Below are 56,651 nucleotides of genomic sequence, written 5' to 3'. Positions count from 1 at the left end.
GCGTGGACCTCGCCGACAAGCTGCAGGAGAAGTTCGAGGCCGGGCAGATCGAGAAGGGCTACACCGTCTCCCCGACGAAGCAGTCGCCCTTCGTCTCGATCCTGCTCTCCCTCCTGCCCTTCGTCCTCATCGTGGTCGTCTTCCTCTTCCTGATGAACCAGATGCAGGGCGGCGGCTCCCGCGTCATGCAGTTCGGCAAGTCCAAGGCGAAACTCATCACCAAGGACACCCCGAAGACCACCTTCGCCGACGTCGCTGGCTCGGACGAGGCCGTCGAGGAACTCCACGAGATCAAGGAATTCCTCCAGGAGCCCGCCAAGTTCCAGGCCGTCGGCGCCAAGATCCCCAAGGGCGTCCTGCTCTACGGCCCGCCCGGAACCGGCAAGACGCTCCTCGCGCGCGCCGTCGCCGGCGAAGCCGGCGTGCCGTTCTACTCGATCTCCGGATCCGACTTCGTCGAGATGTTCGTCGGCGTCGGCGCCTCCCGGGTCCGCGACCTGTTCGAACAGGCCAAGGCCAACGCCCCGGCCATCGTCTTCGTCGACGAGATCGACGCCGTCGGACGCCACCGCGGCGCCGGCCTCGGCGGCGGCCACGACGAGCGCGAGCAGACCCTCAACCAGCTCCTCGTCGAGATGGACGGCTTCGACGTCAAGGGCGGAGTCATCCTCATCGCGGCGACGAACCGCCCCGACATCCTCGACCCGGCGCTGCTCCGCCCCGGCCGCTTCGACCGGCAGATCGCCGTCGACCGCCCGGACATGCAGGGCCGCCTGGAGATCCTCAAGGTCCACCAGAAGGGCAAGCCGGTCGCCCCGGACGTCGACCTCGGCGCCGTCGCCCGACGCACCCCCGGCTTCACCGGCGCGGACCTGTCGAACGTCCTGAACGAAGCGGCGCTCCTCACCGCCCGCTCGGACAAGAAGCTGATCGACAACCACGCCCTCGACGAGGCGATCGACCGTGTGGTCGCGGGCCCGCAGAAGCGGACCCGGATCATGTCGGACAAGGAGAAGAAGATCACCGCGTACCACGAGGGCGGACACGCCCTGGTCGCGGCGGCCTCACCGAACTCCGACCCCGTCCACAAGATCACCATCCTGTCCCGCGGCCGCGCCCTGGGCTACACGATGGTCCTGCCGGACGAGGACAAGTACTCCACCACCCGCAACGAGATGCTCGACCAGCTCGCCTACATGCTGGGCGGCCGCGCGGCCGAGGAGCTCGTCTTCCACGACCCGACCACGGGCGCGGCGAACGACATCGAGAAGGCCACCGCCACGGCCCGCGCGATGGTCACGCAGTACGGCATGACCGAGCGTCTCGGCGCCATCAAGTTCGGCGGCGACAACACCGAGCCGTTCCTCGGCCGTGAGATGGCGCACCAGCGCGACTACTCGGAAGAGGTCGCGGCGCTGGTCGACGAAGAGGTCAAGAAGCTCATCGAGACCGCGCACAACGAGGCCTGGGAGATCCTCGTCGAGAACCGCGACGTCCTCGACAACCTGGTCCTCGCCCTCCTGGAGAAGGAGACGCTGGGCAAGGAGGAGATCGCCGAGGTCTTCTCCACCATCGTCAAGCGCCCGGCCCGCCCGGCCTGGACCGGCTCCTCCCGCCGCACGCCCTCCACGCGTCCGCCGGTGCTCTCCCCCAAGGAGCTCGCACTGACGAACAGCGCGAACGGCACGGCGACCCCGTCGGTGGACACCACGAAGGGCATCGAGATCGCCCCGGTGGACACCCCGGAGGACTGACCGCCCGGCCACCCCGGAATGGAAGCCGCGCCCCCACAGGTTCTAGCCTGTGGGGGCGCGGCTTTTCGCACACTAGGTGAGACGGAACGAGGCACAGAGATGACCGACCCGGTGACGCTGGACGGCGAGGGCAAGATCGGCGACTTCGACGAGAAGCGCGCCGAGAACGCCGTACGAGAGCTCCTCATCGCGGTCGGCGAGGACCCGGACCGCGAGGGGCTGCGGGAGACGCCGGCGCGGGTGGCGCGGGCGTACAGGGAGATATTCGCGGGCCTCTGGCAGCAGCCCGAGGACGTCCTGACGACCACGTTCGACCTGGGTCACGACGAGATGGTGCTGGTCAAGGACATCGAGGTCTACTCGACCTGTGAGCATCACCTCGTCCCGTTCCGCGGGGTGGCCCACGTCGGGTACATCCCGTCGACGACGGGCAAGATCACCGGTCTGTCGAAGCTGGCCCGCCTCGTCGACGTCTACGCCCGCCGTCCCCAGGTGCAGGAACGACTCACCACGCAGGTGGCGGACTCCCTGATGGAGATGTTGGAGCCGCGCGGAGTGATCGTGGTCTTCGAGTGCGAGCACATGTGCATGTCGATGCGCGGAATCCGCAAGCCGGGTGCCAAGACCATCACCTCGGCCGTACGCGGTCAGCTGCGTGACCCCGCGACCCGCGCCGAGGCGATGAGCCTCATCATGGCGCGCTGAGGCGCCACGACGGAGACTCAGGCCCGGGCCTTGCCCGGGCTTTCGTCGTCGTCCTCCGGGAGCCTGCACACCCGTTCCAGGAAGAGGGCGGCTGCGATGACGGCCAGGCCCGCCAGGACCGAGAAGGCCGCGTTGAGGGCCTGGTCGCGGCGGGCCGGGACGTCGAGGGAGGCGAGGAGGAAGACGCCCGTGCCGCCGTACATGCCGGCGACGAGGGCGGCCACCAGGGCGCTCGCCTGGCCGAAGACCACCGCGCGGGCCGCCATCAGGGGTTCGACGCCCTTGGCTCCGGGGCGGCGGTCGCGCTGGGCCTTGAGGCGGGCGCGGATCGAGAGGGCGGTCGCGGTGAGGACGGCCGCGATCACGGCGAGGACGATGGGCGCGGCGATCGGCACGCTGGGGAGGGTGCCGACCGAGTCCCAGAGGCGGGCCGCGCCCCAGGAGAGGATGCCGGCGACGAGGAACAGTCCGGCGAGCACCTTCAGCCGCAGTTGTTTCACCGGGTGTCCTTCACGTGGTCGTCGGTCGTGGTCGTGGGCGGTCTGCCACGAAGCGTAACGACTACTCGGGCAGACGGAGTTCCAGGTCGGCGCGGCGGGTGACGCCTTCGCTGCCGACGGCGGCGAGAAGTGCGGCGACGGGCCCGTGGCCGGAGAGCTGGGCCTCGGGGTCGACGTCGTGCCAGGGGGCGAGGACGAAGGCGCGCTGGTGGGCGCGGGGGTGCGGGAGGGTGAGGACGGGGTCCTCGGAGACCACGTCGGCGTACGTGACGATGTCGACGTCGATGGTGCGGGCGCCCCAGTGCTCCTCGCGGACGCGGTGGAAGGCCTCCTCGACGGCGTGGGCCCGCTCCAGGAGGGAGGAGGGCGGCAGTGTCGTCTTCAGGAGGGCGACCGCGTTGAGGTACGAGGGCTGGGTGTCGGGCTCGACGCCCCAGGGCTCCGTCTCGTAGACGGGGGAGACGGCCTTGACCCGGAGGCCGGGGGTGTCCGCGAGGGCGTCGACGGCGCCCTGGAGGGTCTCCAGGCGGTTGCCGAGGTTGGCGCCGAGGGCGACGACGGCCCAGCGGGGGTTGGACAGGGTGGTGTCGGCCGCGTCGACGGTCTCGACGACGGCGGCCGGTACGGGCTGCACGGTGGGGTCGCTCTGCGTCGGCTTCATCGTCGGCTCCGGGTGATCGTGATGGTCACGTCGTCGAAGGGCACGGTGATGGGTGCGTCCGGCTTGTGGACGACGACTTCCACCTCCTGTACCCCGGCGTGGCTGAGGCATTGCTGGGCGATGCGCTCGGCGAGGGTTTCGATGAGGTCGACGGGTTCGCCCTGGACGACGTCGACGACCTCTTCGGCGACGATTCCGTAGTGCACGGTCTTCGTCAGGTCGTCGTCGGCGGCCGCCGGGCGGGTGTCCAGGCCGAGGACCAGGTCCACGATGAAGGTCTGGCCCTCCTCGCGCTCCTTGGGGAAGACGCCGTGATGGCCCCGGGCCTTGAGGCCGCGCAGCGCGACACGATCCACGCGAATCACTCCTGCTGTCGTAGTTCGGGTGGCCACGCAGCCGGGTGCGGACGGCCGGGTGTCCAGTGTCGAATCTACCTGCGGGGACCGACAGCGCTTGCCCGTGGGGGGCCGGGGGCGGCTCAGGAGGGGGGTTCGGTGCCGTCCGTGTCGAGGTCGTCGGGCTCGGTGTTCTCGGGTTCCTCGGTCTCCGCGAGGACGGGGGAGGCGTGGTGGGACCAGATCTTCCAGCCGTCGGGTGTGTGGCGGAACACATTGGTGGCGACGACGAGCTGGCCGACGAGGGGGCCGAGGGCGGCGCCGTCCTCGGCGGGGCCGCCGCTGAGGATGTTCTCGGTGCAGGTGACGACGGCGGTGTCGCCGGCCAGGGAGATCTTGAGGTCGGTGAGGAAGAACTGGATGTACTCGGTGTTCGCCATGATCAGCGCGTACGAGCGGAGCACCTCGCCGCGGCCGGTGAGGACGGGCCAGCCGGGGTGGACGCAGGTGACGGGGGTGGCGCCGTCGTCGAGCCAGCGGTCCGCGACGCCCTCGAAGTCGCCGGTCTCCATCGCCTCGTAGAAGGCGGTGTTGGCGGCTTCCACGGCGGCTTCGACGGCTGCTTCGTCGGCGCTGCGCGCGGTGCGGGGTCCGTCGTCGGGTCCGTTCTCCCCGTCGTCGTACGGGCCCCCGTCGTCGTACCGGTCCTCGGGGCTCATGCGGCTCCTTCGACGGCCCGGGCGACGCGTACGGCGTCGGCGGTGGCCCTGACCTCGTGGACGCGGACGGCCCACGCGCCCGCGTGGGCGGCGAGGGCGGAGACGGCGGCGGTGGCGGCGTCGCGTTCGCGGGCGGGCGGCGGTGCGGCGCCCTCGCGGGCGAGGACGTGGCCGAGGAAGCGCTTGCGGGAGGCGGCGACCAGGAGCGGGCGGCCGAGGGCGCGGAGCTCGGGGAGGTGGGCGACGAGGGCGAGGTCGTGGGGGGCGAGCTTGGCGAAGCCGAGGCCGGGGTCGACGACGAGGCGTTCGGGGTCGATCCCGCCGTCGACGACGGCTTCCAGGCGGGCGCGGAGTTCGTCGAGGACCTCGGTGACGACGTCGTCGTACACGGCGAGGCTGTTCATGTTCTGGCTGAATCCGCGCCAGTGCATGACGACGAAGGGGACTTCGGCGGCGGCGACGGCGGGGATCATGCCGGGGTCGGCGAGGCCGCCGCTGACGTCGTTGACGAGGACAGCGCCGGCTTCGACGGCGCGGGCGGCGACGCCGGCGCGCATGGTGTCGACGGAGACGGTGACGCCTTCGGCGGCGAGGCCGCGGACGACGGGGACGACGCGGCGGAGTTCTTCCTCCTCGTCGACGCGGGTGGCGCCGGGCCGGGTGGACTCGCCGCCGACGTCGATGAGGTCGGCGCCTTCGGCGACGAGTTCGAGGCCGTGTTTGACGGCGGCCGTGGTGTCGAACCAGCGGCCGCCGTCGGAGAAGGAGTCGGGCGTCACGTTGACCACGCCCATGACCGCGCAGCGGTCCCACTCCGGCAGGCCGCGGGCGGTGCCCCGGTCGATCGTCGTACTCATGTGTCCAGCGTAGGGCCCGGGGGCGGGATCAGGCCGCGCGGACCTCGCGTTCGGCGGGTGCGGGGACGATGTGGGCGCAGGGGCGGGGGGCCGGGGCGGGGCGCCTGCGGGGGAAGGGCCGGGGCAGGGAGAGGTTCACGAAGCCTTCGGCCTGCATGGCGGCGAAGCCGATGCGGGGGAGGTCGCGGCTGGTGCGGTAGACGACGAAGCGGGGTTCCCAGCGTGGCCGGAACTTGGCGTTGAACTTGTACAGCGACTCGATCTGGAACCAGCGGGAGAGGAAGACGAGGAGTCCGCGCCAGACGCGCAGGACGGGTCCCGCGCCGATCTTCTCGCCGCGGGCGAGGGCGGAGCGGAACATGGCGAAGTTGAGGGACACGCGCGCGATGCCCAGGGCGGGGGAGGCCTGGAGGGCGGCGACGATGAGGAGCTCGTTCATGCCGGGGTCGGCGGAGCGGTCGCGGCGCATGAGTTCGAGGGACATGCCGTCGGTGCCCCAGGGGACGAAGTGGATGATCGCCTTGAGGTCGCCGTAGGGGGAGGCAGTGGCGGAGCCGTCGGTGCCGTCGGCGGGATCGGTCCTGTGGGCGGTCGCTATCACGGCGTCGCCGTCGCCGGGGGCGCCGATGCGGCCGAGGGCCATGGAGAAGCCGCGTTCGGTGTCGGTGCCGCGCCAGTCGGCGGCGGCGCGGCGGACGCGTTCGAGTTCGGCGTCGTCGAGGTCACGGACGCGGCGGACCTGGGTGGTGTAGCCGCCCCGTTCGATGCGCTTGACCATCTGGCGGACGTTGCGCATGGCCCGTCCGGAGAGGGAGAAATCCGCGACGTCGACGACCGCCTCGTCGCCGAGTTCGAGGGCGTCGAGGCCGGTCTCGCGGGTCCAGACCTGGCCGCCGGTCTCGGAGCAGCCCATGACGGCGGGGGTCCAGGAGTGCGCTTTGGCCTCGTCCATGAAGCGTTCGATGGCGCCGGGCCAGGCTTCGACGTCGCCGATGGGGTCGCCGCTGGCGAGCATGACGCCGGAGACGACGCGGTAGCAGACGGCGGCCTTTCCGCTGGGGGAGAAGACGACGCCCTTGTCGCGGCGGAGGGCGAAGTGGCCGAGGGAGTCGCGGCCGCCGTGCTGGTCGAGGAGGGCGCGGAGCCGGAGCTCGTCCTCGTCGGTGAGGCGGGCCGCGGGGTGCTCGGGGCGGAAGGCGAGGTAGATGGTGGTGAGGGCGGTGAGCATGCCGAGGGCGCCGAGGGAGTAGCCGACGGTCCAGTCCACGCCGTTGCTGTAGCCGACGGGGCCCTCGAAGCCGAAGAGTCCGTACAGGACGTGTTCGAGGCGGTCGGCGAGGCTGGGGCTGCCGAGGACGCGGCGCGGGTGGGCGCTGACGATGACGAGGCCGAGGGCGATGGATCCGCCCCCCATGACGACGAAGTTGGCGAGTGCGCGCCAGCGGCTGCGCGGGTCGGGGAGGGCGCCGAATTCGTCCCGGTGGCGCAGGAGGAGGGCGAGGAGTACGAGGGAGAGGAGGGCGCCGAGGACGGAGTGGCGCCAGACGAACTGGGCGGCGGCGCCGAGGGGGAGGAGGACGACGGCGGCGCGCCAGGCGCGGCGCTTGTGGCGCTTGAGGCCGTGGGCGAGGAGCAGGAGGAGGACGCCGGCGCTGAGGGAGAGGGCGGCGGAGAGGGGGCCGAGGGTGCCGGGGAGGACTTCGGCCAGGGCGTGCATGCGGCTGGCGCGGAAGCGGGGGAAGACGCCGGCGGCGATGTCGATGAGGCCGACGAGGGTGCAGGCCGTGCCGACGAGCGTGGGGACCTTCTCGGGTCGGGGGCCGCGGAGAATCCGGCGTACCCGAACCGGAACCATTCCTGATTTGTCCCCATCTAGCGTGACAGACATGGCTTCCCGTACTTCCCGTGGTCCAGCGAGGGGTCTCTGAGTCCGGTCGGGCCCTGCGGCGCGTTCGGCGGGCCGTTCCGACTGGTGCGCCTTCTAGGACGGAGCCGTGCGGAGTCGGGTTCATCCGGTCACAGGAAATTCTCAGAAAGAAGGCTCGGTCGTCCCATGGGTCTCACCAGCAACAAAGTTCTCGTGGTGGCGGTCGTGCTGGCCGTGGCACTGTTCTTCGCCACGGTCTGGCTGTGGCCGCGGCTCGCGCGCCGTGGCTGGCGGGCGTACGTGGGGCGGGTGGGACTGCTGCTTGCGACGCAGGTGGCGCTGTTCGCGGCCGTGGGCCTGGCGGCGAACCGGTCGTTCCTCTTCTACGGCTCGTGGGCCGATCTGTTCGGCCAGGAGCAGGACATGGGTGTGGTCGTGGACCACGGGGCCGGTTCGAAGGACCTGCGGGTGGTGGGGACGCAGGCGCTCGACGTGCCGGGCGGGGCGCGTCCGGCGGTCGCCGGGCAGATACAGAAGGTGGTCGTGGCGGGGGAGCGGTCGGGGATCACCTCGCCGGCCTATGTGTACCTGCCGCCGGAGTACTTCCAGGAGCGGTACGCGAAGCGCACGTTCCCGGCGGCGGTGGTCCTCACGGGGTATCCCGGGACGGCGGAGAACCTGATCAAGGGGCTGAAGTACCCGAAGACGGCGTACCTCCAGGCGAAGGAGGGCCGGATGCAGCCGATGATCCTGGTGATGACGCGCCCGACGGTCGCGCCGCCCCGGGACACCGAGTGCGTGGACGTGCCCGGGGGCCCGCAGACGGAGACCTTCTTCGCGGAGGACCTGCCGAAGGCGGTCTCGGAGACGTACCGGGTGGGCACGAAGGCCCGGAACTGGGGGTTCATGGGGAACTCCACGGGCGGGTACTGCGCGCTGAAGATCGCCCTGCACCACCCGGAGCGGTTCGCGGCGGGGGCCGGGTTCTCCGCGTACTACCGGGCGGCGGAGGACGTGACGACGGGCGACCTCTTCCACGGGGACGACGGGCTGCGCAAGCGGGCGGACCTGCTGTGGAGCCTGGACCATCGGCCGCAGGGGAAGTCGTCGTTCCTGGTGACGACGTCGGAGCGGGGCGAGGGGAACCGGGCGGGCACGCTGGACTTCATCAAGAAGGTGAAGAGCCCGGCGCGGGTCTCGTCGATCACGCTGGAGAGCGGCGGCCACAACTTCAACACCTGGAACCGGGAGATCCCGCCGGGGATGGTCTGGATGGGCGGCAGGCTCAGCGCGACCTGACGCTCACTCCACGGTCGCCCGCCGCAGGGCGCGGTGGACGCCCGCCGGGGTCAGGACGCCGAGCGGGCGCCCGTCGGCTCCGGTGACCGTGAGCCGGCCGGTGTCGTGCTGGAGGAGCACGGCGAGCGCGTCCTTGAGGGAGGTCCCGAGAGGTACGGGAGCGGGGGCGCCGTCCGGGCTCTGCCCCGGTGCCGCGCCGTCCGGGCCGGGGTCGAGGTCGGCCTCGGTGACGGGGGTGACGGCGAGCCGCTTGAGGCCGCGGTCGCTGCCGACGAAGTCCGCGACGTACGGCGTGGCGGGGGAGCCGAGGACGGTGGCGGGGGTGTCGAACTGCTCGATGCGGCCCTGCCCGTAGACGGCCATCCGGTCGCCCATGCGGACGGCCTCCTCGATGTCGTGGGTGACGAGGAGGACGGTCTTGCGGACGGTGGCCTGGAGGGCGAGGAACTCGTTCTGGAGGCGCTCGCGGACGACGGGGTCGACGGCGCCGAAGGGTTCGTCCATGAGGAGGACGGGCGGATCGGCGGCGATGGCGCGGGCGACGCCGACGCGCTGGCGCTGACCGCCGGAGAGCTGGGCGGGGTAGCGGGAGCCGTAGACGCCCGGGTCGAGGCCGACGAGGTCGAGGAGTTCGGCGGCACGCGCGCGTGCGGCGGCCTTCTTCCAGCCGAGGAGGGCGGGGACGGTCGCGGTGTTGTCGAGGACCGTGCGGTGGGGGAAGAGCCCGACCTGCTGGATGACGTAGCCGATCTTGCGGCGCAGGGCGACGGGGTCGACGTCGGCGACGTCCCGGCCGTCGACGAGGACGCGGCCGGAGGTGGGCTCGACGAGCCGGTTCACCATCATCATCGTGGTCGTCTTGCCGCAGCCGGACGGGCCGACCAGGGTGACGAGTTCGCCCTCGGAGACCTCGAAGGAGAGGTCGTCGACGGCGGTGGTGCCGTCCGCGTACCGCTTGGTCACGTGCTCGAACCGGATCATGGTTCCCCATTCTGGCCCCTGGACGCCCGGGGTGTGTGAAGGGCGTGTTGCCGCATTGTGGTGGGTCTCCGGGATTGTCGGTGGCGGGGGTTAGGGTCGTCATACATGCGTTCGGGAAGTCGACGACCCGGGGGGAGGGACGGATGAGCGCGCCGAACTGTCTGGTCGCGAACGACTGGATCTGCGGGGAGTATCTGCGCACGCGCGCCGAGGAGTTGACGGACGCCACGCTCCAGCACGTGGGAATCACGGTCGTGTCCGTGCTGATCGCGCTGGTCGTCGCGGTGCCGCTGGCGCTGCTCGTGCGGGCGCGACCGCGCTTCGCGGGGCCGGTGCTCGGCCTGACCACTCTGCTCTACACGGTTCCGTCGCTCGCCATGTTCTCCCTCCTGCTGCCCTTCTTCGGTCTGTCGGCCGCGCTCGTGGTGACCGGTCTCGTGCTGTACGCCCTGACGATCCTCGTGCGGAACACGCTCGCGGGGCTCGCTGCGGTGCCCGCCGAGACCCGGGAGGCCGCCCGGGGCATGGGGTACGGCTCGCTGAGGCTGCTCTGCCAGGTCGAACTGCCGCTCGCGCTCCCGGTCCTGATGGCGGGGATACGGATGGCGACGGTGTCCACGATCGCGCTGACGACGGTCGGTTCGGTCGTCGGCCGCGGCGGCCTCGGCAATCTCATCGAGGACGCGCTGCCCACCTTCTTCAAGGCGCAGATGCTCGCCGCCTCGGTGCTGTGTGTGCTGCTCGCCGTCGCCGCCGACCTGCTGCTCCTGGGCCTCCAGCGGCTGCTCACGCCGTGGGCCCGCATACGGACCGCGCCGGGAGGCGGGTGAGATGGGCATCGTGACGGAGGCCTGGGGCTGGCTCACCACCGGCGCGCACTGGACGGGCGGGGAGGGCATAGGGCGACGGCTCGCCGAGCATGTGTACGTGAGCGGGGCGGCGCTGCTGATCGCGGGGGCGCTCGCGCTGCCGCTCGGCCTGTGGCTCGGCCATCTCGGCCGGGGCGGGGCGCTCGCGGTGAACGTGTCGAACGTGGGGCGGGCGATCCCCGTCTTCGCGGTGCTCGCCCTGTTCATGGTGTCCCCCCTGCGGAACGCCGGCTATGTGCCGACCGTGGTGGCCCTCGTGCTGTTCGCGATACCGCCGCTCCTCACCAACGCGTACGTGGGGGTGCGGGAGGTGGACCGGTCCGCGGTGCGGGCCGCGCGAGGCATGGGGATGACGGGGGGCCAGCTCTTCCTTCGGGTCGAACTCCCGCTCGCCCGGCCGGTGGTGATGACCGGGGTGCGCTCGGCCGCGGTGCAGGTGGTCGCCACGGCGACGATCGCGGCGATGGTCGGCCAGGGCGGCCTCGGCCGGATCATCACGGCCGGCTTCGCCACGTACGACACCGCGCAGGTCGTGGCGGGCGCCGTGCTCGTGGCGCTGCTCGCCCTCCTGGTGGAGGGCGTCCTCGTGGGCGCGGACCGCCTTGTCGGGCGGCGGACGGACGGACGACGTGAAAGACCGATCGAAAACTGACTGGAGATGGGTGATCTCGTGAACAGGGTCTCGCGTATCGCGGGCGCGGTGCTGGGTACGGCGGCGCTGACCGCCGCGCTCGCCGCGTGCGGCGGTGAAAGCCTGGAGCAGGGCAAGGAGAAGGGCTCCGGGAGCGCCGGGCTCCCCGGCACGGGGGAGAGGGGCTCGCTGGTGGTCGGCGCGGCCGCGTTCACCGAGGCCAAGGTCCTCGCCGAGCTGTACGCGCAGACGCTGCGGGACGCCGGGTACTCCGTGTCCATCACCACCGTGAAGAACCGTGAGCTGTACGAGCCCGCCCTCGAGAAGGGCGAGATCGACGTCCTGCCGGAATACGCGGCGACGCTCGCGGAATTCCTCAACGCGAAGGTGAACGGGCCGAAGGCGCCGGAGGAGAAGCCGGTCGCCTCCGGTGACGCGACGGCCACGGTCGAGGCGCTGCGGAAGCTCGCCGAACCGCGCGGCCTCAAGGTGCTCGCGGTCGGCGGGGCGATCGATCAGAACGCCTTCGCGGTGACGAAGGAATTCGCCGAGAAGAACAAGCTGAAGACGCTTTCGGATCTCGGCGCGTCGAAGCTGAAGGTGAAGATCGCCGCCGGTGACGAATGCGCGGTACGGCCGTTCTGCGCGCCCGGCCTGAAGAAGACGTACGGGATCGACGTGACCGGCATCGACCCCAAGGGCGTCGGTACCCCGCAGGCCAAGCAGGCGGTCAAGGACGGGGTGGACCAGCTGGTCCTGACGACCACCACGGATGCCACGATCGACAGCTACGGCCTTGTCTTCCTCGATGACGACAAGAAGCTGCAGAACGCCGACAACGTGCTTCCCGTGGTGAACGCGAAGGACGCCGGCACCCCGGAGATAGCCGCCGCTCTCGACAAGATCACCAAGGCGCTGACCACAGCGGATCTCGCCGAACTCAACCGCAAGGTGGACGCCGAGCGGGCGAAGCCGGAGGACGTCGCCAAGGAGTATCTGACGGCGAAGGGGCTGCTCAAGAAGTAGACGCCGACTGAGGGGAGTCGGCCCGAAACGGAACCGGAACGACGGATATCCATTTCTGGCGGCGAGAAGTCGCCAAGAGATTGCCGGGCCGACGCCCCACACAACGCCTACGCACGGTAAATTTCAGGCCATGCCACGTGGACGCCACCGCCATTCCCCGCCTCTGCACAAGCTGCTGCCGCCCTCCGCGGTCGCCGGCGCCGCGGTCGTGTGTGCCGCGGCCGCCTGGCTGCCCGGAGATCTGGTGGTCGTGCGGCTGCTCGCCGCCGCGGCGGCGGCCGCCGCCGTCACCGGTGCCGTCCTCATGCGCAGTTGGGACCGCGGCGCCGGTCTGAGGGTCGCCGAGCTCGACCGGGCCCGCACCGCCGACCAGTGGAAGGCCGAGGAGCGGACCGCCGAGCTGGAGTCCGACCTGGAGGAGTCCCGCGCGCTGCGCTCCCGGCTCGACGCCAAGCTCCGCGCCAAGCGCGTGGAGCTCGCCGGTCTGCGCGGCGAGCACGCCGATCTGCTCCGCCGGTACGCCACCGCCGAGACCGAGCGGGCCAGCGCCCTGGAGGGCCGGCGCGTCCTCGCCCTGGAAGCGACCGGAGCGACGGACGGCACGGCGAGCGGCACGGTGGGCGACACGTCCACCGGAGCAACCGCGAAGGCGCTGCCCGCCGCCGGCTCCACGCCCACCCCCGAGGCCTTCCGCCGCGCCGCCCAGGCGCTCCGCGACCTCCCGCGCAACGCCGCGGCCCAGCAGGCCCGCCGTACCACCGAGGCGGCCCGCGCGCGTGACCTCGCGGAGCGCGCCCAGGAGACGGAGGAGCCGCGGGGGAAGCACGCGGCGGCCGCCGGAACCGAGCACACCCGCCCGGCCGCCCCCACCCTCGCCCTGCCGCCGGCCGCGCCGGTCCCGCCCGCCTCCACGAAGGTGCCGGCGGTCCCCACCGCGGCGGCCATCGTCCCGTACGCGGCCCGCAGGCCCGTCCCGCGCCCCGAGGGCGGCTTCGACTTCTTCGGTACGCAGAAGGCGGCGGCGGCCATCGAGGCCGTGCAGCACACGGACCTGGCCGATGTCGTGGGCGAGGAGGTCCTCGAAGAGGCCCTGGCGAACCGGACCGCGCTCGGCACCCCGCTCCTCACCCCGGTCGGCACCCTCGGCGCCCCCGGCAGCCAGCCGGCCCCCGGCGTCCCGGCGCCGTCCCAGGCGGTCGGCCAGGTCATCGACCTGACCGCGCACGACGAGACCGAGCAGCTCGACGTGGCCGAGCTGCGCGGAGCGGTGAACTCGTGACCTACCGCCTCACCGACCTCCCGGTCGGTGAGGGCGTCCGGCGTCGCGACGAGCTACTGGCCCTGTGCGCCCAGGCGTTCTGCGGCGCCCCCTGGCACGAGCCGCCGCTCTCCGCCGTACGGACCGTGGACAGGCTGCTCGACGCGGCCGCCCGGAAGGACGGTTACACCGGGGTGATCGCGCTCGACCCCGACGACACCCTCCTCGGGTTCGCGGCCGGATGGAACGACACGGTCCTGTCCGGCGGCGCCCTCGTCTTCGAGGTCGCCGAACTCGTCGTCGCACCGGCCCACCAGGGCCTGGGCATCGGCCGAAGCCTCCACGACGCGCTGCTCGTGGTCGGGACACCCGGCCCGGCGCTGCTCATGACCCTCGACGTACCGGAACTGACGGGCCGGTACGCGCGCTGGGGCTGGACCGTCGTCGACCGGCGGCGGCCCGGCAAGGAGGAACGGGAGTACGCCGTGATGCGCCGGGGGAGATGACCCCTGGCGTACCTGACCGCCCCCCGCCGGCTACTTGTCGATGTCGCCGACGACGAAGAACAGCGAACCCAGGATCGCCACCATGTCGGCGACGAGCGTCCCCGGCAGCAGCTCCACGAGGGCCTGGATGTTGTTGAACGAGGCCGAGCGCAGCTTCAGCCGGTACGGGGTCTTCTCGCCCTTGGACACCAGGTAGTAGCCGTTGACGCCGAGCGGGTTCTCGGTCCACGCGTACGTGTGGCCCTCGGGCGCCTTGAGCACCTTCGGCAGCCGCTGGTTGATCGGCCCGGGCGGCAGCTCCGCCATCCGGTCCAGACAGGCGTCCGCCAGGTCCAGGGAGTTGTGCGTCTGGTCGAGCAGGCACTCGAACCGCGCGAGGCAGTCGCCCTCCTCGCGCACCGCGACCCGCAGGGTGTCCTGGAGCTCCCCGTAGGCCAGGTACGGCTCGTCCCGGCGCAGGTCGAAGTCGACGCCCGAGGCGCGGGCGATGGGCCCCGACACCCCGTACGCGTGGACCGCCGCCGGGGACAGGACGCCGACCCCGCGCGTACGGCCCCGGAAGATCTCGTTGCCGAGGACCAGCCGGTCGTACACGTCCATCCGCGACCGCACGTCCGCGACGGCCTGCCGCGCCCGCCCGAGCCACCCGGCGGGCAGGTCCTCCTTGAGCCCGCCGACCCGGTTGAACATGTAGTGCATCCGGCCGCCGGAGACCTCCTCCATCACCGCCTGGAGCTCCTCGCGCTCCCGGAAGGCGTGGAAGACCGGGGTGATACCGCCCAGTTCGAGGGGGTACGAGCCGAGGAACATGAGGTGGTTGAGAACCCGGTTCAGCTCGGCGAGGAGCGTACGGGTCCACACCGCGCGCTCCGGCACCTCCATGCCCAGCATCCGCTCGACGGCCATGACCACGCCGAGCTCGTTGGAGAAGGCGGAGAGCCAGTCGTGACGGTTGGCCAGCATGATGATCTGCCGGTAGTCCCGCGCCTCGAAGAGCTTCTCGGCGCCGCGGTGCATGTAGCCGATGACCGGCTCGGCCTGCCGGACGACCTCGCCGTCGAGCACGAGCCGGAGCCGGAGCACACCATGGGTCGAGGGATGCTGCGGCCCGATGTTCAGCACCATGTCGGTGCTCTCCGCCGCGCCGCCGATACCGACCGTCGTCTCCGTCATGCGGCCAGTATCCCCTGCGGCCCGAACGCCGGGGATCCGCCGGGTCGGCCCTCGGCTGCGGGGCCCGCCGGGTTGCCTCCTCGTCGCAGGGGATCGGCCGGGGTCGCCGGGGTCGCCAAGGCAACGGGGGTCGTGAAGACCACGGAGGTCGCCGGGACGCGGGGTCGCCGGGCTCCGCCGAAAACGTCCGGGTCGCCGGGCTCCGCCGGGTCAGCTCCTCGTCGCCGGTACCCGCCCGGTCAGCCACAGGAAGTCCCCGAGGCCGCCCCGGGCGGTCAGTTCGGCGGCCTCACCCGCGTCGGCGAGGCGGCGGACGTACGCGGCGGGGTCCGTCGAGGCGAGCGCGAGCGGTGGGCGTTCGCCGGACACGCCCAGGCGCCGCAATGCCTCGCGCTGCGGGACCAGCTCCGTCCCTCCCCCCGGCCGGACGGCCGCCTCGCACGCGTCCAGGGCCACATGGGCGGTCAGGTCGCAGCTGCCGTCCGGGACCGGTGGGACCTCGCGGCCCGCGCGGAAGCCCGTCAGGGAGCCGAAGGGCGGCCGGGAGGCCCGTACGTGCGCGTAGTCCACGGCCACCGCCCGGCCCGCCGCGAGGGAGGCCACCGCCGCCGCCCACGCCCGGTCCCGCGGCCGGCCGATCTCGGCCCGCGCGCCCGGCTCCCGCAGGGGCCACCAGCGGGCCAGCCACTCCGCGTCCGGCCCGGAGACCGGCGCGCCGAGGCGCTCCGTGCCGTCCGCGCGGACCTCCACGTACCGGACCGTGCCCTCCGCGTCCGCCTCGGCCACGTCCACCGGCACGTTGTCGAGCCACTCGTTCGCGAAGAGGAGCCCGCGCGCGCCCCGGGGCGGCCGGTCGGTCCACTCGATCCGGGGATCGAGCCCCGCCGGGCGGGCCGCGCGCTCGACGGCGTACGCCCGGACCGTGAGGCCGCCGCCCTCCGTCGCGGCGAGCACGCTCGTGAGCAGCTCGCCGCGCCCCGCGCCGACGTCCACGAGGTCGACCTCGGCCGTTCCCAGCTCGTCCGCGACCTCGCCGAGCAGCCGGGCCACGGCCGCCGCGAAGAGCGGGGAGGCGTGCACCGAGGTGCGGAAGTGCCCCGCCGGCCCCTCAGGACGCAGATAGAAGCCCCCGGGCCCGTACAGCGCCCGCTCCGTCGCCTGCCGCCACCCCTGCCACTGACACGTCTCATCCGTCACGGGGCCCAGTCTCCACCCCGGGGAGTACGGGTCCGGCGTCAAGGATCGACCGCACGGTTGATCCCTGCACCTATCTCCGTTCCCTACTCTGGGTGACGTGCAGCGCCTCTACGACTTCATCCGCAGACACCCGACGGGCGTCGACACCTTCTGGGCGGTCGTCCTCTTCGGGTTCTCCGTGCTGTGGGTGGGGACGACCTACCCGGCGCTCGGCAACCCCGTCGCGTACGGAGTCGTCGCCGCCCTGTTCTCCCTGGTCGTGGCCCTGCGGCGACGCACCCCGGAGAGAATGCTGGTGCTCGCGGTCGCCCTCGGGCTCGGCCAGCTCGTCTTCGGGATCGAACCGTTCATCGCCGACTTCGCCATGCTCGTCGTCATCTTCGCGGTCGCCGCGCACGACGGCCCCCGCTGGGCCTCCCGCCTCGCTCTCGTCGGCGGACTCTGCGCCGCTCCGCTCGCCGCGCTGAGATGGCCCGTCACGGACCCCACATCGGGGCCCGCCAAGGTCTTCTTCGTCGTCATGATGACCGTGCCGTTCGTACTGGCCTGGGTCCTCGGCGACTCGCTCCGCACCCGCCGCGCCTACTTCGCGCAGCTGGAGGAGCGTGCCTCCCGCCTGGAGAAGGAGCGCGAGGCCCAGGCCAAGGTCGCGGTCGCCGCCGAGCGGGCCAGGATCGCCCGCGAGCTGCACGACGTCGTCGCGCACAACGTGTCGGTGATGGTGGTGCAGGCCGACGGCGCCGCCTACGTCATGGACTCCTCCCCCGAGACCGCCAAGCAGGCCCTGGAGACCATCTCGACCACGGGCCGGCAGGCGCTCGCCGAGATGCGCAGACTGCTCGGCATCCTGCGCACCGGTGAGCACCAGGAGGCCGGCGAGTACGTGCCGCAGCCCGACGTGCAGCAGATCGAGGACCTCGTCGAGCAGGTGCGGGGCGCCGGTCTCACCGTGGACTTCGCGATCGAGGGGAGCCCGCGCCCGCTGCCCAGCGGCGTCGAGCTCACCGCGTACCGGATCGTGCAGGAGGCCCTCACCAACACGCGCAAGCACGGCGGTCCCGACGTCGGCGCCAGCGTGCGCCTGGTGTACTTCGACGACGGCCTCGGGCTGCTCGTCGAGGACGACGGCCGGGGCGCGCCGCAGGAGATGTACGAGGACGGGGGAGCCGACGGCCGGGGCCACGGTCTCATCGGCATGCGGGAGCGGGTCGGCATGGTCGGCGGCACCCTGGACGCGGGCCCGCGTCCTGGCGGAGGCTTCCGGATCAGTGCCCTGCTCCCCCTCAAGCCCGCTCATTGACGACCCGAAGGAATCTGATGTCCATCCGCGTGATGCTTGTCGACGACCAGGTGCTGCTGCGCACCGGTTTCCGTATGGTGCTCGCCGCCCAGCCGGACATGGAGGTCGTCGCGGAGGCGGGCGACGGTGTCGAGGCCCTGGAGGTGCTGCGCGCGACGGAGGTCGACGTCGTCCTGATGGACGTGCGCATGCCCAAGCTCGACGGGGTGGAGACGACCCGGCGGATCTGTTCGCAGCCGGACGCCCCGAAGGTGCTGATCCTGACCACGTTCGACCTCGACGAGTACGCGTTCTCCGGCCTCAAGGCGGGCGCGAGCGGCTTCATGCTGAAGGACGTGCCCCCGGCGGAGCTGCTGGGAGCGATCCGCTCGGTGCACAGCGGGGACGCCGTGGTGGCGCCCTCGACCACCCGGCGGCTGCTCGACCGCTTCTCCCCGATGCTGCCGTCGTCGGGCAAGGAGCCCGAGCACAAGGAGCTGGGGCGGCTCACGGACCGGGAGCGCGAGGTGATGATGCTGGTCGCGCAGGGCCTGTCCAACGGCGAGATCGCCGCCCGGCTCGTCCTCTCCGAGGCGACGGTGAAGACCCATGTGGGCCGCATCCTGACCAAGCTGGGCCTCCGCGACCGGGTCCAGGTCGTCGTCCTCGCGTACGAGACGGGCCTGGTCAGGGCGGGCGGCGGCGCGATCGGCTGACGGGAGCGGGAGGGCCTTGACCAAGCGGGAGCGGGCGCTCAGCGCAGGACGGACTCCAGGAAGTCGCTGCCGAGGCGGGCGACGACGGAGAAGTCCAGCTGGTGCAGGACGTAGCGGCCCCGGCGTTGGGTGGTGAGCAGCCCCGCCTTCCGCAGGACGGCGAGATGGCGGGAGACCTCCGGGGCGGTGATGCCGAACGCGTGGGCCAGCTCGCTCGTCGCGTACGGGCCGCGCGCCAGGTTGCGGCACATGCGCATCCGCATGGGGTGGGCCAGCGCCTCCAGGCGCAGCTGCACCGTCTCCACCGGTTCGGTGCCGCCGACCTCGCGGGTGGCGACCGGGTACTGGATGACGGGTTGCCAGCCGGGCGCGTACAGGGCGATGAGATGCGGCCAGCCGAAGGCGCTCGGCAGGAGCGTCACGGAGCTGCCCCGGGCGTCCGTCCGGCCCTGCACCAGCTTGTCGACGACGATCCGGGTGCCGTGCTCGTCCTCCTCCAGGCTCAGCGCCGGGGAGGCGTCCGCGAGGGCCTCCGCCAGGCCCTTGCGGCGCAGCAGCTCCGTCTTGTGGCGGGCGTCGGCTGCGAGCTGGATACGGACCCGGCGCCAGGTGTCGGCGAAGAACGCCTCGTCGCAGTCCTCCAGGAGCCGGCGGATCCACGCGCGCGTGGCGGTGGGGTCGGCGAGCATCCGCTCCACGAACGCGGCCTGGCGCGGGCCCCGCGCGGCGGCCAGGTCCAGGGCGCGACGGCGGGCCCATTCGTCGACCAGCGGGGACGGCGTACCCCTGCCGTAGTGGCTGTTGCTGCACGAGATCTCCAGAGCCGCGCCGACGAAAAGCTCGTCGTCCATCAGGTCGAGGTCGTCCAGTTCCTCCGCGAGGGTCTCGCGGGGCTGCGGCGGCAGCAGGAAGTCGGAGCGGGTGGACCGCCACATGAAGTCGGCCTCGTGGAGGCGGTCGGCGAGGCAGGGGGCGAGTGCGGCCGTGGTCGCCGTCGTCCAGGCGTGCTGCCGGACGTGGTGGGCCGGTTCGGCGAGGGCGTGCAGGGCGTTGCCGAGCTCCGCCAGCGGCGAGGGGCAGAAGGCGATCCGCTCGGGCGGCAGTCCGGTGATGTCGATGGTCACGCTCACCCCCCTATGGTGCGGGGCGGGGCGGTGGAGCTGTCGCCCCGGTTGACGAGGGCCGTCAAATGACGAGGGCCGTCCATCGGCAGGACGCCCGGGGCGCCCGGCGCCCGCGCCCCTACGTGAGCCGCGACAGGAAGTCCCGTACCGCCGTCCGCACGTCCTCCGCCGTCCACTCCAGGCCCGCTCCCCCCACCGTCAGTTCCGTCACCGAGACCCCCGGCGGGCCGCCCGCGCCCGGCGCGGACCAGCGGCGGAAGAGGACCGTGCCGGTGGCCTCGGTCTGGGCGAGGGACGCCGCCGTCAGGGTCTCGGGGTCGTACGGCAGCCAGACCTGGAACTGGTGGGTGTGCGGGGCCTCGGGGTGGACCCGGAACCAGCCCGTGCCCGCCTCCGTGAACGCCTCCCGGACCGCGTCGGCCACCACGCGCGCGTGGGCCACGTACGAGGGCAGCCGGGGCAGCTCGACGTCCAGGCCCCGGAGCGCGGACAGCGCCGCCGGGTACTGCTGGAAGACCAGGCCCCCGTACCGGTGCCGCCACACCCGGGCCTCCGCCATGACGTCCTCGGGCCCGGCGAGCGCGGCGCCGGACAGACCGCCGAGCGACTTGTAGAACGACACGTACGCGCTGTCGGCGAGCCCCGCGATCTCCGCGAGCGGACGGCCGAAATGCGTCGGGCACTCCCAGAGCCGCGCCCCGTCGAAGTGGACCACCGCGTCCCGTTCCCCGGCCGCGTCCACCACCTCGGTCAGCTCGTCCCAGGTCGGCAGCACGAAGCCGGCGTCCCGCAGCGGCAGCTCCAGCATCAGCGTCCCGAAGGGCTCGGGGTGGTCCCGTACCTCCTCGGCCGTCGGCAGCCGGGGCGCGTCGGTGGGGTGGACCGTACGGAGCCCGGACACGGCCCCGAGCGCGCCGCCCTCGTGGACCTCGGGGTGGGCGAGCGGGTGGAGGGCGACGACGGGGCTGCCGGTGCGTCCCGCCCAACAGCGCAGGGCCACCTGCTGGGCCATCGTGCCGGTGGGGAAGAAGACGGCGGCGGGGTGGCCGAGCAGCTCGGCGACGCGCCGTTCCAGTGTCTCGACCGGCCCGTCGCCGTACGCGTCGAGCGGCCCGTCGCCGTGGACGGACGCCTCCGTCCACTCGGCGAGCTCACGCAGGCGCGTGGCGACCGTTCCGTCCACCTGGGTGCGCCACAGCGTGCGTTCGGCGCCGCCCCAGACCTTCGCCTGGTGAAGCCGGGCCGCTTCCTCGTCCACAGGACTCGCAGGACTCGCAGGTTTCATGGGCCGATCATCACACCACCGCCCACAGCCTGTGGACAGCCACGGGGCGGGGCGAAACGCTGGCGTAGCATGACCAGAAATCGTCCGGTACCCGCCGAGGACTGGAACGGAAGGCCGTCCCCACCGTGAACGCACCAGCAGCGCCAGAGTCCCGAGCCGAGGACCGACCCGCCCGGCTCACCGTCGGAGTCGTCGGCGCCGGCCGCGTGGGCCCCGCCCTCGCCGCCGCGCTCCAGCTCGCCGGGCACCGCCCCGTCGCCGTCTCCGCCGTCTCCGACGCCTCCCGGCGGCGCGCCGCGGCCCTCCTGCCCGAGGTCCCGGTCGTCGAGCCCGCGCGCGTCCTCGCCCTCGCCGACCTGGTCCTGCTCACCGTGCCGGACGACGCCCTGCCCGGTCTCGTCGAGGGCCTCGCCGAGACCGGAGCCGTACGGCCGGGGCAGCTCATCGTGCACACTTCCGGGCGGTACGGGGTACGGGTCCTCGACCCCGCCCGCCGGGCCGGCGCCCTCCCGCTCGCCCTGCACCCCGCGATGACCTTCACCGGCACACCGGTCGACGTCCAGCGGCTCGCCGGCTGCTCCTTCGGCGTGACCGCCCCCGAGCAGCTGCGGCTCGCCGCCGAGGCCCTGGTGATCGAGATGGGCGGCGAGCCCGAGTGGATCGCGGAGGAGGCCCGCCCGCTGTACCACGCGGCCCTGGCCCTCGGCGCGAACCACCTGGTCACCCTGGTGGCCCAGTCGATGGAGCTGCTCGGCAAGGCCGGGGTCTCCGCGCCCGACCGGATGCTGGGACCGCTTCTGGGCGCCGCCCTGGACAACGCCCTGCGGTCCGGTGACTCGGCCCTCACCGGCCCCGTCGCGCGCGGCGACGCCGGCACGGTCGCCGCGCACGTCGCCGAGCTCCGCAAGCACGCGCCCGGCACCGTCGCCGGCTATCTGGCGATGGCCCGCACGACGGCCGACCGGGCGCTCGCGCACGGCTTGCTCAAGCCCGAGCTGGCCGAGGACCTGCTCGGGGTGCTCGCCGGGACCACGCCGGGCACCACCGGCCCCGCCGACGGGCCGTACACCACCGGCCCCGCCGACGGGCCGTACACCACGGGACCCGCCGAAGGGCCGCACACCGACGGTCCGCCCACGGAAGGGCCGCACACCGACGGGCCGCACGGGCCGCGAGGAGACGACCGATGAGCCTGTCCGCCCGCGACCGCGCCGCCACCGGGCGGCCCGTCCGCCACCAGCCGGCCGAGCTGCTCCCCACGGCCGAGGACCTCGCCTACGCGGTCGCGCACCACGGCGCCCCCGGCCGCAACGCCGTCGTCATGACCATGGGCGCCCTCCACGAGGGTCACGCCACCCTGATCCGGACCGCACGCGAGCGCGTGGGCGCCAAGGGCTTCGTCGTCGTCACCGTCTTCGTCAACCCGCTCCAGTTCGGCGCGGGCGAGGACCTCGACCGCTACCCGCGCACCCTCGACGCCGACCTGGAGCTGGCCTTCGACGCGGGCGCGAGCGCCGTCTTCGCGCCCTCCGTCGACGAGGTCTACCCGGGCGGCGAGCCCCAGGTCCGGATCACCGCGGGACCCATGGGCGAGCGCCTCGAAGGCGCCTCGCGGCCCGGCCACTTCGACGGCATGCTGACCGTCGTCGCCAAGCTCCTCCACCTCACCGGCCCCGACCTGGCCTTCTTCGGCCAGAAGGACGCCCAGCAGCTGGCCCTGATCCGCCGCATGGCCCGCGACCTGAACTTCCCGGTCGAGATCGTCGGCGTGGAGACCGTCCGCGAGACCGACGGCCTCGCCCTCTCCAGCCGCAACCGCTACCTGTCGGCCGACGAGCGCCGCACCGCCCTCGCCCTGTCCCGCGCGCTCTTCGCCGCCGGCGACCGGCTCGCCGCCCAGGAGGCGCTCCGCGCGCGTGCCACCTCCCTGCCGGGCGCCCAGGGCCGGTCCGAGAACCGCGCCGAGGCGCTCTCGCGGCTCGGCGAGGCCCGGGCCGCCGCCGACGCCCACGCGGTCGCGCAGGCGGCCGAGGGCCGCCGCGCCGGGGCCGTACGGGCCGCGGCCCGCTCCGTCCTCGACGACGCGACGAGAGCCGACCCACCGCTCACCCTCGACTACCTGGCCCTCGTCGACCCGGCCGACTTCACCGAGGTCGCCGACGACCACGACGGAGAGGCGATCCTCGCCGTCGCCGCGCGCGTGGGGACCACGCGGCTCATCGACAACATCCCCCTGACCTTCGGAGCCACCAAGTGACCGGAATACGGCTGCACGCGCCCGCGCCGGGCTGGGCCATCGACGCCGACGTCGTCGTGGTCGGCTCCGGTGTCGCGGGCCTGACCGCCGCCCTGCGCTGCACCGCCGCCGGGCTCCGCACGGTCGTCGTCACCAAGGCACGCCTCGACGACGGCTCCACCCGCTGGGCCCAGGGCGGCATCGCCGCAGCGCTCGGCGAGGGCGACACCCCCGAGCAGCACCTCGACGACACCCTCGTCGCCGGTGCCGGGCTCTGCGACGAGCGGGCCGTGCACGCCCTCGTCACCGAGGGCCCGGACGCCGTCCGCCGCCTCATCGAGACCGGCGCCGACTTCGACAAGACCGCCGACGGCGAGATCGCGCTGACCCGCGAGGGCGGCCACCACCGCCGCCGGATCGCGCACGCGGGCGGGGACGCCACCGGCGCCGAGATCTCCCGCGCCCTGGTCGAGGCGATACGGGACCGGGGCGTGCGCACCATCGAGCACGCCCTCGTCCTCGACCTCCTGACGGACGCCGAAGGCCGTACGGCGGGCGTGACCCTGCACGTCATGGGCGAGGGGCAGCACGACGGCGTCGGCGCCGTCCACGCGCCCGCGGTGGTCCTCGCCACCGGCGGCATGGGCCAGGTCTACTCCGCCACCACCAACCCGGCCGTCTCCACCGGCGACGGCGTCGCCCTCGCCCTGCGCGCCGGGGCGGAGGTCTCCGACCTGGAGTTCGTCCAGTTCCACCCGACGGTGCTCTTCCTCGGCGTCGGCTCCGAGGGCCAGCAGCCGCTGGTCTCCGAGGCGGTACGGGGCGAGGGCGCCCACCTGGTCGACGCGGACGGGGTCCGCTTCATGACCGGGCAGCACGAGCTGGCCGAGCTGGCGCCCCGGGACATCGTCGCCAAGGCGATCATGCGCCGGATGCAGGAGCACGGCACCGAGCACATGTACCTCGACGCCCGCCACTTCGGCGCCGAGATGTGGGAGCAGCGCTTCCCCACGATCCTCGCCGCCTGCCGCGCCCACGGCATCGACCCGGTGACGGAGCCCATCCCGGTCGCCCCCGCCGCCCACTACGCCTCCGGCGGCATCCGCACGGACCTCCGCGGCCGTACCACCGTCCCCGGCCTGTACGCGTGCGGAGAGGTCGCCTGCACGGGCGTCCACGGCGCCAACCGCCTGGCCTCGAACTCCCTCCTGGAGGGCCTGGTCTTCGCCGAGCGGATCGCCGAGGACATCACGGGCGCCGCCCCGCGCGTGCCGGGCGCCCCGGTGCCGCACCCGGCTCCGGTGACCCTGCCGCTGCCCGTGGCGGGCGCCAGGACCCGTATCCAGCGGATCATGACCGCCGGCGCGGGCGTGCTGCGCTCCGAGGCCAGCCTGCGGGAGGCCGCCGAGGCCCTCGACGCACTGCACAGTGACGCCCTCGTCGGCGGCACCGACGACACCAAGGCCGGCGAGCCGGGCGTGGACTCCTGGGAGACCACCAACCTGCTGTGCGTCGGCCGGGTCCTGGTCGCCGCCGCCCGCCGCCGCGAGGAGACCCGCGGCTGCCACTGGCGCGAGGACCACCCGGACCGCGACGACACGGACTGGCGCCGCCATCTCGTCGTACGCCTCGCGCCGGAGCGGACCCTCGACGTCCGGACGACCGCCACGCACGACTTTCCCCCCACCGCCGATGCCCCCAGGGAGCCGAAGTGACCACGCCCGAGGAAGCCCGTCCCGAGCCCGTGGACGTCCCTCTGATCCAGATCAACACGGTCTCCTCCGACGAGCCCGACGGCTGCGGTGACGACTGTGCCTGCGGCGGCGCGGAGGAGTTCGAGTGCGGGCTCGACCCCGCGCTCGCCGAGCTCCTCGCCGACGCCGGGCTCGACCCCGTCCAGGTCGAGGACATCGCCCACCTCGCGATCGCCGAGGACCTCGACGGCGGCGTCGACGTGACGACCGTGGCGACCGTCCCCGAGGACGCCGTCGCCACCGCCGACTTCACCGCCCGCGAGGCGGGTGTCGTCGCCGGTCTGCGGGTCGCGGAGGCCGTGCTCTCCATCGTGTGCGCGGACGAGTTCGAGGTCGAGCGGCACGTCGAGGACGGCGACCGGGTCGAGGCCGGGGACGTGCTCCTGAGCGTCACCGCCCGCACCCGCGACCTGCTCACCGGCGAGCGCAGCGCGCTCAACCTCCTGTGCCGCCTCTCCGGCATCGCCACCGCCACGCGCGCGTGGGCGGACGCCCTGGAGGGCACGAAGGCCGCGGTCCGCGACACCCGGAAGACGACGCCGGGCCTGCGCGCCCTGGAGAAGTACGCGGTCCGCTGCGGCGGCGGCGTCAACCACCGCATGTCGCTCTCCGACGCGGCCCTGGTGAAGGACAACCACGTGGTGGCGGCCGGCGGCGTGGCCGAGGCCTTCAAGGCCGTGCGCGAGCTGTTCCCCGAGCTGGCGATCGAGGTCGAGGTCGACACCATGGACCAGGTCCGCGAGGTCCTGGAGGCGGGCGCCGACCTGATCCTGCTCGACAACTTCACCCCCGCCGAGACCGCGGAGGCCGTCGCCCTCGTCGCGGGCCGCGCGGTCCTGGAGTCCTCGGGCCGGCTGACCCTGGAGAACGCGGCGGCGTACGCGGCGACCGGCGTGGACTACCTGGCCGTCGGCGGGCTCACCCACTCCTCCCCGATCCTCGACATCGGCCTGGACCTGCGCGAGGTGCGGGCCTGATGCTGCTCACCATCGACGTCGGCAACACGCACACGGTCCTCGGCCTCTTCGACGGGGACGAGATCGTCGAGCACTGGCGGATCTCCACCGATCCGAGCCGCACCGCCGACGAGATGGCGGTCCTGCTCCAGGGCCTCATGGGCATGCACCCGCTGCTCGGCGTCGAGCTGAGCGACGGCATCGAGGGGATCGCCATCTGCGCGACGGTCCCCTCGGTGCTGCACGAGCTGCGCGAGGTCACGCGGCGGTACTACGGGGACGTGCCGGCGGTCCTGGTGGAGCCGGGCGTCAAGACGGGCGTCCCGGTCCTCACGGACAACCCCAAGGAGGTCGGCGCGGACCGCGTGATCAACGCGGTCGCCGCCGTCGAGCTCTACGGCGGCCCGGCGATCGTCGTCGACTTCGGTACGGCGACGACGTACGACGCGATCACCCTGCGCGGCGAGTACGCGGGCGGGGCCATCGCGCCGGGCATCGAGATCTCGGTCGAGGCGCTCGGGGTCAAGGGGGCCATGCTCCGCAAGATCGAGCTGGCCCGGCCGCGCAGCGTCATCGGCAAGAACACGGTCGAGGCGATGCAGTCGGGCATCGTCTACGGCTACGCGGGCCAGGTCGACGGCGTGGTCGCCCGGATGAAGCGGGAGCTCGTCGGCCCGAACGGCGACCCGTCGGACGTGACGGTGATCGCGACCGGCGGTCTCGCGCCGATGGTCCTCGCCGACTCCAAGGAGATCGACGAGCACGAGCCCTGGCTGACCCTGATCGGCCTGCGCCTGGTCTACGAGCGGAACGTCGCCCGCATGTGAGGCCCCCGGCGGGCCCATCCCGCCGGGCCTCCGCCGGGCCTCCAGCCGGGCCGACACCCGCCCGCCGACCCTCCCCACCGACCAGCCCTCCCGTCGACGCGCCGCAATGATCGCTAAGAGAAAATTGTCCGATTAGCGCGTATCGTCGCCCCATGCCCACGCCATACGGATCCCGCGGCGGCATGGCGTTCAGCGCGGACGAGCTGCGTGTGCTCCGCCGTGCTCTCGCCGTCGCCCTCCACCCCGCCCCCCTCCAGGACGAGGACGTCCAGGACGCGCTGCTCCTGGCCGAATCCGTGGACGAAGCCGTACGCGAGGCCGGCCGCCTCCGCGCGTTCCTCCTCGACGACCTGGTCCGCTACCGCGAGGCTCTGCCCGGGTCCCTCAGCGGCTATCTGGAGCTGCTCCAGGACGCGATCGCCGCCGGGTACGACCCGGCGGCCGACGACCTCGCCGCCCTCCGTGCCCTGCGCCGCAACCCCGCCGCCGCCGCGCTGCTCGCCCGCTGCCAGATCCTCGCCGAGCGCTCCGTACGCGCGCGCCTGGCCCGGGTCTCCCAGGCCACCACCACTCCCGCGGCCGCAGCTCCCCGGCCGCGGCGGCTGCTCGCCCTGCCCGGCGGGCGCGCGGCGGGAGACGAGCCCAAGCCGAAGCCGCCCGCGCCGGCCGAGAAGCCGGTCCCCAAGCCCTCCGAGGTGTTCCCGCCGCGCCGGAGGCCCGTACCCCCGCCCCCGCCCGAGGAACGGGTCGCGGGCTAGCTACCCTGGTCGCATGGACTACGTATCCGCGCTCCTGCCCCCCGTCGTGATGGCCGCCTTCTTCATCGGTCTCGTCGTCACGATCGTCAAGAGCCAGGGCGGCACGAACAAGGCCAAGGAGGACGCCGTCGTCGACGCCGCCCTCGCCCGCGCCGAGACCACGCGCCAGGCGGACGGCACCGCCACCTCCTGAGGTCCACTGCCCCCGGACGTACGACCCCCTCGCGGTCGTACGTCCTTTTTGTTGCGTTTCTTTCCGTCAAATGACTGCCCCGTGGACGGTTTGCGTTCTAAAGTGACGTTGTGCCCCGTCCTTTGGGAGAGCTCGAAGACGCCGTCATGACGCGCGTCTGGCAATGGAACCGTCCGGTGACCGTCCGGGAAGTTCTGGAGGACCTCCAGCAGGAACGGTCCATCGCCTACACCACCGTCATGACCGTCATGGACAATCTCCACCAGAAGGGCTGGGTCCGCAGAGAAGTCGAGGGCCGGGCCTATCGATATACGGCGGTCTCCACCCGCGCCGCATACGCGGCCGCGCTGATGAACGAGGCATGGGCCCGGAGCGACAACCCCGCCGCGGCGCTCATCGCCTTCTTCGGCATGATGTCGCAGGACCAGCGCGCGGCCCTGAACGACGCCATCCGTATCGTCCAGGGGGATACCCCGCTCACGGCCCCGCCCGAGGAGGGCGCCGAGGAAACCGGGCCCCCGGAGCGATAGCGTCCCCCCATGTCGCCGTCTGCTTCCCCGGCCGCCTCCGCCGCCTCCGCCAAAGCCGTCACCGTTCGCAGGGCCCGCACCGGAGATGTCGCCGCCGTCCGCCGTCTCGTCGATCCGTTCGTGCGCCGCGGCATCCTGCTCGACAAGGCGACCGTCACCCTTTACGAGTCCATCCAGGAGTTCTGGGTGGCGGAACGCGACGAGGACGCCACCGTCGTCGCTTGCGGTGCCCTCCATGTGATGTGGGAAGACCTCGCGGAAGTCCGTACTCTCGCCGTCGATCCCGAGTTCAAGGGAGCCGGCGTCGGCCATCAGGTGCTGGACAAGTTGTTGCACACGGCCCGATGGCTCGGTGTGCGGCGGGTATTCTGCCTGACCTTCGAAGTGGACTTCTTCGCGAAGCACGGCTTCGTCGAGATCGGCGAGACACCGGTCGACGGAGATGTCTACAGTGAGCTCCTCCGTTCCTATGACGAGGGAGTCGCCGAGTTCCTCGGTCTCGAACGAGTGAAGCCGAACACCTTGGGCAACAGCCGGATGCTTCTGCACCTGTGAGCCGGAACCCTATGTCCGAATCGCGCACGTTTCCCGCGTTGCCGGGGTTCTGAACCTCTGCCAAGGGTTTGTGTTTTTCCGGGAAAAGCGGTTTCCTTTCCGCGTACTGCATTTTCGATGAAAGGAAATCCGGTGGCACAGAAGGTTCAGGTCCTTCTTGTCGACGACCTCGACGGTGTCGAGGCCGACGAGACCGTGACGTTCGCGTTGGACGGCAAGACCTACGAGATCGACCTCACCGCCGCCAACGCGGAAAAGCTCCGTGGCCTGCTCGAGCCGTACACCAAGAGCGGTCGTCGCACCGGTGGCCGCACCACCGGCGGACGCGGCAAGGGCCGCGCCGTGGCGACGGGCAGCCCGGACACCGCGAAGATCCGCGCGTGGGCCAAGGACAACGGCTACAACGTGAACGACCGCGGCCGCGTGCCCGCCGACATCAAGGCGGCCTACGAGGACGCGAACCGCTGAGGCGAGAGCTGCTGAGGCGCCGGCCCCAGGGTCCGGGCACTCAGCAGCCGCACCCGATGGCACTCCGCGGCAGCGGCGGCCACGAGACGCACCAGGCAGGGGGCGCCCGCACCGCCCCACGGCGCGGACCGCAGCGCCGGCAGCGAGGACTCGACCTCGTGGCCCGGTGCCGGGGCCCGCAGCCACACGGCGTCGCCCGGCGTGCCGGATCCGCCCCGCCCCGGGAGAAGGGGCGCGGTCATCCGGCCGCCGGCGCCCAGGGCCGCGAGATCGAGCGAGATCCCGCCCCACTCCAGCCAGTCGAGCAGGCCCGGTAGCTCCTCCGCGCTCCCCGCGGCCACGAGCAGCCGCATCCGGCGCCCCAGCAGGGCCACCGGTCCCGTGGCGGGGCCCAGCCGGCGCAGCACACCACGGCCGGCCGACGCGGGCAGCTCGAGGACGTCGAAGCGCAGCCCCGTGACGAGCTGCAGCGGGGGGCCGGCCACCGTCGCCCAGCCGAGCTCGTGCTCGTACCACCACGCCGGACCACCGTCGAGCGGCGTGCGGGGAAGCGGGACGGTGAAGGCCATGCCCGGGGAACTCCCACGGGGGTGCGTTGGTTACGCCCAGCGGTGACCCACCGTCTCCCTCCGGACGCGCAAAGTGTCCGGGATGGGGCGTACGAGTGCGTTCGGGAGCGCAAGGGTGTTCGCTGGTAGCGGAGGGAACCGGGGTGCGCCGCATGGAGTGTCAGTGCTTACGGGTAAGACATTCCTAGTGGAGAGGGGCGAGTCGCGGGCTTCGGCGTCTCACGTTCGCCATCGGCGTACTGAAGGCGTGGCTAACTACTTGGCCTGCGGGAACATCGTCTCGCACCATCGGGTTGGAGCATTTGTCGGCTGTTCGGCAGCAGGTCTCCCCGCTGAAGAGGGGGTGATCCGGACGGATGTCGGCAGTTGGAATGAGCGGTCCCCGCTTGCGGGACTAAGCTGCGGAAGGACAGGGAGGGGATCGACCCCTAACTGACTGACCGCTCTGAGGAGCGATTAACGATGTTCGAGAGGTTCACCGACCGCGCGCGGCGGGTTGTCGTCCTGGCTCAGGAAGAAGCCCGGATGCTCAACCACAACTACATCGGCACCGAGCACATCCTTCTGGGCCTTATCCATGAGGGTGAGGGTGTCGCCGCTAAGGCCCTGGAGAGCCTCGGGATTTCGCTCGAGGCGGTCCGCCAGCAGGTGGAGGAGATCATCGGGCAGGGGCAGCAGGCCCCGTCCGGGCACATCCCCTTCACCCCTCGCGCCAAGAAGGTCCTGGAGCTCTCGCTCCGTGAGGCCCTCCAGCTCGGCCACAACTACATCGGCACCGAGCACATCCTGCTCGGCCTGATCCGCGAGGGCGAGGGCGTCGCCGCCCAGGTCCTCGTGAAGCTGGGCGCCGACCTCAACCGGGTGCGGCAGCAGGTCATCCAGCTGCTCTCCGGCTACCAGGGCAAGGAAGCCGCCACCGCCGGCGGTCCTGCCGAGGGCACCCCCTCGACGTCCCTGGTCCTCGACCAGTTCGGCCGCAACCTCACCCAGGCGGCCCGCGAGTCCAAGCTCGACCCGGTCATCGGGCGCGAGAAGGAGATCGAGCGGGTCATGCAGGTGCTGTCCCGCCGCACCAAGAACAACCCGGTCCTCATCGGCGAGCCCGGCGTCGGCAAGACCGCCGTCGTCGAAGGCCTGGCGCAGGCCATCGTCAAGGGCGAGGTGCCCGAGACCCTCAAGGACAAGCACCTCTACACCCTGGACCTCGGCGCGCTGGTCGCCGGCTCCCGCTACCGCGGTGACTTCGAGGAGCGCCTGAAGAAGGTCCTCAAGGAGATCCGCACCCGCGGCGACATCATCCTGTTCATCGACGAGCTCCACACCCTCGTGGGTGCGGGCGCCGCCGAGGGCGCGATCGACGCCGCCAGCATCCTCAAGCCGATGCTGGCCCGCGGTGAGCTCCAGACCATCGGTGCCACCACGCTCGACGAGTACCGCAAGTACCTGGAGAAGGACGCGGCCCTCGAGCGCCGCTTCCAGCCCATCCAGGTCGCCGAGCCGTCGCTGCCGCACACGATCGAGATCCTCAAGGGTCTCCGCGACCGGTACGAGGCCCACCACCGGGTCTCCATCACCGACGAGGCCCTCGTCCAGGCCGCGACCCTGGCCGACCGGTACATCTCGGACCGCTTCCTCCCGGACAAGGCGATCGACCTGATCGACGAGGCCGGCTCCCGGATGCGCATCCGCCGGATGACCGCGCCGCCGGACCTCCGCGAGTTCGACGAGAAGATCGCCGGCGTCCGCCGCGACAAGGAGTCCGCGATCGACTCGCAGGACTTCGAGAAGGCCGCCTCGCTCCGTGACAAGGAGAAGCAGCTCCTCGCCGCGAAGGCCAAGCGCGAGAAGGAGTGGAAGGCCGGCGACATGGACGTCGTCGCCGAGGTCGACGGCGATCTGATCGCCGAGGTCCTCGCGACCGCCACCGGCATCCCGGTCTTCAAGCTGACCGAGGAGGAGTCCAGCCGCCTGCTCCGCATGGAGGACGAGCTCCACAAGCGGGTCATCGGGCAGAAGGACGCCGTCATCGGCCTCTCGCGGGCCATCCGCCGTACGCGTGCCGGTCTGAAGGACCCGAAGCGCCCCGGTGGCTCGTTCATCTTCGCCGGTCCGTCCGGTGTCGGTAAGACCGAGCTTTCGAAGGCGCTCGCCGAATTCCTCTTCGGCGACGAGGACGCGATGATCTCCCTCGACATGTCGGAGTTCAGCGAGAAGCACACGGTTTCCCGTCTCTTCGGTTCGCCGCCCGGATACGTCGGCTACGAAGAGGGCGGCCAGCTCACCGAGAAGGTGCGCCGCAAGCCGTTCTCCGTCGTCCTCTTCGACGAGGTCGAGAAGGCCCACCCCGATATCTTCAATTCCCTTCTCCAGATCCTGGAGGACGGTCGCCTGACCGACTCCCAGGGCCGGGTCGTGGACTTCAAGAACACGGTCATCATCATGACGACCAACCTCGGGACCAGGGACATCTCGAAGGGCTTCAACCTGGGCTTCGCCGCCCAGGGCGACACGAAGTCCAACTACGAGCGGATGAAGGCGAAGGTCAGCGACGAGCTGAAGCAGCACTTCCGCCCGGAGTTCCTCAACCGTGTGGACGACGTCATCGTCTTCCCGCAGCTGACCCAGGACGACATCCTCCAGATCGTCGACCTGATGATCAGCCGGGTGGACGACCGCCTCAAGGACCGGGACATGGGCCTCGAGCTCTCCCAGTCCGCGAAGGAGCTGCTCGCCAAGAAGGGCTACGACCCCGTGATGGGCGCCCGTCCGCTCCGCCGGACGATCCAGCGCGAGATCGAGGACACGCTGTCGGAGAAGATCCTCTTCGGCGACCTGCGCCCCGGTCACATCGTGGTCGTGGACACGGAGGGCGAGGGCGAGGAGCGTGCCTTCACCTTCCGCGGCGAGGAGAAGACGGCCCTGCCGGACGCCCCGCCGATCGAGGCGACGGGCGGCACGGGCCCGAACCTGTCGAAGGACGCGTGACGCACGCGCTGAGCGTGTAGCGCGGTGAGGGGCGGCCCCGGAACCTGATCGGTTCCGGGGCCGCCCCTTTTCGTCGGCCGGACCGACCACGCGACGGCGTCGGCCGCCTCAGATGCGGATCTCCACCGTGGGGGCGAGCTTCTCGGCGCCGAGGAACCGGCCGCCGACGCCCACGACGGAGCCGAGGCCCGTCAGGGACGCCAGCGGCGTGAGGTCGTACGTGTGCCGTTCGAGGTCGCCGAGGAGCCTCAGCTGGACCAGGGCGGGGAAGGTCCGGGCGATGACGTCCAGGGAGGTGGCCTCGGCGTCGCAGTGCACGTACAGCATCTCCGTCCGCGGCAGCCGCAGCGTCGCCGGCATGTCGGCCACGGTCCTCGCGTGCACCACGAGGAACGAGAGCCCGTCCAGGGCGGCCAGCGCGTCCCAGGCCTCCTCGGGCGCCGTCGCGTTGCCGTAGATCTCCAGCGCGTGGAGGCCGGTCAGCCGGCGGAGGAAGCCGAGCCCCCCTTCGGGGTAGCCGATCACCGTGAGGGTGTCCAGCGCGTTCCCCGCGGGGAGAGGGTCCACGAACCGGGCGAGGGACCCCGGGATCTGCAGGCTCCGCGCCCCGCCGATCACCTCGCGCAGCAAGGCCATGCCGTGGGCGCTGAGGCCCGGCCGCAGGTCCAGGCCCTGGGGGCGCAGACCGAGGCGCACGATCTCCGCGGCCTGCTCGTCGGAGACGACGGTGAAGTCGAGGAGGCGCGAGTCGAGCCGGGAGATGATCTGCTCCGCGTAGGCGGCCGTCGGGAACCGGGACCATCCCCACATCAGCTGGGAGCGGACCGCCAGGTACGGATGCTCGGTGAACCGGGTGAGGTAGGGCAGCGCGGCGTCCTGGGTGATGTGGGTCGCCGTGATCACCACGTCCAGGGCCGCCTCGTCGTCCAGGCCCTCCGGCCCCGGCAACAGGTCCAGGACCGCTCGTCCCACCGAAGCCAGCTCCCGCGCCTCCTCCGGGCCCCGCGGCGGGATCACCTCCGCCGTGCGCGCCAGGATCCGTTCCCGGATCTCCGGCGCCACCTCCGTCGCGTGGTCGAGGGCCGTCGCCGCCAGCACCAGCACACGGAGCTGGGTGCGGCGGTCCGGCGCCGCGTCCGCCGCCTCAAGGAGCTCCCCGAGGATCTCGGCGCACTCGCGCGGCCTCGCGTGCCCGACGGCCATGCGTATGACGTCCTCCCACTGGTCGTCCGCCGCGTGCCGGACGAGGACCCCGATGTCCCACCGGTCCACGAGGGCCTTCGCCGCCAGGTAGTCCTGGAAGGTGCGGTGGACGAAGTCGACCGTGTCCACGGTCGGCTCCCGCAGCAGGCCACTGCGGTGCAGCAGGTGCGTGAAGACCGCGCCCGCGTCGTAGCCCGCCGCCTCCGTGATCGCCGGGACGGCCTCCCGTACGACCGACTCCGCGCGCTCACGGTCCATCGTCGTCCGGCCGTTGAGCGTCAGCCAGTAGGCGAGGCGCTGGATCAGCTGGATCTGGGGTGCGTCGCCGAGATCGATGCCGTACGGGGTCCCCATGTCCCGTTCCCGGTCCCGGCGGGAGAGCAGCATCGACAGCGCCGCGTCGTACAGCGCCTTGCGGCCGCGCGGCAGGAAGCCGCGCCTGCCGTGGTGCAGGGCGCAGATCAGACCGCACATCAGCGGGTTGGTGGCGAGCTGGGCGACGTCCGGCGTCGTGCGGAGGGCGTCGAGGAGAGGCTGCTCGTACGGAGCCGCCTCCGGACCGGCGGCCCGGTGCCAGCGGTGGACGAAGGTGGCGACCTCGGTGGAGGACATCGGGGCGAGGGTCAGCTCGGCGAAGCCGTCCGGTGCGAGCCAGTCGTCGCGTACGGCGGTGGGGCGGGAGGTGACGAGCCAGCGGTTGCCGTCGTAGGAGTCGAGCAGATCGCGGAGCCAGCGGCGCGCCCGGTCGCGCTCGGCCTCGGGGATCTCGTCGATGCCGTCGACGAGGACCAGGCCGCGCCCGGCGGCGAGGACGCGGTCGGCCCAGCCGTCGGGCGGGGAGAGCGGGCAGCCGACGGCGGAGAGGAAGCGGTCGGGGGCGGGCAGCCGCTCGCCGTGGCGGGTGAGGGCGCGGAGGGGGAGGACGAAGGGGATGCGGTCGCGGAGGTACGCCATGTCACCTGTGCGGTCCTCGTGTGCGCTGTGGCCTGTGTGGTCCTCGTGCGCGGCGGCGGAGACCGCGAGCCACTGGACGAGGGTCGTCTTGCCGGAGCCGGCCGTGCCGCGCAGGAGCACCTTGTCGTGCTGGGCGAGGATCCGGTCGGCGCGGCCTTCGAGCAGGTCGCTCCGGCGGATGGTGATCTCGGCGGCGCCCAGGGCGGAGGTGGTGCGGGTGGCGACCAGGGCCTCGCGCGCCGCGGTCGGGTCGGCGCCCTCTCCGGTGCCCGGCGCCGTGCGGGCGAGCCACGGAGCGCCCGTCGCCTTCAGCGACAGGTAGGCCACGTCGAGCGGCCACTTCTCGGGCGCGTCCCGGAAGTCCACCCCGTAGATCGTCAGGCGGCCGTGCTTCTTGGCGAGGTGTGCCAGGTACCGCCGCTCGAACTCGGCGTCCCGTGCGTCCACCCGCGGTGTCCGGCGGATGATCTCGTCGATCTTCGCGATGAGTTCGGTCTGGCCGCGGGTCTGCTCGACCAGGGTGCGGGCGGTGAACGTGGAGCGCTGGGTGAAGAACTCCAGGATGTGGAGGCAGGCCCACTCGGTCATCGACTCCAGGTAGAGCACGGAGTCCACGGAGAGGCCGTCGGGCGCCGGCGCCGCCATGCGCAGCCGCCTGGCGAGGTCGCGGTGGCCGAGGCGTACGGCCTGGACGTCGTCCATGTCGAGGTCGCCGAGGGCGAGGAGCGTGGCCGCGAGGGTGGCGGTGACGGCCTCGGTCTCGTCGGCGGGGAACGGCGCCTCTCCCTGTCCACCGAGGGAGCGTTCGACCAGTGTCCCGGCGAGCTTGCGGACGTCCTTCTCCGTCAGCGTCCGCTTCTCGCCGCGGAAGGAGACGAGGGAGGAGAGCCGGACCTTGGGCGCCGTCCCCGTGAGCCCCGCCCCCGGGCCGTCACTGACCAGCAGTTTCTTCAGGAGTGGGCCGATCGCCGCCGAGGCCAGGCGCGCGCCGATGAGTGCCGGTTCCATGTGTGTCCCCCCGTGGGTCCCGAAGTGGTCAGCGTAGTGCGGGACGGCCTTCGGAGTGGCTCGGTCGCGTGACCCAGGTCCCATCCGGGGCCGGTGCCTGGTGACAAGGCGCACAGGCGTTTCGAGCGGTACTAGCCGGAATAGTGGCGACCTTTGGTGTCGGTTCGGGACGTTCAGGAGTGAACCGTCGGGACTTTGGTCCCGGAGGCCTCGAACCGGACTCCGTGCGGCGTTTTCGGCGGTTCCGGACAGGGGTGACATGCGGATAAACCGCTTCTCTTGTGTAGGTATGTCCGATTTCGAAGGAGGGTCGCACGGTCGTCAAGGGCTGAACTTCCGGGGAGATCGCTACGACGGCATGTCGTAGATGGGGTGTTTTGGGATGGCTGGGGGTCCGGGTTACCAAGGATGAGCAAGCCAGCCCGGCGCAGCACCGTTCGCGTCGGGTCCCGTACTTCCCGGAGGTTTCCCCCGTATGTCGAAGCGCATGAACCCCGCCGCCCGTGTCACCGTCGTCGCTCTTGCCGCCGCCGGCCTGGGAGCGACGATGGTGACCGGAGCAGGGTCCGCCTTCGCCGCCGAGGGCAACGCCGCCGCCCCGGTCGCCGTCACCGCGTCCGCCGCCGTCGCCGCCCAGGCCGACGCCCAGGCGCACGTCGCCGCCCAGGTCGAGGCCGCTGCCGCGAAGGCCACGGCTGCCAAGCAGGCCGCCGCCGCCAAGCAGATCGCCGCCGCCAAGAAGGCCGCGGTCGTCAAGAAGGCCGCCACCAAGGCCGTCGCCGCCAAGAAGGCCCCGTCCTGGGTCAAGCCGGTCACGTCGTACACCCTGACCGCCAGCTACAACCAGGGCGGCGCCATGTGGGCCTCCAAGCACTCCGGCCAGGACTTCGCCGTCCCGGTCGGCACCCCGGTCAAGGCCGCGGGCTCGGGCACCGTCGTGAAGGCCGGCCCGAACGGCGGCGGCGACGGCCCCGCGTACGGGAACGCGATCGTCGTCAAGCACGCCAACGGCACGTACTCGCAGTACGCCCACCTGTCGAAGATCAAGGCGCACGTCGGCCAGAAGGTCGCCGCCGGTCAGCAGATCGCCCTCTCGGGCAACACCGGCAACTCCTCCGGCCCGCACCTGCACTTCGAGATCCGTACGACCCCGAACTACGGCTCCGCCGTGAACCCGGCCGCCTTCCTGCGGACCCACGGCGTCTCCATCTGAGCCGTACGAACAGACTTCATGAGGCCCCGTGGGCCTGATTGAGCAGATCGAGGGCGACCTCGAGGGTGGCCCTGTGCTTCTCCTCGGGGTCGCCCTCGATGTTCTGCGTGAAGAACGTGCCCGCGTGCAGCGTGAAGATCGCGCTGACGCAGCGGACCTTGTCCACCATCGTGAAGTCCGGCTCCTGGATCAGGCCGGTCAGCGTGATCATGCGTTCCTTGAAGGTGAGGCCGACGCTGAGCTCGCGGACCGTGGCCTGGTTCTCCTGCATGAAGCGGAAGAGCGGGGCGGCCGCGCGCAGCGCCACCTGGTAGCGGCGCAGCACCTCCTGCCGGGTCTCCAGGGTGCGGGGCTGTTCCTGCGCCCAGGTGATCAGCTCGTCCATGGGCCGGGTCAGGTCCTCGAAGATCCCGATGAGGATGTCTTCCTTGGTCTTGAAGTGGTAGTAGAGCGCCGCTTTGGTGACGTCGAGGCGTTCCGCGATCTCGCGCAGCGAAGTCTTCTCGTAGCCCTGCTCGGCGAAGAGGTCGAGGGCCACGTCCTGGATGCGCTGGCGGGTGTTGCCTCGGGCCATGGCTGCTCTCCACTTTCCAGAAAACTTACTTGACGCCCGGCTAGTTACCGGCCTACCGTCCTCAGTGTAGTAACTAGCCGGGCGGCAAGTAAGGGACCGAGATGACGACGCAAGCCACAGCGAAGCCAGCGCAGGGGGAGTCGGAGCAGCAGCCACGCAGTGTCCGCGTCGTCCTCCTCGCCCTGATGATCGCGATGCTCCTCGCGATGCTGGACAACATGATCATCGGCACCGCGATGCCGACGATCGTCGGCGAACTCGGCGGTCTGGAGCACCTCTCCTGGGTCGTCACCGCCTACACCCTGGCCACCGCCGCCTCCACCCCCCTCTGGGGCAAGGTCGGCGACATGTTCGGCCGCAAGGGCGTCTTCCTCGTCTCGATCGTGATCTTCCTGATCGGCTCGGCGCTCAGCGGCATGGCCCAGGACATGGGCCAGCTCATCGGCTTCCGCACCGTCCAGGGCCTCGGCGCCGGCGGTCTCATGGTCGGCGTGATGGCGATCATCGGCGACCTGATCCCGCCCCGCGAGCGCGGCAAGTACCAGGGCATGATGGCCGGCGTGATGGCCCTCGCCATGATCGGCGGCCCCCTCGTCGGCGGCACCATCACCGACCACTGGGGCTGGCGCTGGTCCTTCTACATCAACCTGCCGCTCGGCGCCGTCGCCCTCGCCATGGTCACCACCGTCCTTCACCTGCCGAAGAAGCAGCGGGCCAAGGGCACCCGGATCGACTTCCTCGGCGCCGCACTCCTCACCGTCGGCATCACCGCCATCGTCCTGGTCACCACCTGGGGCGGTACGGAGTACGCCTGGGGTTCCGCCACGATCATCGGCCTCGCGGTCGGCGGCGCCGCCGCACTCGCCGCCTTCCTCCGGGTGGAGACCCGCGCGAGCGACCCGATCATGCCGCTGCACATCTTCCGCAGCCGCAACTTCACCATGATGTCCCTGATCGGCTTCATCGCGGGCTTCGTGATGTTCGGCGCGGTCCTCTACCTGCCGATCTTCCAGCAGTCCGTCCAGGGCGCCTCCGCGACCAACTCCGGTCTGCTGCTCCTGCCGATGCTGCTCGCGATGATGTTCGTCTCGCTGCTCGTCGGCCGGTTCACCACCAGCACCGGCAAGTACAAGATCTTCCCGATCGTGGGCGGCGCCCTCATGACGGCCGGTCTCCTCCTGCTCTCCACGATGGACACCGACACCTCGCGGCTGACCTCCGGCATCTACATGGCGCTCCTCGGCGCCGGCATGGGCTTCCTCATGCAGATCACCATGCTGGTCGCCCAGAACAGCGTCGAGATGAAGGACATGGGCGTCGCCTCGTCCTCCACCACCCTCTTCCGGACGCTCGGCTCCTCCTTCGGCGTCGCGATCATGGGCGCGCTCTTCACGAGCCGCGTCCAGGACGAGATGGCGGCGCGCGGCGGGTCCGGGCTGACCGACCGGACCGCCCAGCTCGACGCGGCGAGCCTGGCCAAGCTGCCGGAGGCGCTCCGCGAGGCCTACCAGCACGCCGTGGTCTCGGGCACGCACGGCGCCTTCCTGGTCGCCGCCGGGGTCTCCGTCCTCGGCTTCGTCCTCGCCTTCTTCGTCAAGGAGGTGGTGCTCCGCGGCGCCGGCCCGGCGACCCCGAAGGCACCGGGCGACGACAACGCGAAGGTCGCCGAGACGGTGTGACGGCGGGCTGAAGCGGTACGAAGGTGGGGCCGGCCCCGGAACAGGGGCCGGCCCCACCGGCGTATCCCCGGATGCCGTCAGGGCCAGTCAGGAGCAGGGGCAGGCCCCACCGGCGTATCCCGAAGGCCGTCAGGGCCGGCCCCACCGGCGTACCCCCGACCGCCGTCAGGTCCGGCCGGCCCCCTCCGTACCCCCGACCGGGGTCAGTCGCCGTCCTCAGCCCGGCGGCAGCCGCAGCATCGGGAAGCTGCCCGTGTTCGTCGGCGCGTGGTCCGGCAGCCACAGCACCGCGATGGCGCCGCCCACCCCGTTCGGCGCCCCCTCGGAGGCCACGTTCCGGAAGGTCAGCCGGGCGCCGAGGACCCGGGCCTGGCCCGCCGCGATCGTGAGGCCCAGGCCGTGCCCCTGACCCGCGCGGTCGCTCGACCCCGTACGGAACCGGCTCGGGCCCTCCTTGAGGAGCGCCTCGGGGAAACCGGGCCCGTGGTCGCGGACACGGACGACCCGCCCCTCGACCGTGACCTCCACCGACGGCCTGCCGTGCTTGGCGGCGTTCGCGAGGAGATTGCCCAGGACGCGTTCCAGTCGCCGCGGGTCGGTGTTCACCCACGACTCGTGGACGACCCGGACGACGACCTCCGGGTCGAGGGCCCGAACCCGCCGCTCCACGAACTCGCCGAGCGCGATCTCCTGGAGCTCCGCCCGCTCGGACGCGCTGTCCAGACGCGCCACCTCCAGAACGTCCTCGACCAGCGTCCGCATCGCCTGCGCCCGGTCCCGTACGAGCTCCGTCGGCCGCCCCGGCGGAAGCAGCTCGGCCGCCGTGAGCAGCCCCGTCACCGGGGTGCGCAGCTCGTGCGCGATGTCCGCGGTGACCCGCCGCTCGGCCTCGATCCGCTCGTTGAGGGCGTCGGTCAGGGCGTCGACCGCCCACGCCAGGTCGTCGGTCTCGTCCCGGACGACCCCGCCGACGGCCTCCCTGACCCGTACGTCCGTGTTCCCCTGTGCGACCCGGCCGGCCGCGACGGCGGCCTTCCGCAGCCGCCGCGAGAGCTGCCCGCCGATGAGCACACCGAGCGCGCAGCCGCCGAAGACCACCGATACCGAGCCGATGACGAGGGCACGGTCCAGATCGTTCATGATCGTCGCGCTGCGGTCGGCGAAGGGGATGTGCAACGAGAGCACGTCGCCGTTGGCGAGCGGCACGGCCGCCCACACGTCGGGCGGCCCGCCGTGCCGGTGCTCCTGCACGAACGTGCCACGCCGCTTGTCCCGCATCAGCTGGTCGAGCTGGGCCGGCAGCGAGGGGTCGTTGATCTTCGTGCCGAAGCGCGGTTCCTTCGGCTTCGACGTCTCGTACAGCCGCTGCGCGAAGAGCAGCCGCTCCATCTGCACCTCGCGCGCGTTGTCGAGCATCGAGATGCGGGCGGCGTTGTGCACGACGACGCTCAGGGTGACCGCGATCAGCGCGCCGACCGCCGCGATGGCGACGGCGATCTTCCAGCGGACGCCGGTACGGAGGGGGAGCAGCTTCACACCGGGCCCTAGCTCTTGAGCTTGTAGCCGAAGCCGCGGACCGTCTCGATCCTGTCCTGGCCGATCTTGGCGCGCAGCCGCTGCACATGGACGTCCACGACCCGGGTGTCGCCGCCCCAGCCGTAGTCCCAGACCCGCTCCAGGAGCTTGTCCCGGGACAGCACGGTGCCGGGCGCGGACGAGAACTCCAGGAGCAGCCGCATCTCGGTCGGGGTCAGGGCGACCGGCGCCCCGCCCTTGCGGACCTCCATGCCCTCGGTGTCGACCTCCAGGTCACCGAAGACGAGGAGTCCGCCGTCGCCCGGCGCCTCGTCACCGCGGTCACCGGCGCCGCCCGCGTGGCCGAAACGGCGCAGCACGGCGCGGATACGGGCCATCAGCACGGAGCCGTCGAAGGGCTTGGTGACGTAGTCGTCGGCCCCCGCCTCGAGACCGAGGACGACGTCGATCGAGTCGGCACGCGCCGACAGCATGATCACCGGGACGGTCGACTCGTCACGGATGCGCCGGCAGAGGCTGACCCCGTCCATGCCCGGCAGCATCACGTCGAGCAGGGCGATGTCCGGCCGCTGCGCCCGGAAGGCGTCCAGGCCGGAGAGCCCGTCGGGCATGGCGGTGACACGGAAGCCGTCCCGCTCGAGGGCGAGCTGGGTGGCCTCACGGATGACGTCGTCGTCCTCGACGAACAGGACATGGGTCTCGGCCATCGTGCGTGCCCTCCGGGTCTGTGCGCTGCTTCTGTACTGCGGGGATCGGCTGTGTACTCGCGGGGGTCGGCTCTGTACTGCGGCGGCCGGTTCAGTGGGTGGGGGCCTCGCTCGGCGCGGGCTCCGCGACGCCACCGTCGCCGACGGCCCGGCTGTAGTCGTTGTGCACCCAGTCGTGCTGGGTGAACCTGGTCCCCGACCAGCGGTACGTGATCACGTCCTCGCCCGAGGGGTACGCGACCGGGTCGCCCTTCGCGTACACCTGCTTGGTGACGACGAGCTCGCCCCGGTCGATCGTGGCGTAGACCGCAGCGTCCTCCGCCATGAAGACGTTCTCGTACCGGTCGCTCTGCTTCCGGTAGACGTACGTGCCGATGCCGACGGCATCACCGCAGGTCATCACGTTGACGACGACGTCGGGGGAGGGCGCGTTCGTGAGGTTGCCGTAGGAGGCGTCCACCGGGTAGGCGTCCGCGACGCACGGCTTCAGATCGGTCTTGAGCCGCTCGCCGATCTTCGGGTCGGCCTTGAGCAGCGCGATCGGGTCCACCCGCTCGGCGGACTGCTGCCCGCCGCCGGCGGAGGGGGAGGGGGTGGGCGGCGCCGCGGCCACGTCGTGGGTGCCCGCCGCGCCCTCGTCGCGGGAGCCGGTGCCGCCGGTGGAGCAGGCGGCCATGGACAGGCCGACGGCGACGAGCCCGGCCGCCGCCGTGATGCTCGCCGCCTTGACGGTACGGCGCCGACGGCGGCGCCCGGTCCCGTGGGGGCCGTCGCCGCCGCTGTGTCCGCTGCCGCTGCCGTCGTCGTGTCCGTGTCCGGTTCCGTCGCCGTCGTGCCTGCCGTGGCCGCCGGGCCCGTCCTCGTCGTGTCTGCTGCCGTCGGCTTCGCCGTCTAGGCCGCGCACCGCTCCCGCTCCCGTTCGTCGCCTCGTACGGTCGTCCGCTCTCCGGTCCGCCCCAGGGCGCGGGCGTCGAGGTCACGGCTCTCCAGCTCCTGACGGAGCCGGGCGAGCGCGCGGTGGAGCGTGGACTTCACCGTACCCGTCGACATGCCGAGCGCCGCCGCCGTCTCCTCCGTGCTCATCTGTTCCCAGTGGCGCAGGACGACGACGCTGCGCTGCTTCGGCGCGAGCACCTTGAGGACGTCCATGAGGAGGGCCCGGTCGGCGTGCTGCTCGGTCGGGTCGTCGCCGCAGGCGTCGGGCAGCTGCTCGGTGGGCACCTCTTCGAGCCTGCGGGAGCGCCACCACTCCGTCCGCGTATTGATCATGACCCGGCGCAGATAGGCGTCGGCCAGGGACTTGTCGGCGATGCCGTCCCAGCGCCCGAAGGTACGGGCGAGAGCCGTCTGGAGAAGGTCCTGGGCGTCGACGGGGTCGGCCACGAGACGCCGGGCGCTGCGCAGCAGCGCGTCCTGCCGCGTGCGTACGTACTCCTCGAAGTCGAGCACCTCGCCATGCCTCATCCGAACCGCCTCCGAACCCCGTGACCAGCTTGTTCCTCGTGTCGTGGACGACGCTACGGAGCGGTTGTCACGGGGTTGTGCGGGGCAGCCGTCGGTGGACGCACGGCTACCCATCGGTTGTGTAACAGCGGGCCGGAGGAGGTTTCGCGCGTATCGGAGGGCTCAGGGCTCAGGACGCAGGCCTCAGGGCACGGGGCCACGGGCCTCAGGCCACGGGACACGGCCCTCAGGACACAGGCAGCCGGTAGTACCCGTCGTCCAGCGGCTCGACGAGACCGTCCGCGACCAGACCGTCCAGGGCCCTGGTCCGCTGCACCGGTTCGTCCCAGACCGTGTCCAGGGCCGCCTGCGCCACCGGGTCCGCCGACTCCCGCAGCACCGCGAGGAGCCTGCCCCGGACCTGCCGGTCGGTCCCCGCGTACGTCTGGCCGCGCCGCGGCGGCCCGTCGTGGGCCGGCTTCCCGGAGAGCCGCCAGGCGCACCGCCCGGAGATCGGGCAGCGCCCGCAGTCCTCGTTCTTCGCCGTGCAGACCAGCGCGCCCAGCTCCATGGAGGCGGCGGCCCAGCGGGACGCCGTCGCCTCGTCCTCGGGCAGCAGGGCACGAGCGAGCCGCCGCTCGGCGGCCGTGGTCGCGTTCGGCGGGTACTGGACGCCGCTCGCCGCCCGCGCGAAGACCCGGCGCACGTTGGTGTCCAGGACCGCGTGCCGCTGCCCGTACGCGAAGGAGGCGACCGCGGCGGCCGTGTACTCGCCGATGCCGGGCAGTGCGAGCAGCTGACCGTGGTCGCTCGGTACGTCGCCGCCGTGCCGTTCCGTTATGGCCACGGCGGCCGCGTGCAGGCGCAGCGCCCGGCGCGGATAGCCGAGCCTGCCCCAGGCGCGGACCGCCTCGCCGGGAGCGTCGGCGGCCAGGTCGGCGGGGCGCGGCCAGCGCGCGAGCCACTGCTCGTACACCGGCATGACCCGGACGACCGGGGTCTGCTGGAGCATGAACTCGCTGACCATGACGCCCCACGCGCCGGCCTCGGCGCGGCGCCAGGGCAGGTCACGGGCGTGCCGGTCGAACCAGGCGAGGACGGGCCCGTGCAGCTCGGCGGGGGGCGTCGGGCCGGCGGCGGCGTCGGGGGCGCCGGTCGGGAGGGGAGCGTCGATGGAAGTCATGGCATCTCTGATCCTGGCACGTCCACGACGCGAACCGTACGCGCCGTGGCACGGGCGCCGGGGTGGCATCGCGTTGCGCGCCGAGGCGCGCACGCCGGGGTGGATATCCGCCAGGCCGGGCGCGGGGGCGACGCCGCACGCTCCGTACACGCGCGGAAACAGAGGCCGAGGCCGAGGTTGGATCCGATAGCCGATAGCCGATAGCCGGAGCCGGAGCCGAGGTCGGATCCGATAGCCGGAGGCCGAGCCGGAGCCGGAGCCGAGGTCGGATCCGATAGCCGGAGGCCGAGCCCGAGCCGCAGCCCGAGCCCGACCCGCTAACCGGAACCCGAGGCCCGGCCCAAACCCCCCACCGGCACCCGCTCAGCGCACGCCCTGGCCCGCTCGCTGGGGCTCCTCCGCGCGCGGGACCGCGTGCGTCCGGGGGCCGCGCCCCGCGCACCACACCACGGCCGAGCTCCGGCTCGACCGGGCCGTCTCCACCAGGGTGCCCACGGGCCTGACCGCAGCCCGCATGACAAGGAAGGCGACCAGGCCGCCGAGCAGCAGACCGACGGTCACGTCGTGCGGGTAGTGGACGCCGACGAAGACCCGGGAGAACGCCATGAGCAGCGCCATCGGCACGGTCAGCCAGACCATCCCGCGCCAGGACAGCGCGAGCGCGACCGCGGCGGCGCCCGCGATGGCCGAGTGGTTGCTGGGGAAGGACCAGTCGCCGTACGGCGGGCAGGTGACGAGCGAGACGGGCGCCCCGAGGACCGCACGGCACGGGCGTTCCTCGTCGACCAGCGACTTCAGCCCCTCGCTCACCACGTACCCGAACGCGGTGGCGAGCGGGGCGAGCAGCGCGAGCGCCATCACCCGGCTCGAACCCTCGCGGGAGCGCCACCACCCGGCCAGGAACAGCGCGCCGAACAGCAGCAGTCCGGCCTCGGTCCAGACCTCGGCGAGCCACTGGAACCAGTGGGGGGTGGAGTGGGCGAAGTCGGCGACGTCGAGATACAGACGATCGGAGAGGTCGAGGAGGGTGTTCATGGTGCACGACGCTAACCGGAATCCGGAGCCCTCCGCCCCGGGCCATCGGCCAGGGCGACCCCCGACGAAAGTGGGGGTCTCGCGATTCGGTCCGGTTCCCCCCGGTTTCGGGTGAGGTCGCGAGCGGCCCCGGCGCCGTTCCGCGAAAAGTTCCCGGACCGGACGGATGTGATCATCGGCAAAACTTGATGTCTCGGGCGGCGGGTGGGGCGGGAGTTGGGCCGGATCTCTCGTAAGGTTCGGGTCGTGGGATCTTTGCGCAATCCGGTCGGGCCGCTTCCCTCCACCATCTACTGGCGACGGAGGGCGGCGGCGGCGTGCCTGGTGGCGCTGCTCGCGCTCCTCGCCGTCTGGGCCGTCACCTCCGGTGACGGGGGCGGGAAGAAGTCGAACGACGCGGCCAACGGCTCGTCTCCCACCCCTCCCTCGATCACCCCCGGCCCCGTCGGCACGGGACCGGCGATCAGCCAACAGCCGGGCGGACGCGACGAGTCGGACGAGTCGGGCGACACCACCGGCTCCACCGGCGGCGCGACGGGAGGCAACGGCGGTACGGACGGCTCCGGTACGGACCCGGGCGCGGGCACCGACGCCGGTACGACCACGGGCACCACTACGGGCACGACCACCGGCACGACGGCCGGCACCGGTGACGGCGGCAAGAACGGCGACACCGACGGCGCGGGCGGCGACGGAGGCGCGGGCACCGGCGCGGGGCAGCAGCTGCCGGCCGATTCACCCCTTCCGAACTGCCAGGCCGGAGCACTGCAGTTGACGCTCCGCAGCGCGCAGGTCAGCTACGAGGCTGGGCAGAAGCCGCGCTTCCAGCTCGTCGCGAAGAACACCTCGAACGCCGACTGCAAGGCCGACTTCGGCCCCCGCAGCGCGGTCCTGACGATCAGCGACAAGCAGGACGACGAGATCTGGTCCTCCGCCGACTGCCCGAGCCCCGGCGCCCCGGTCCTGCTGCGCGTCCCCGCGGGGGCCACCGTCACCCACACCGTGGAATGGGACCGCAAGCGGAGCGCGCCGCAGTGCGCCACCGCCCCGGCGGGCCAGGCCGGCCCCGGCACCTACCTCGTGGAGGCGACGATGCCGGGCGCGAAGGTGCTCCCGGCCTCGTTCACCCTCACCAAGGACTGACCTCGCGGTACGCCCTCCCGGACGCCCGGCCCGGACTACGTCCAGACGTACGGCCAGGCGCTACGTCCTCCTGGACGTACCGCTCCAGGATCGAGCTCCTAGACGTACCGCTCCAGGATCGAGGACTCCGCGAGCCGGGACAGGCCCTCGCGCACGCTGCGGGCGCGGGCCTCGCCGACCCCGTCGACGGTCTGGAGGTCGTCCACGCTGGCCGCGAGCAGCTTCTGCAGCCCGCCGAAGTGCTCCACGAGCCGCTCGATGATCGCGCCCGGCAGCCTCGGCACCTTCGCGAGGAGCCGGTAGCCACGCGGCGAGACGGCCGAGTCGAGGGTCTCGGGCGAGCCGCTGTACCCCAGCGCCCGTGCCACGACCGGCAGTTCGAGCAGCTCGGTGTGGGTCAGGGCGTCCAGCTCGGTGAGCGCCTCCGCGACCGTACGCGCGCGCTTGGCGGTGGGCTCCGGCACGTAGTCCCGGATCACCAGCTCGCGCTCCGGCTCCACACCCGCGATCAGCTCGTCGAGCTGGAGCGAGAGGAGCCGTCCGTCGGTGCCGAGCTCGACCACGTACTCGGCGATCTCGGTGGCGATCCGGCGGACCATCTCGAGACGCTGGGCGACGGCGGTGACGTCCCGGACCGTGACCAGGTCCTCGATCTCCAGCGCGGAGAGCGTGCCGGCCACCTCGTCGAGACGCAGCTTGTACCGCTCCAGGGTGGCGAGGGCCTGGTTGGCGCGGGACAGGATCGCCGCCGACTCCTCCAGGACCCGGCGCTCCCCGTTCACGTACAGCGCGATCAGCCGCATCGACTGGGAGACGGAGACGACCGGGTAGTTGCACTGCTTGGAGACCCGGTCCGCCGTACGGTGCCGGGTGCCGGTCTCGTCGGTGGGGATGGACGCGTCCGGGACCAGCTGCACGCCCGCGCGGTGGATCTTGGTGATGTCCTTGTCGAGGACGAGCGCGCCGTCGAGCTTGCACAGCTCACGCAGGCGCGTGGCGGCGAACTCGACGTCCAGCACGAAACCGCCGGTGCACATCGAGTCGACCGTCTTGTCCAGGCCGAGCACGAGGAGCCCACCGGTGTTGCCGCGGAGGATCCGCTCCAGGCCGTCGCGCAGCGCGGTGCCCGGCGCGACCGCGCTCAGGGCGGCGCGCATCAGTGCTTCGTTGCCGGAGCCCGCGCCGGACTTTCCAGGAGCTGCTGCCCCGTCCTTGGCTGCCACTGCACTCCTCCGGCTCGTACGGATGGGCGAGACCAGGGCAAAGTCTAGCGACACCACCCCGCCGCCCTCCGCCCCCGACCGATCCCGGGTAATCCGAAAGGGGTCCCCGCCCCGGCACGGACCTAACCCTCCGCGCCTTTGCGAAGCGTACGGAGGAAACCTTCCGCCCCGTGTACGGGGTCCCGGCCTACCGCTCGACGGAGGTACGGGACCGCCCCCGAAGAGAACTCCGCCCCGCGCGCGCCGCCCCCGCCACGCCCCGTGCGCCGCGCCCCCGCCCCGCTACCCCTCCCCGCCCTCCGGCGCCTTCGCGCGGCGGCTGCGCGGCAGCACCCGGAGCGCGTCGCCCATGTCCGCGACCTCTGTCACCTTCATGCCCGGCGGCACCCTGCCCGGGTCCGTCGGGACCAGCGCGTGCGTGAAGCCCAGCCGGTGCGCCTCGGCCAGCCGGCGCTGGACGCCCGTGACCCGGCGGACCTCGCCCGCGAGGCCGACCTCGCCGATCGCCACCAGGTTCTTCGGCAGCGGGGTGTCGCTCGCCGCCGAGGCGAGCGCGAGGGCGATCGCCAGGTCGGCGGCGGGCTCGGTGAGCTTCACACCGCCCACGGTCGCGCTGTAGATGTCGCGCTTGCCCAGCGCGCTGATCCGGCCGCGCTGCTCCAGGACCGCCAGCATCATCGAGACACGGGAGGTCTCCAGACCGGAGACGGTCCGGCGCGGGGACGGGATCTGGCTGTCCACGGTCAGAGACTGGACCTCGGCGACGAGCGGCCGGCGGCCCTCCAGGGTCACCGTCAGACAGGTGCCGGGCACGGCCACGTCACGTCGGGTCAGGAAGAGCCCCGACGGGTCGGTCAGGCCGGTGATGCCCTCGTCGTGCAGCTCGAAGCAGCCGACCTCGTCGGTCGCCCCGTACCGGTTCTTGACGCCCCGGACCAGCCGCAGGCGCGCGTGCCGGTCGCCCTCGAAGCTCAGGACGACGTCGACCAGGTGCTCCAGGAGCCGGGGGCCCGCGATGGCCCCGTCCTTGGTGACGTGGCCGACGAGGAGCGTGGACATGCCGCGCTCCTTGGAGGCCCGGATGAGCGCGCCGGCGACCTCGCGGACCTGGGCCATGCCACCGGGCGCGCCGTCGATCTCGGGCGAGGCGACGGTCTGCACCGAGTCCATGATCAGCAGCGAGGGCTTCACGGCGTCCAGGTGCCCGAGGACCGCCGACAGATCGGTCTCTGCCGCCAGGTACAGGTGGTCGCTGAGCGCGTTGATCCGGTCGGCGCGCAGCCGGACCTGGCTCGCGGACTCCTCGCCCGTGACGTACAGCGTGCGGTGCTCGTCGTTCGCCGCCTTGGCCGCCACGTCGAGCAGGAGCGTGGACTTGCCGACGCCCGGCTCGCCCGCGAGCAGCACGACGGCGCCGGGCACCAGACCCCCGCCGAGGACCCGGTCCAGCTCGTCGACGCCGGTGGAGCGGGCGGTGGCCTGCCGGCCGTCGACCTGCCCGATGGGGACGGCGGCGGTGGACACCCGGCCCGCCGCGGTCGTACGGACGGCGGGCGCGCCGTACTCCTCGACCGTCCCCCAGGCCTGGCACTCGGGGCAGCGGCCGAGCCACTTGGCCGTCTGCCAGCCGCACTCGGTGCAGCGGTAGGACGGCCGGTCCTTGGTCGATTTCGTACGGGCAGCCATGTCGCCCACCGTAGCGGCCCCCACCGACAACGGGCCCCGGTCCGCCGCAGGGCCGCCCCCCGACCCCGGAACGCCGGGTTCCTGTCCCCTTTCGAGCGATACATTCACCCGTAAGACTGAGAAGAACGCGGCCGGTACGAAAAGCGCCCCCCACCCTGCCTACGGTCGACCGGTGACGAGCAGCAGGCTGGATTCCCCCGCACGCACCACCGGCGCACACCGGGCGCACCCCGCCGCGGACGAGGGACCGCGCGCGCTCGGCCGGAAGCCCCCCGCCCGTTACGAGGCCGCCCTCGACGGCCTCTTCACGTACTGCCTCTCCGTGCTCTGCGACCACGACACGGCCACCGCCGTCCTCGGCGACGTCCTCGCCGTCGCCGAGCGCCACCACGGCCGCTGCCCCTCCGACGAGGACGGCCGTACGGCCTGGCTGTACGCCCTCGCCCGCTGGGCCTGTCTGCGCAGCCTCGGCGAGCAGCGCCGCAAGCGCCAGGGCGCCCACACCGGCCGCCCGGCCGTCACCGCCCCCGAGCCGCCCCGGGTCCCCGAGGAGACCGCCGAGCGGCGCCGCGCCGAACTCGCCCTGCTCGCCTGGCCCGAGGCCGCCGGCACCACCCCCGAGCAGCGGGAGGCCCTGGAACTGGCCGTACGGCACGGCCTCAGCCACCGCCAGGTCGCCGCCGTGCTCTCCCTCGACCCGCTCGCCGCCCGCGAGCTCCTCGCCACCGCCGGCTGCGAGGTCGAGCGCACCCGCGCCGCCCTCGCCGTCGTCGAGACCGGCAGCTGCCCCACCGTCGCCCGGCTCACCGGCGACCGCCAGGTGCTCCTGTCGGCCGCCCTGCGGGCCGAACTCGTCCGGCACGTGGACGACTGCCCCCGCTGCCGACGGGCCGCCGAGCGCGTCGGCGCCACCGGCCCCTGGCCCGGCGCCGGAGCCCTGCCCCCGGGCGGGCTGCCGCTCGTCGAGGCGCCGAGGGCCGCCGCGTACATGGCGATGCTGCACGTCCCACGCGCGCGTGCCGGAGCCCCGCGCTTCACCCCGACCGGGTTCCCCATGGACCCGAAGGACCACGTGGCCCGTCGCGACCGGATGCGGGCCCGCGCGGTGACGACCACCGTCGTCGCGGCCGTGGTCGCCGCGCCCGTGCTCGCCCTGTGGACGTCCTACCGTGGCGCCCCGGCCGCCGACGTGAACGCCCATGACGGCTCCCGGATCAGCGCGCGCGAGGCCGACGAGCCGGTCGGCCCCGACGGCCGCCCCTACGACCGGTACGAGAACACGGGCAACGCCCGTACGACCCCCGAGCCCCGCTTCACCCGGGGCAGCCGCGCCCCCGACGTCTCCGTCGAGGTGATCAGCCCCGGCGCCCCCACCGCCCCCACCGGCCCGGCCCGTCCCGGTGAGACCGCCCCCGGCTGGATCTCGGTCGAGGCGCGCGGCCAGGGCGACCTCACCCTGCTCACCCTCACCGCCGAGGGCGGCACCCCCGTCGAGTGGTCGCTGTGGACGGACGCGCCCTGGCTGTACGTCAGCCGGGCCACCGGCACGCTCCGCCCCGGCGAGAAGGTCACCATCGCCGTCCGCGTCGACCACAGCCGCGAACCCCGGGGCGTCTGGAGCGCCAGGATCGGGGTGAACCCCTCGGGCGCGGTGGTCAGGATCGACGGGCGCGGCGAGACCGCCCCGCCGCCCGTCATCGACCCGGTCACCCCGCCGCCGACGACCACGGAGCCGACGACCCCGCCCACGAGTCCGCCGACCACCGGGCCGACGACGCCTCCGCCGACCACGGAGGAGCCGCCGCCGACGACCACGGAGCCGACGACCCCGCCGACGAGCCCGCCCACCACGGAGCCGACGACCCCGCCCCCGACGACGGAGGAGCCGCCTCCGACCACGACGGACCCGGGCACGACGGAGCCCACGACCACACCGCCGACGACGGAGGAATCGTCCCCGCCGCCCTCGCCCTGAACGAGCCGCCGGGCCGAATCGGTACGACTCCGGCCGGCGTCCCGGCTCGGCCCCTAGACCTGCGGGTCGGCCGGGTGCGGGGCGACCAGCGGCAGCTGCGAGGAGAGCCGGGCCTCGCACAGCCCGGCCAGGACCTCGTACGCCTCCTTGCCCATCATCTCCGTGAGCTCGGGCCGGTACGTGACGTAGACCGGCTCCCCGGCCCCGTGCGCCGACGTGGCCGAGGTGCACCACCAGTGCAGGTCGTGGCCGCCCGGACCCCAGCCCCGGCGGTCGTACTCACCGATCGACACCTGGAGGACCCGGGTGTCGTCGGGCCGGTCGATCCAGTCGTACGTGCGCCGCACCGGCAGCTGCCAGCAGACGTCCGGCTTGGTCTCCAGCGGCTCCTTGCCCTCCCGCAGGGCCAGGATGTGCAGCGAGCAGCCCGCGCCGCCCGCGAACCCGGGACGGTTCTGGAAGATGCAGGACCCCTCCCAGCGGCGCGTCTGCCGGTCGCCGTCCTCGTCGAGCTGCACCCAGCCCGACTCCGTACCGACGTCGTGGAACTGCCACAGCTCCGGAGTGAGGCGTGCCACGTGCGTCGCGACGCGCCTCTCGTCGTCCTCGTCGGAGAAGTGCGCGCCCAGCGTGCAGCAGCCGTCGTCGGCCCGGCCCGCCTGGATGCCCTGGCAGCCGCTGCCGAAGACACACGTCCAGCGCGAGGTCAGCCAGGTCAGGTCACAGCGGAAGACCTGCTCCTCGTCGGCCGGGTCGGGAAACTCGACCCACGCGCGCGCGAAGTCGAGGCCCTTCTCGTCCGGCTCCACGCCCTTGCCCCGCTTCTTGCCGCTCTTCTTGGTCTTTGGCACACCACCAAGCGTATGCGGGTCGGCGCAGTACCGTTCCGCCCATGAGACTCGGAGTCCTCGACGTCGGTTCGAACACAGTGCACTTCCTGGTGGTGGACGCCCACCCGGGCGCCCGGCCGCTGCCCGCCCACTCCCACAAGGCGGAGCTCCGGCTCGCCGAGCTACTCGACGAGCGGGGCGCCATCGCCCCGCACGGCGTCGAGCGGCTCACCGCGACCGTCAGGGACGCGCTCCTGGTCGCCGAGGAGAAGGGCTGCGAGGAGGTGCTGCCGTTCGCGACCTCCGCGGTCCGCGAGGCCAGCAACGCCGACGCCGTCCTCGCGCGCGTGAAGGACGAGACCGGGATCGACCTCCAGGTCCTCACCGGCGAGGAGGAGGCCCGGCTCACCTTCCTCGCCGCCCGCCGCTGGTTCGGCTGGTCCGCGGGCAAGCTGCTCCTCCTCGACATCGGGGGCGGCTCCCTCGAAGTCGCGTACGGCATGGACGAGGACCCCGACACGGCCGTCTCCCTGCCGCTCGGAGCGGGCCGGCTGACCGCCGGCTGGCTGCGGGGCGACCCGGCCGACCTCGACGACGTGAAGGCCCTCCGCCGCCATGTGCGCGCGCAGATCGCCCGTAACGTCAGCGAGTTCAGCCGCTCCGGGCGCCCGAACCACGTCGTGGCCACCTCCAAGACCTTCAAGCAGCTGGCCAGGATCGCCGGCGCCCCCGGCTCGGGCGAGGGCCTCTACGTCCAGCGGCGCCTGACCCGCAAGTCCCTGGAGGAGTGGGTCCCGCGCCTCGCCGGGATGACCATCCCCGAGCGCGCGGCCCTGCCGGGCGTCTCGGAGGGCCGCGCCGGACAGCTCCTCGCGGGCGCGCTGGTCGCGGAGGGCGCGATGGACCTGCTCGGGGTGGAGGAACTGGAGATCTGCCCCTGGGCCCTGCGCGAGGGCGTCATCCTGCGCCGCCTGGACCACCTGCCGGGCCACTGACGGGGGAGGGGGCCGGGACCACGCACAGGAACCCCGCCCCCGCCCCGCCTCCACCCCACCCCCGGCGTGACCTGAACCACCCCCCACCCCCCGGCCCGCCCCGTACCCTGTCCCCGTGGCAGAACCAGCGGTGCGCGTCCCGGATGCGAAGGTCGCCCTGTCGACGGCCTCGGTCTATCCGGAGTCGACGGCGACGGCCTTCGAGATCGCCGCGCGCCTCGGCTACGACGGTGTCGAGGTCATGGTGTGGACCGATCCGGTCAGCCAGGACATCGAGGCGCTGCGCCGGCTCTCCGACTACCACCAGGTGCCGATCCTGGCCGTGCACGCCCCCTGCCTCCTCATCACCCAGCGCGTCTGGTCCACCGACCCGTGGGTCAAGCTCCAGCGCGCCCAGGCGGCGGCCGAGCGGCTCGGCGCGTCGACGGTCGTCGTGCACCCCCCGTTCCGCTGGCAGCGCCAGTACGCCAAGGACTTCGTCACCGGCATCTGGCGGATGGCGGACGAGACCGACGTACGGTTCGCCGTCGAGAACATGTATCCGTGGCGGTACAAGGACCGCGAGATGCTCGCGTACGCCCCCGAGTGGGACGTCACCAAGGACGACTACCGGCACTTCACCGTCGACCTCTCGCACACCGCGACCGCCCGCACCGACGCCCTCGCGATGATCGATCGCATGGGCGACCGCCTCGGCCACGTCCACCTCGCCGACGGCAAGGGGTCCGCCAAGGACGAGCACCTGGTCCCGGGGCGCGGCACCCAGCCCTGCGCCGAGCTCCTGGAACGCCTCGCGCTCACCGGCTTCGACGGCCACGTCGTGATCGAGGTCAACACCCGTCGCGCGATGTCAGCCGCCGAACGCGAGGCCGACCTCGCGGAGGCCCTCGCCTTCACCCGGCTCCACCTCGCCTCGGCGGCCACCCGCCCGTCCCGGGTCCCGCGGCCGTGACCGAACCGGCTCCGCGCCGCCGCGGCCGCCCGTCCCGTACCGAGGAGGAGAGCGGACCCGGCGCACGGGAACGCATCCTGGAGGCGGCCCGCGCCCAGTTCGCCGAGCGCGGCTACGACAGGGCCTCGGTCCGCGGCATCGCCAAGGCGGCGGGGGTCGACCCGGCGCTCGTGCACCACTACTTCGGTACGAAGGACGAGGTCTTCGCCGCGGCGATCGAGGTCTCCTTCGAGCCGGCGACCGTCGTCCCCGCGATCGTCGGCGGCCCGCGCGAGACCATCGGGGAACGGCTCGCGCGCTTCTTCATCGGCGTCTGGGAGAACCCGGCGAGCCGCGCCCCGCTCCTCGCCATCGTCCGCTCCGCGCTGACCCACGAGGCCGCGGCCAAGGTCCTGCGGACCTTCGTGCTGCGGCGGCTCCTGGAGCGGATCGCGGACGAGCTCGACGTACCGGACCCGAAGTTCCGCGCGGAGCTGGCGGCCTCCCACATGATCGGGATCGCCATCCTGCGGTACGTGATCCAGGTCGAGCCGCTGGCGTCGGCGGACCCGGAGAAGATCGTGGCGATGGTGGCCCCGACCCTCCAGCGGTACCTGACCGAGGCCTGACCCCGACAGCCGCGTCCGGTCCCTGAACACTCCGTCCGCCATACGGACACCCTGTCCGGATCTTGGTCCGTCGGCGTACGCTCGAATGCAAGCCCACCCATCACGAGGAGCGAGCGGCGATGCCCGAGCTGAGGTCCCGTACAGTCACCCACGGTCGCAACATGGCGGGCGCACGCGCCCTGATGCGCGCCTCCGGTGTACCCGGCGCGGACATCGGCCGGAAGCCGATCATCGCGGTCGCCAACTCCTTCACGGAGTTCGTCCCCGGCCACACCCATCTCCAGCCGGTCGGCCGGATCGTCTCCGAGGCCATCACGGCCGCCGGGGCCATCCCCCGCGAGTTCAACACGATCGCCGTCGACGACGGCATCGCGATGGGCCACGGCGGCATGCTCTACTCCCTGCCCTCCCGCGACCTGATCGCGGACAGCGTGGAGTACATGGTCGAGGCGCACTGCGCCGACGCCCTGATCTGCATCTCCAACTGCGACAAGATCACCCCCGGCATGCTGATGGCGGCCCTGCGCCTCAACATCCCGACGGTCTTCGTCTCCGGCGGTCCGATGGAGGCCGGCCGCGCGACCCTCGTCGACGGCACGGTCCGCACCCTCGACCTGGTCGACGCGATGTCCGACGCCGTGAACCCGAACATCTCGGACGAGGACATCCTCCGCATCGAGGAGAACGCCTGTCCGACCTGCGGGTCCTGTTCCGGCATGTTCACCGCCAACTCGATGAACTGCCTGACCGAGGCGATCGGCCTCTCCCTCCCCGGCAACGGCTCGCTGCTCGCCACCCACACCGCCCGCAAGGGCCTGTACGAGGCCGCGGCCCGCACGGTCGTCGACATCACCCGTCGTTACTACGACGAGGACGACGCCTCGGTCCTGCCGCGCTCGATCGCGACCCGCGGGGCCTTCGAGAACGCCATGGCCCTCGACATCGCCATGGGCGGCTCGACCAACACGATCCTGCACCTGCTCGCCGCCGCCCAGGAGGCCGAGCTCGAGTACGGCCTGCCGGACATGGACGAGGTCTCGCGCCGGGTGCCCTGCCTGGCCAAGGTCGCCCCGAACGTCGCCAAGGACCGCACGTACTACATGGAGGACGTGCACCGCGCCGGCGGCATCCCGGCCCTCCTCGGCGAGCTCTACCGCGCGGGTCTCCTCGACGAGGACGTCCACTCCGTCCACTCCCGCTCCATCAAGGAGTGGCTGGACACCTGGGACGTCCGCGGCGGCTCGCCGTCGGACGAGGCCGTCGAGCTGTTCCACGCTGCCCCCGGCTGCGTCCGCTCGGCGACCGCCTTCTCGCAGTCCGAGCGCTGGGCGGCGCTCGACGTGGACGCGGCCGGCGGCTGCATCCGCGACGGGGCCCACGCGTACTCGAAGGACGGCGGCCTCGCGGTCCTGCACGGCAACCTGGCCGCCGACGGCTGCGTCGTGAAGACGGCCGGGGTCGACGAGTCGATCTGGACCTTCGAGGGCCCGGCCGTGGTCTGCGAGTCGCAGGACGAGGCCGTCGAGAAGATCCTGAACAAGCAGGTCAAGCACGGCGACGTGGTCGTCATCCGGTACGAGGGCCCGCGCGGCGGCCCCGGCATGCAGGAGATGCTCTACCCGACGTCGTTCCTCAAGGGCCGGGGCCTGGGCAAGACCTGCGCGCTTGTCACGGACGGACGCTTCTCCGGCGGTACGTCGGGCCTGTCCATCGGCCACGCCTCGCCGGAGGCGGCCTCGGGCGGCACGATCGCCCTCGTCGAGGACGGCGACCGCATCCGTATCGACATCCCGAACCGCTCGATCGAGCTCCTCGTCGACGAGGCCACCCTCGCCACCCGCCGGGAAGCGCTGAACGGCGTGTACGAGCCGAGGAACCGCCAGCGCAAGGTGTCGGCGGCCCTGCGCGCGTACGCGGCGATGGCGACGAGCGCCGACAAGGGCGCCGTCCGCGATGTGACGAAGCTGGGCTGACCCCGGCACCGACAGGACCCGCGGGGGGGGGGGGGGGGGGGGGGGGGCCCGCCCCCCCCCCCCCCCGGGGGGGGGGGGGGGGCGGCCCCCCGCCCCCCCCCCCCCCCCCCGTCCGCCGTCCGGCGGCCGGTGGTCAGCCGAGCGGCAGTTCCAGGAAG

General features: G+C 72.5%; 52 protein-coding genes (1 of these 52 cut by a window edge). 29 read left to right on the top strand and 23 right to left on the bottom strand.

Features of this window, described 5'->3' with window-relative positions:
- Together ftsH and folE are read left to right on the top strand one after the other, a co-directional pair.
- Positions 1-1,754 carry the 3' portion of an ATP-dependent zinc metalloprotease FtsH gene (gene ftsH / locus ACIRB7_RS17690; RefSeq protein WP_403599017.1) on the top strand. It extends 265 nt beyond the left edge of the window, so only the last 1,754 of its 2,019 coding nucleotides appear in the window; its start codon lies beyond the left edge, outside the window; the stop codon is at positions 1,752-1,754.
- A 99-nt stretch (positions 1,755-1,853) separates the two neighbouring features.
- On the top strand, positions 1,854-2,459 hold the full coding sequence (gene folE / locus ACIRB7_RS17685) for a GTP cyclohydrolase I FolE (protein WP_403599014.1): 606 nt from the start codon (positions 1,854-1,856) through the stop codon (positions 2,457-2,459).
- Positions 2,460-2,476: 17 nt separating this feature from the next.
- Here the strand turns inward: folE and ACIRB7_RS17680 are convergent, their stop codons facing one another.
- The 6 genes from ACIRB7_RS17680 to ACIRB7_RS17655 form a co-directional block, all read right to left on the bottom strand.
- Entirely contained in the window at positions 2,477-2,959 is a 483-nt protein-coding gene (locus tag ACIRB7_RS17680) for a DUF3180 domain-containing protein (protein ID WP_403599012.1), read from the bottom strand.
- A 61-nt stretch (positions 2,960-3,020) separates the two neighbouring features.
- Positions 3,021-3,620 carry a 2-amino-4-hydroxy-6-hydroxymethyldihydropteridine diphosphokinase gene (folK, locus tag ACIRB7_RS17675; RefSeq protein ID WP_403599009.1) on the bottom strand — a complete coding sequence of 200 codons (600 nt, stop codon included), beginning with the start codon at positions 3,618-3,620 and terminating at the stop codon, positions 3,021-3,023.
- Positions 3,617-3,976 (bottom strand): dihydroneopterin aldolase, encoded by a 360-nt coding sequence (gene folB / locus ACIRB7_RS17670; protein WP_056569486.1) that lies wholly within the window; start codon positions 3,974-3,976, stop codon positions 3,617-3,619. The genes folK and folB overlap by 4 nt, the downstream gene beginning before the upstream one ends.
- 122 nt (positions 3,977-4,098) lie before the next feature.
- Positions 4,099-4,527 carry a nuclear transport factor 2 family protein gene (locus tag ACIRB7_RS17665; RefSeq protein WP_403599953.1) on the bottom strand — a complete coding sequence of 143 codons (429 nt, stop codon included), beginning with the start codon at positions 4,525-4,527 and terminating at the stop codon, positions 4,099-4,101.
- 143 nt (positions 4,528-4,670) lie between these two features.
- On the bottom strand, positions 4,671-5,531 hold the full coding sequence (gene folP, locus ACIRB7_RS17660; RefSeq protein WP_403599006.1) for a dihydropteroate synthase: 861 nt from the start codon (positions 5,529-5,531) through the stop codon (positions 4,671-4,673).
- Between the two features lie 28 nt (positions 5,532-5,559).
- Positions 5,560-7,386, bottom strand: a complete 1,827-nt coding sequence (locus ACIRB7_RS17655; RefSeq protein ID WP_403599004.1) for a phosphatidylglycerol lysyltransferase domain-containing protein — start codon at positions 7,384-7,386, stop codon at positions 5,560-5,562.
- Positions 7,387-7,584: 198 nt separating this feature from the next.
- Here ACIRB7_RS17655 and ACIRB7_RS17650 point away from each other — a divergent pair, with 198 nt between their 5' ends.
- The gene (locus ACIRB7_RS17650; RefSeq protein WP_403599002.1) at positions 7,585-8,697 is read left to right on the top strand and encodes an alpha/beta hydrolase; all 1,113 of its coding nucleotides are present in this window, start codon (positions 7,585-7,587) and stop codon (positions 8,695-8,697) included.
- Positions 8,698-8,700: 3 nt separating this feature from the next.
- Here ACIRB7_RS17650 and ACIRB7_RS17645 read toward each other — a convergent pair whose 3' ends face one another.
- Positions 8,701-9,678, bottom strand: coding sequence for an ABC transporter ATP-binding protein (locus ACIRB7_RS17645; protein WP_403598999.1), 978 nt, complete (start codon positions 9,676-9,678; stop codon positions 8,701-8,703).
- Between the two features lie 143 nt (positions 9,679-9,821).
- Here ACIRB7_RS17645 and ACIRB7_RS17640 point away from each other — a divergent pair, with 143 nt between their 5' ends.
- The 5 genes from ACIRB7_RS17640 to ACIRB7_RS17620 all read left to right on the top strand — a co-directional run bounded on the left by ACIRB7_RS17640 (position 9,822) and on the right by ACIRB7_RS17620 (position 13,968).
- Complete coding sequence (locus tag ACIRB7_RS17640; protein WP_403598996.1) at positions 9,822-10,508, top strand: ABC transporter permease; 687 nt, start codon at positions 9,822-9,824, stop codon at positions 10,506-10,508.
- Between the two features lies 1 nt (position 10,509).
- Positions 10,510-11,199: an ABC transporter permease gene (locus tag ACIRB7_RS17635; RefSeq protein WP_403598993.1), complete on the top strand. Its 690-nt coding sequence runs from the start codon at positions 10,510-10,512 to the stop codon at positions 11,197-11,199.
- Positions 11,200-11,205: 6 nt separating this feature from the next.
- On the top strand, positions 11,206-12,204 hold the full coding sequence (locus tag ACIRB7_RS17630) for an ABC transporter substrate-binding protein (protein WP_403598990.1): 999 nt from the start codon (positions 11,206-11,208) through the stop codon (positions 12,202-12,204).
- A 130-nt stretch (positions 12,205-12,334) separates the two neighbouring features.
- Complete coding sequence (locus ACIRB7_RS17625) at positions 12,335-13,483, top strand: hypothetical protein (RefSeq protein WP_403598987.1); 1,149 nt, start codon at positions 12,335-12,337, stop codon at positions 13,481-13,483.
- Positions 13,480-13,968 (top strand): GNAT family N-acetyltransferase, encoded by a 489-nt coding sequence (locus ACIRB7_RS17620; RefSeq protein ID WP_403598985.1) that lies wholly within the window; start codon positions 13,480-13,482, stop codon positions 13,966-13,968. The genes ACIRB7_RS17625 and ACIRB7_RS17620 overlap by 4 nt, the downstream gene beginning before the upstream one ends.
- Positions 13,969-13,998: 30 nt before the next feature.
- Here ACIRB7_RS17620 and ACIRB7_RS17615 read toward each other — a convergent pair whose 3' ends face one another.
- The gene (locus tag ACIRB7_RS17615) at positions 13,999-15,141 is read right to left on the bottom strand and encodes an NADH-quinone oxidoreductase subunit D (protein ID WP_073810924.1); all 1,143 of its coding nucleotides are present in this window, start codon (positions 15,139-15,141) and stop codon (positions 13,999-14,001) included.
- A gap of 210 nt (positions 15,142-15,351) precedes the next feature.
- A complete protein-coding gene (locus ACIRB7_RS17610) occupies positions 15,352-16,338 on the bottom strand; it encodes an SAM-dependent methyltransferase (RefSeq protein WP_403598982.1) in 987 nt (328 codons plus the stop codon).
- A 97-nt stretch (positions 16,339-16,435) separates the two neighbouring features.
- Between ACIRB7_RS17610 and ACIRB7_RS17605 the strand changes: the two genes are divergently transcribed.
- Positions 16,436-17,638, top strand: a complete 1,203-nt coding sequence (locus tag ACIRB7_RS17605) for a sensor histidine kinase (RefSeq protein WP_403598979.1) — start codon at positions 16,436-16,438, stop codon at positions 17,636-17,638.
- Between the two features lie 17 nt (positions 17,639-17,655).
- The gene (locus ACIRB7_RS17600) at positions 17,656-18,333 is read left to right on the top strand and encodes a response regulator transcription factor (RefSeq protein ID WP_351216913.1); all 678 of its coding nucleotides are present in this window, start codon (positions 17,656-17,658) and stop codon (positions 18,331-18,333) included.
- Positions 18,334-18,371: 38 nt separating this feature from the next.
- Here the strand turns inward: ACIRB7_RS17600 and ACIRB7_RS17595 are convergent, their stop codons facing one another.
- Both ACIRB7_RS17595 and ACIRB7_RS17590 read right to left on the bottom strand, forming a co-directional pair.
- Entirely contained in the window at positions 18,372-19,463 is a 1,092-nt protein-coding gene (locus ACIRB7_RS17595; RefSeq protein ID WP_403598976.1) for a DUF5937 family protein, read from the bottom strand.
- A gap of 112 nt (positions 19,464-19,575) precedes the next feature.
- Entirely contained in the window at positions 19,576-20,742 is a 1,167-nt protein-coding gene (locus ACIRB7_RS17590; RefSeq protein ID WP_403598973.1) for a threonine aldolase family protein, read from the bottom strand.
- Between the two features lie 125 nt (positions 20,743-20,867).
- Here ACIRB7_RS17590 and ACIRB7_RS17585 point away from each other — a divergent pair, with 125 nt between their 5' ends.
- The 10 genes from ACIRB7_RS17585 to ACIRB7_RS17540 all read left to right on the top strand — a co-directional run bounded on the left by ACIRB7_RS17585 (position 20,868) and on the right by ACIRB7_RS17540 (position 29,019).
- Positions 20,868-21,932: a Rossmann-like and DUF2520 domain-containing protein gene (locus ACIRB7_RS17585; protein WP_403598970.1), complete on the top strand. Its 1,065-nt coding sequence runs from the start codon at positions 20,868-20,870 to the stop codon at positions 21,930-21,932.
- On the top strand, positions 21,929-22,999 hold the full coding sequence (panC, locus tag ACIRB7_RS17580) for a pantoate--beta-alanine ligase (RefSeq protein ID WP_403598968.1): 1,071 nt from the start codon (positions 21,929-21,931) through the stop codon (positions 22,997-22,999). Before ACIRB7_RS17585 ends, panC begins: the two co-directional genes overlap by 4 nt.
- Positions 22,996-24,693, top strand: a complete 1,698-nt coding sequence (locus tag ACIRB7_RS17575) for an L-aspartate oxidase (protein ID WP_403598966.1) — start codon at positions 22,996-22,998, stop codon at positions 24,691-24,693. The genes panC and ACIRB7_RS17575 overlap by 4 nt, the downstream gene beginning before the upstream one ends.
- Positions 24,690-25,709: a carboxylating nicotinate-nucleotide diphosphorylase gene (gene nadC / locus ACIRB7_RS17570; protein WP_403598964.1), complete on the top strand. Its 1,020-nt coding sequence runs from the start codon at positions 24,690-24,692 to the stop codon at positions 25,707-25,709. The genes ACIRB7_RS17575 and nadC overlap by 4 nt, the downstream gene beginning before the upstream one ends.
- The gene (locus ACIRB7_RS17565) at positions 25,709-26,515 is read left to right on the top strand and encodes a type III pantothenate kinase (protein WP_403598961.1); all 807 of its coding nucleotides are present in this window, start codon (positions 25,709-25,711) and stop codon (positions 26,513-26,515) included. The genes nadC and ACIRB7_RS17565 overlap by 1 nt, the downstream gene beginning before the upstream one ends.
- A gap of 182 nt (positions 26,516-26,697) precedes the next feature.
- Positions 26,698-27,273, top strand: coding sequence for a hypothetical protein (locus tag ACIRB7_RS17560; protein WP_403599950.1), 576 nt, complete (start codon positions 26,698-26,700; stop codon positions 27,271-27,273).
- 13 nt (positions 27,274-27,286) lie between these two features.
- The gene (locus tag ACIRB7_RS17555; protein WP_403598959.1) at positions 27,287-27,466 is read left to right on the top strand and encodes a hypothetical protein; all 180 of its coding nucleotides are present in this window, start codon (positions 27,287-27,289) and stop codon (positions 27,464-27,466) included.
- Positions 27,467-27,576: 110 nt separating this feature from the next.
- Complete coding sequence (locus ACIRB7_RS17550) at positions 27,577-27,996, top strand: BlaI/MecI/CopY family transcriptional regulator (protein ID WP_403598956.1); 420 nt, start codon at positions 27,577-27,579, stop codon at positions 27,994-27,996.
- Between the two features lie 9 nt (positions 27,997-28,005).
- A complete protein-coding gene (locus ACIRB7_RS17545) occupies positions 28,006-28,551 on the top strand; it encodes an amino-acid N-acetyltransferase (RefSeq protein WP_403598954.1) in 546 nt (181 codons plus the stop codon).
- A gap of 132 nt (positions 28,552-28,683) precedes the next feature.
- Positions 28,684-29,019 (top strand): Lsr2 family protein, encoded by a 336-nt coding sequence (locus ACIRB7_RS17540; protein ID WP_403598951.1) that lies wholly within the window; start codon positions 28,684-28,686, stop codon positions 29,017-29,019.
- On the opposite strand, the gene ACIRB7_RS17535 is transcribed toward ACIRB7_RS17540, so the two are convergent.
- The gene (locus ACIRB7_RS17535) at positions 28,998-29,588 is read right to left on the bottom strand and encodes an SCO3374 family protein (RefSeq protein WP_403598950.1); all 591 of its coding nucleotides are present in this window, start codon (positions 29,586-29,588) and stop codon (positions 28,998-29,000) included. The two genes, ACIRB7_RS17540 and ACIRB7_RS17535, sit on opposite strands and share 22 nt — an antisense overlap.
- Positions 29,589-30,050: 462 nt before the next feature.
- Here ACIRB7_RS17535 and ACIRB7_RS17530 point away from each other — a divergent pair, with 462 nt between their 5' ends.
- Complete coding sequence (locus ACIRB7_RS17530) at positions 30,051-32,573, top strand: ATP-dependent Clp protease ATP-binding subunit (RefSeq protein WP_403598947.1); 2,523 nt, start codon at positions 30,051-30,053, stop codon at positions 32,571-32,573.
- 108 nt (positions 32,574-32,681) lie between these two features.
- Here ACIRB7_RS17530 and ACIRB7_RS17525 read toward each other — a convergent pair whose 3' ends face one another.
- Positions 32,682-35,738: an NACHT domain-containing protein gene (locus ACIRB7_RS17525; protein WP_403598944.1), complete on the bottom strand. Its 3,057-nt coding sequence runs from the start codon at positions 35,736-35,738 to the stop codon at positions 32,682-32,684.
- Positions 35,739-36,213: 475 nt separating this feature from the next.
- Between ACIRB7_RS17525 and ACIRB7_RS17520 the strand changes: the two genes are divergently transcribed.
- Positions 36,214-36,951: a M23 family metallopeptidase gene (locus ACIRB7_RS17520; RefSeq protein WP_403598941.1), complete on the top strand. Its 738-nt coding sequence runs from the start codon at positions 36,214-36,216 to the stop codon at positions 36,949-36,951.
- A 16-nt stretch (positions 36,952-36,967) separates the two neighbouring features.
- Here ACIRB7_RS17520 and ACIRB7_RS17515 read toward each other — a convergent pair whose 3' ends face one another.
- The gene (locus ACIRB7_RS17515; protein ID WP_403598939.1) at positions 36,968-37,525 is read right to left on the bottom strand and encodes a TetR/AcrR family transcriptional regulator; all 558 of its coding nucleotides are present in this window, start codon (positions 37,523-37,525) and stop codon (positions 36,968-36,970) included.
- A 101-nt stretch (positions 37,526-37,626) separates the two neighbouring features.
- On the opposite strand from ACIRB7_RS17515, the gene ACIRB7_RS17510 reads away from it, so the two are divergent.
- The gene (locus ACIRB7_RS17510; RefSeq protein WP_403598936.1) at positions 37,627-39,204 is read left to right on the top strand and encodes an MDR family MFS transporter; all 1,578 of its coding nucleotides are present in this window, start codon (positions 37,627-37,629) and stop codon (positions 39,202-39,204) included.
- 216 nt (positions 39,205-39,420) lie between these two features.
- Here the strand turns inward: ACIRB7_RS17510 and cseC are convergent, their stop codons facing one another.
- The 6 genes from cseC to ACIRB7_RS17480 all read right to left on the bottom strand — a co-directional run bounded on the left by cseC (position 39,421) and on the right by ACIRB7_RS17480 (position 45,108).
- Positions 39,421-40,860: a two-component system sensor histidine kinase CseC gene (cseC, locus tag ACIRB7_RS17505; protein ID WP_403599948.1), complete on the bottom strand. Its 1,440-nt coding sequence runs from the start codon at positions 40,858-40,860 to the stop codon at positions 39,421-39,423.
- Positions 40,749-41,447 (bottom strand): two-component system response regulator CseB, encoded by a 699-nt coding sequence (gene cseB / locus ACIRB7_RS17500; RefSeq protein ID WP_403598933.1) that lies wholly within the window; start codon positions 41,445-41,447, stop codon positions 40,749-40,751. The genes cseC and cseB overlap by 112 nt, the downstream gene beginning before the upstream one ends.
- Positions 41,448-41,538: 91 nt before the next feature.
- Positions 41,539-42,351: a hypothetical protein gene (locus tag ACIRB7_RS17495; protein WP_403598931.1), complete on the bottom strand. Its 813-nt coding sequence runs from the start codon at positions 42,349-42,351 to the stop codon at positions 41,539-41,541.
- Entirely contained in the window at positions 42,339-42,911 is a 573-nt protein-coding gene (locus tag ACIRB7_RS17490) for a SigE family RNA polymerase sigma factor (RefSeq protein ID WP_384410685.1), read from the bottom strand. The genes ACIRB7_RS17495 and ACIRB7_RS17490 overlap by 13 nt, the downstream gene beginning before the upstream one ends.
- A 226-nt stretch (positions 42,912-43,137) precedes the next feature.
- Positions 43,138-44,073 (bottom strand): A/G-specific adenine glycosylase, encoded by a 936-nt coding sequence (locus tag ACIRB7_RS17485; protein ID WP_403598929.1) that lies wholly within the window; start codon positions 44,071-44,073, stop codon positions 43,138-43,140.
- A gap of 363 nt (positions 44,074-44,436) precedes the next feature.
- The gene (locus ACIRB7_RS17480) at positions 44,437-45,108 is read right to left on the bottom strand and encodes a phosphatase PAP2 family protein (RefSeq protein WP_403598926.1); all 672 of its coding nucleotides are present in this window, start codon (positions 45,106-45,108) and stop codon (positions 44,437-44,439) included.
- Positions 45,109-45,354: 246 nt separating this feature from the next.
- Here ACIRB7_RS17480 and ACIRB7_RS17475 point away from each other — a divergent pair, with 246 nt between their 5' ends.
- Positions 45,355-46,251 carry a hypothetical protein gene (locus ACIRB7_RS17475; RefSeq protein ID WP_403598923.1) on the top strand — a complete coding sequence of 299 codons (897 nt, stop codon included), beginning with the start codon at positions 45,355-45,357 and terminating at the stop codon, positions 46,249-46,251.
- A gap of 98 nt (positions 46,252-46,349) precedes the next feature.
- Here ACIRB7_RS17475 and disA read toward each other — a convergent pair whose 3' ends face one another.
- Together disA and radA are read right to left on the bottom strand one after the other, a co-directional pair.
- On the bottom strand, positions 46,350-47,474 hold the full coding sequence (gene disA, locus ACIRB7_RS17470; RefSeq protein ID WP_351216962.1) for a DNA integrity scanning diadenylate cyclase DisA: 1,125 nt from the start codon (positions 47,472-47,474) through the stop codon (positions 46,350-46,352).
- 282 nt (positions 47,475-47,756) lie between these two features.
- Positions 47,757-49,160 (bottom strand): DNA repair protein RadA, encoded by a 1,404-nt coding sequence (radA, locus tag ACIRB7_RS17465; RefSeq protein WP_403598919.1) that lies wholly within the window; start codon positions 49,158-49,160, stop codon positions 47,757-47,759.
- A 172-nt stretch (positions 49,161-49,332) separates the two neighbouring features.
- Between radA and ACIRB7_RS17460 the strand changes: the two genes are divergently transcribed.
- Complete coding sequence (locus ACIRB7_RS17460; RefSeq protein ID WP_403598916.1) at positions 49,333-51,135, top strand: hypothetical protein; 1,803 nt, start codon at positions 49,333-49,335, stop codon at positions 51,133-51,135.
- 53 nt (positions 51,136-51,188) lie between these two features.
- Here the strand turns inward: ACIRB7_RS17460 and ACIRB7_RS17455 are convergent, their stop codons facing one another.
- Positions 51,189-51,986 (bottom strand): hypothetical protein, encoded by a 798-nt coding sequence (locus ACIRB7_RS17455; RefSeq protein ID WP_403598914.1) that lies wholly within the window; start codon positions 51,984-51,986, stop codon positions 51,189-51,191.
- A gap of 41 nt (positions 51,987-52,027) precedes the next feature.
- Here ACIRB7_RS17455 and ACIRB7_RS17450 point away from each other — a divergent pair, with 41 nt between their 5' ends.
- From ACIRB7_RS17450 to ilvD, 4 genes are all read left to right on the top strand, one after another.
- A complete protein-coding gene (locus tag ACIRB7_RS17450; protein WP_403598911.1) occupies positions 52,028-52,960 on the top strand; it encodes a Ppx/GppA family phosphatase in 933 nt (310 codons plus the stop codon).
- 115 nt (positions 52,961-53,075) lie between these two features.
- Positions 53,076-53,912, top strand: coding sequence for a sugar phosphate isomerase/epimerase family protein (locus ACIRB7_RS17445; RefSeq protein WP_403598908.1), 837 nt, complete (start codon positions 53,076-53,078; stop codon positions 53,910-53,912).
- Positions 53,909-54,520 carry a TetR family transcriptional regulator gene (locus ACIRB7_RS17440; RefSeq protein WP_403598906.1) on the top strand — a complete coding sequence of 204 codons (612 nt, stop codon included), beginning with the start codon at positions 53,909-53,911 and terminating at the stop codon, positions 54,518-54,520. The genes ACIRB7_RS17445 and ACIRB7_RS17440 overlap by 4 nt, the downstream gene beginning before the upstream one ends.
- 119 nt (positions 54,521-54,639) lie before the next feature.
- On the top strand, positions 54,640-56,493 hold the full coding sequence (gene ilvD, locus ACIRB7_RS17435) for a dihydroxy-acid dehydratase (protein WP_403598903.1): 1,854 nt from the start codon (positions 54,640-54,642) through the stop codon (positions 56,491-56,493).
- Positions 56,494-56,651 lie beyond the last annotated feature (158 nt).

This window comes from Streptomyces sp. NPDC093795 (genome assembly GCF_044764665.1).
Taxonomy (GTDB): domain Bacteria; phylum Actinomycetota; class Actinomycetes; order Streptomycetales; family Streptomycetaceae; genus Streptomyces.
This window is presented reverse-complemented; position numbering and strand designations above follow the sequence as displayed.

Bases quoted from the DNA above. Each gene is read 5' to 3' on its own strand.
- ACIRB7_RS17490 (WP_384410685.1), bottom strand. From the start codon at position 42,911: ATGAGGCATGGCGAGGTGCTCGACTTCGAGGAGTACGTACGCACGCGG.
- ACIRB7_RS17510 (WP_403598936.1), top strand. From the start codon at position 37,627: ATGACGACGCAAGCCACAGCGAAGCCAGCGCAGGGGGAGTCGGAGCAG.
- ACIRB7_RS17640 (WP_403598996.1), top strand. From the start codon at position 9,822: ATGAGCGCGCCGAACTGTCTGGTCGCGAACGACTGGATCTGCGGGGAG.
- ACIRB7_RS17515 (WP_403598939.1), bottom strand. From the start codon at position 37,525: ATGGCCCGAGGCAACACCCGCCAGCGCATCCAGGACGTGGCCCTCGAC.
- folE (WP_403599014.1), top strand. From the start codon at position 1,854: ATGACCGACCCGGTGACGCTGGACGGCGAGGGCAAGATCGGCGACTTC.
- ACIRB7_RS17450 (WP_403598911.1), top strand. From the start codon at position 52,028: ATGAGACTCGGAGTCCTCGACGTCGGTTCGAACACAGTGCACTTCCTG.
- ACIRB7_RS17530 (WP_403598947.1), top strand. From the start codon at position 30,051: ATGTTCGAGAGGTTCACCGACCGCGCGCGGCGGGTTGTCGTCCTGGCT.
- folK (WP_403599009.1), bottom strand. From the start codon at position 3,620: ATGAAGCCGACGCAGAGCGACCCCACCGTGCAGCCCGTACCGGCCGCC.
- ACIRB7_RS17665 (WP_403599953.1), bottom strand. From the start codon at position 4,527: ATGGAGACCGGCGACTTCGAGGGCGTCGCGGACCGCTGGCTCGACGAC.
- ACIRB7_RS17645 (WP_403598999.1), bottom strand. From the start codon at position 9,678: ATGATCCGGTTCGAGCACGTGACCAAGCGGTACGCGGACGGCACCACC.
- cseB (WP_403598933.1), bottom strand. From the start codon at position 41,447: ATGGCCGAGACCCATGTCCTGTTCGTCGAGGACGACGACGTCATCCGT.
- ACIRB7_RS17635 (WP_403598993.1), top strand. From the start codon at position 10,510: ATGGGCATCGTGACGGAGGCCTGGGGCTGGCTCACCACCGGCGCGCAC.
- ACIRB7_RS17625 (WP_403598987.1), top strand. From the start codon at position 12,335: ATGCCACGTGGACGCCACCGCCATTCCCCGCCTCTGCACAAGCTGCTG.
- ACIRB7_RS17650 (WP_403599002.1), top strand. From the start codon at position 7,585: ATGGGTCTCACCAGCAACAAAGTTCTCGTGGTGGCGGTCGTGCTGGCC.
- folP (WP_403599006.1), bottom strand. From the start codon at position 5,531: ATGAGTACGACGATCGACCGGGGCACCGCCCGCGGCCTGCCGGAGTGG.
- ACIRB7_RS17560 (WP_403599950.1), top strand. From the start codon at position 26,698: ATGGCGTTCAGCGCGGACGAGCTGCGTGTGCTCCGCCGTGCTCTCGCC.
- ACIRB7_RS17655 (WP_403599004.1), bottom strand. From the start codon at position 7,386: ATGGTTCCGGTTCGGGTACGCCGGATTCTCCGCGGCCCCCGACCCGAG.
- ACIRB7_RS17630 (WP_403598990.1), top strand. From the start codon at position 11,206: ATGGGTGATCTCGTGAACAGGGTCTCGCGTATCGCGGGCGCGGTGCTG.
- ACIRB7_RS17565 (WP_403598961.1), top strand. From the start codon at position 25,709: ATGCTGCTCACCATCGACGTCGGCAACACGCACACGGTCCTCGGCCTC.
- ACIRB7_RS17555 (WP_403598959.1), top strand. From the start codon at position 27,287: ATGGACTACGTATCCGCGCTCCTGCCCCCCGTCGTGATGGCCGCCTTC.
- ACIRB7_RS17480 (WP_403598926.1), bottom strand. From the start codon at position 45,108: ATGAACACCCTCCTCGACCTCTCCGATCGTCTGTATCTCGACGTCGCC.
- ACIRB7_RS17525 (WP_403598944.1), bottom strand. From the start codon at position 35,738: ATGGAACCGGCACTCATCGGCGCGCGCCTGGCCTCGGCGGCGATCGGC.
- ACIRB7_RS17520 (WP_403598941.1), top strand. From the start codon at position 36,214: ATGTCGAAGCGCATGAACCCCGCCGCCCGTGTCACCGTCGTCGCTCTT.
- ACIRB7_RS17545 (WP_403598954.1), top strand. From the start codon at position 28,006: ATGTCGCCGTCTGCTTCCCCGGCCGCCTCCGCCGCCTCCGCCAAAGCC.
- ACIRB7_RS17485 (WP_403598929.1), bottom strand. From the start codon at position 44,073: ATGACTTCCATCGACGCTCCCCTCCCGACCGGCGCCCCCGACGCCGCC.
- ACIRB7_RS17600 (WP_351216913.1), top strand. From the start codon at position 17,656: ATGTCCATCCGCGTGATGCTTGTCGACGACCAGGTGCTGCTGCGCACC.
- ACIRB7_RS17535 (WP_403598950.1), bottom strand. From the start codon at position 29,588: ATGGCCTTCACCGTCCCGCTTCCCCGCACGCCGCTCGACGGTGGTCCG.
- panC (WP_403598968.1), top strand. From the start codon at position 21,929: ATGAGCCTGTCCGCCCGCGACCGCGCCGCCACCGGGCGGCCCGTCCGC.
- radA (WP_403598919.1), bottom strand. From the start codon at position 49,160: ATGGCTGCCCGTACGAAATCGACCAAGGACCGGCCGTCCTACCGCTGC.
- ilvD (WP_403598903.1), top strand. From the start codon at position 54,640: ATGCCCGAGCTGAGGTCCCGTACAGTCACCCACGGTCGCAACATGGCG.
- ACIRB7_RS17615 (WP_073810924.1), bottom strand. From the start codon at position 15,141: ATGACGGAGACGACGGTCGGTATCGGCGGCGCGGCGGAGAGCACCGAC.
- ACIRB7_RS17590 (WP_403598973.1), bottom strand. From the start codon at position 20,742: ATGAAACCTGCGAGTCCTGCGAGTCCTGTGGACGAGGAAGCGGCCCGG.